The sequence below is a fragment of the Candidatus Polarisedimenticolia bacterium genome (assembly GCA_036004685.1).
Lineage (GTDB): Bacteria > Acidobacteriota > Polarisedimenticolia > Gp22-AA2 > AA152 > DASYRE01.
This window is the reverse complement of record DASYRE010000006.1, coordinates 1-56,529: the sequence shown is the minus strand read 5'-3', so window position 1 is coordinate 56,529 and position 56,529 is coordinate 1. Positions and strand designations below refer to the sequence as shown.

53 protein-coding genes and 1 tRNA gene (1 of these 54 only partly in view) are annotated in these 56,529 nt (G+C 65.1%); 30 read left to right on the top strand and 24 right to left on the bottom strand.

Going from position 1 to position 56,529, the window contains the following annotated elements:
• The 4 genes from tsaD to VGR67_00940 form a co-directional block, all read left to right on the top strand.
• Positions 1 to 688 carry the 3' portion of a tRNA (adenosine(37)-N6)-threonylcarbamoyltransferase complex transferase subunit TsaD gene (gene tsaD / locus VGR67_00955; GenBank protein ID HEV8334970.1) on the top strand. 332 nt of this gene lie to the left of the window's left edge, so 688 of the gene's 1,020 nt are visible here — the last part of the coding sequence; the start codon falls outside the window, past its left edge; it ends in the stop codon at positions 686 to 688.
• A gap of 10 nt (positions 689 to 698) precedes the next feature.
• Positions 699 to 2,495: a translation elongation factor 4 gene (lepA, locus tag VGR67_00950; GenBank protein ID HEV8334969.1), complete on the top strand. Its 1,797-nt coding sequence runs from the start codon at positions 699 to 701 to the stop codon at positions 2,493 to 2,495.
• Between the two features lie 3 nt (positions 2,496 to 2,498).
• Positions 2,499 to 3,197, top strand: coding sequence for a signal peptidase I (gene lepB / locus VGR67_00945; protein ID HEV8334968.1), 699 nt, complete (start codon positions 2,499 to 2,501; stop codon positions 3,195 to 3,197).
• Positions 3,198 to 3,391: 194 nt separating this feature from the next.
• Positions 3,392 to 3,757, top strand: a complete 366-nt coding sequence (locus tag VGR67_00940) for a hypothetical protein (GenBank protein ID HEV8334967.1) — start codon at positions 3,392 to 3,394, stop codon at positions 3,755 to 3,757.
• Between the two features lie 6 nt (positions 3,758 to 3,763).
• Here VGR67_00940 and VGR67_00935 read toward each other — a convergent pair whose 3' ends face one another.
• The 7 genes from VGR67_00935 to VGR67_00905 all read right to left on the bottom strand — a co-directional run bounded on the left by VGR67_00935 (position 3,764) and on the right by VGR67_00905 (position 8,351).
• Entirely contained in the window at positions 3,764 to 4,393 is a 630-nt protein-coding gene (locus VGR67_00935; GenBank protein HEV8334966.1) for a cyclodeaminase/cyclohydrolase family protein, read from the bottom strand.
• Positions 4,394 to 4,482: 89 nt separating this feature from the next.
• On the bottom strand, positions 4,483 to 5,766 hold the full coding sequence (gene hutI, locus VGR67_00930; GenBank protein HEV8334965.1) for an imidazolonepropionase: 1,284 nt from the start codon (positions 5,764 to 5,766) through the stop codon (positions 4,483 to 4,485).
• An 11-nt stretch (positions 5,767 to 5,777) separates the two neighbouring features.
• A complete protein-coding gene (locus VGR67_00925) occupies positions 5,778 to 6,290 on the bottom strand; it encodes a DivIVA domain-containing protein (protein ID HEV8334964.1) in 513 nt (170 codons plus the stop codon).
• Positions 6,287 to 7,000, bottom strand: coding sequence for a YggS family pyridoxal phosphate-dependent enzyme (locus VGR67_00920; GenBank protein HEV8334963.1), 714 nt, complete (start codon positions 6,998 to 7,000; stop codon positions 6,287 to 6,289). Before VGR67_00920 ends, VGR67_00925 begins: the two co-directional genes overlap by 4 nt.
• Before the next feature lie 3 nt (positions 7,001 to 7,003).
• A complete protein-coding gene (locus VGR67_00915) occupies positions 7,004 to 7,534 on the bottom strand; it encodes a ribonuclease HI family protein (GenBank protein HEV8334962.1) in 531 nt (176 codons plus the stop codon).
• Complete coding sequence (locus tag VGR67_00910) at positions 7,509 to 8,243, bottom strand: C4-type zinc ribbon domain-containing protein (GenBank protein ID HEV8334961.1); 735 nt, start codon at positions 8,241 to 8,243, stop codon at positions 7,509 to 7,511. Before VGR67_00910 ends, VGR67_00915 begins: the two co-directional genes overlap by 26 nt.
• A 31-nt stretch (positions 8,244 to 8,274) precedes the next feature.
• A tRNA-Ile gene (locus VGR67_00905) sits at positions 8,275 to 8,351 on the bottom strand.
• Between the two features lie 212 nt (positions 8,352 to 8,563).
• Between VGR67_00905 and VGR67_00900 the strand changes: the two genes are divergently transcribed.
• Positions 8,564 to 9,238: a hypothetical protein gene (locus tag VGR67_00900; protein ID HEV8334960.1), complete on the top strand. Its 675-nt coding sequence runs from the start codon at positions 8,564 to 8,566 to the stop codon at positions 9,236 to 9,238.
• A gap of 4 nt (positions 9,239 to 9,242) precedes the next feature.
• On the opposite strand, the gene VGR67_00895 is transcribed toward VGR67_00900, so the two are convergent.
• Positions 9,243 to 10,226, bottom strand: a complete 984-nt coding sequence (locus VGR67_00895) for a Gfo/Idh/MocA family oxidoreductase (protein ID HEV8334959.1) — start codon at positions 10,224 to 10,226, stop codon at positions 9,243 to 9,245.
• A 241-nt stretch (positions 10,227 to 10,467) separates the two neighbouring features.
• On the opposite strand from VGR67_00895, the gene VGR67_00890 reads away from it, so the two are divergent.
• The 4 genes from VGR67_00890 to VGR67_00875 all read left to right on the top strand — a co-directional run bounded on the left by VGR67_00890 (position 10,468) and on the right by VGR67_00875 (position 15,159).
• Positions 10,468 to 11,766, top strand: coding sequence for an aminotransferase class I/II-fold pyridoxal phosphate-dependent enzyme (locus tag VGR67_00890; GenBank protein ID HEV8334958.1), 1,299 nt, complete (start codon positions 10,468 to 10,470; stop codon positions 11,764 to 11,766).
• 162 nt (positions 11,767 to 11,928) lie between these two features.
• On the top strand, positions 11,929 to 13,380 hold the full coding sequence (locus tag VGR67_00885; protein HEV8334957.1) for an FGGY family carbohydrate kinase: 1,452 nt from the start codon (positions 11,929 to 11,931) through the stop codon (positions 13,378 to 13,380).
• Positions 13,381 to 13,462: 82 nt separating this feature from the next.
• Positions 13,463 to 13,981, top strand: coding sequence for a type 1 glutamine amidotransferase domain-containing protein (locus VGR67_00880; protein ID HEV8334956.1), 519 nt, complete (start codon positions 13,463 to 13,465; stop codon positions 13,979 to 13,981).
• Positions 13,978 to 15,159: a pyridoxal phosphate-dependent aminotransferase gene (locus tag VGR67_00875; GenBank protein ID HEV8334955.1), complete on the top strand. Its 1,182-nt coding sequence runs from the start codon at positions 13,978 to 13,980 to the stop codon at positions 15,157 to 15,159. The genes VGR67_00880 and VGR67_00875 overlap by 4 nt, the downstream gene beginning before the upstream one ends.
• Before the next feature lie 27 nt (positions 15,160 to 15,186).
• Here the strand turns inward: VGR67_00875 and VGR67_00870 are convergent, their stop codons facing one another.
• The 5 genes from VGR67_00870 to larB all read right to left on the bottom strand — a co-directional run bounded on the left by VGR67_00870 (position 15,187) and on the right by larB (position 20,618).
• Positions 15,187 to 15,675, bottom strand: coding sequence for a DUF4149 domain-containing protein (locus tag VGR67_00870; protein HEV8334954.1), 489 nt, complete (start codon positions 15,673 to 15,675; stop codon positions 15,187 to 15,189).
• Positions 15,676 to 15,763: 88 nt separating this feature from the next.
• Positions 15,764 to 17,452 (bottom strand): RNA polymerase sigma factor RpoD, encoded by a 1,689-nt coding sequence (rpoD, locus tag VGR67_00865; GenBank protein HEV8334953.1) that lies wholly within the window; start codon positions 17,450 to 17,452, stop codon positions 15,764 to 15,766.
• A 63-nt stretch (positions 17,453 to 17,515) separates the two neighbouring features.
• Positions 17,516 to 19,285, bottom strand: a complete 1,770-nt coding sequence (gene dnaG, locus VGR67_00860) for a DNA primase (protein ID HEV8334952.1) — start codon at positions 19,283 to 19,285, stop codon at positions 17,516 to 17,518.
• A gap of 77 nt (positions 19,286 to 19,362) precedes the next feature.
• The gene (gene rpsU, locus VGR67_00855) at positions 19,363 to 19,569 is read right to left on the bottom strand and encodes a 30S ribosomal protein S21 (GenBank protein HEV8334951.1); all 207 of its coding nucleotides are present in this window, start codon (positions 19,567 to 19,569) and stop codon (positions 19,363 to 19,365) included.
• A gap of 278 nt (positions 19,570 to 19,847) precedes the next feature.
• Positions 19,848 to 20,618 (bottom strand): nickel pincer cofactor biosynthesis protein LarB, encoded by a 771-nt coding sequence (gene larB / locus VGR67_00850; GenBank protein ID HEV8334950.1) that lies wholly within the window; start codon positions 20,616 to 20,618, stop codon positions 19,848 to 19,850.
• Positions 20,619 to 20,782: 164 nt separating this feature from the next.
• Between larB and VGR67_00845 the strand changes: the two genes are divergently transcribed.
• From VGR67_00845 to VGR67_00830, 4 genes are all read left to right on the top strand, one after another.
• Positions 20,783 to 21,151, top strand: a complete 369-nt coding sequence (locus VGR67_00845) for a PilZ domain-containing protein (GenBank protein HEV8334949.1) — start codon at positions 20,783 to 20,785, stop codon at positions 21,149 to 21,151.
• Positions 21,151 to 21,744, top strand: coding sequence for a UbiX family flavin prenyltransferase (locus VGR67_00840; protein ID HEV8334948.1), 594 nt, complete (start codon positions 21,151 to 21,153; stop codon positions 21,742 to 21,744). The genes VGR67_00845 and VGR67_00840 overlap by 1 nt, the downstream gene beginning before the upstream one ends.
• Positions 21,741 to 22,631: a UbiA-like polyprenyltransferase gene (locus tag VGR67_00835; GenBank protein HEV8334947.1), complete on the top strand. Its 891-nt coding sequence runs from the start codon at positions 21,741 to 21,743 to the stop codon at positions 22,629 to 22,631. The genes VGR67_00840 and VGR67_00835 overlap by 4 nt, the downstream gene beginning before the upstream one ends.
• A 187-nt stretch (positions 22,632 to 22,818) precedes the next feature.
• On the top strand, positions 22,819 to 23,091 hold the full coding sequence (locus tag VGR67_00830; GenBank protein ID HEV8334946.1) for an HU family DNA-binding protein: 273 nt from the start codon (positions 22,819 to 22,821) through the stop codon (positions 23,089 to 23,091).
• 70 nt (positions 23,092 to 23,161) lie between these two features.
• On the opposite strand, the gene VGR67_00825 is transcribed toward VGR67_00830, so the two are convergent.
• From VGR67_00825 to dnaA, 8 genes are all read right to left on the bottom strand, one after another.
• Positions 23,162 to 23,659: a biotin/lipoyl-containing protein gene (locus tag VGR67_00825; protein ID HEV8334945.1), complete on the bottom strand. Its 498-nt coding sequence runs from the start codon at positions 23,657 to 23,659 to the stop codon at positions 23,162 to 23,164.
• Positions 23,656 to 25,179 carry an acetyl-CoA carboxylase biotin carboxylase subunit gene (locus tag VGR67_00820; GenBank protein HEV8334944.1) on the bottom strand — a complete coding sequence of 508 codons (1,524 nt, stop codon included), beginning with the start codon at positions 25,177 to 25,179 and terminating at the stop codon, positions 23,656 to 23,658. The genes VGR67_00825 and VGR67_00820 overlap by 4 nt, the downstream gene beginning before the upstream one ends.
• A 38-nt stretch (positions 25,180 to 25,217) precedes the next feature.
• The gene (locus VGR67_00815) at positions 25,218 to 26,765 is read right to left on the bottom strand and encodes an acyl-CoA carboxylase subunit beta (protein HEV8334943.1); all 1,548 of its coding nucleotides are present in this window, start codon (positions 26,763 to 26,765) and stop codon (positions 25,218 to 25,220) included.
• Positions 26,766 to 26,826: 61 nt separating this feature from the next.
• Positions 26,827 to 27,486, bottom strand: coding sequence for a fructose-6-phosphate aldolase (gene fsa, locus VGR67_00810; protein ID HEV8334942.1), 660 nt, complete (start codon positions 27,484 to 27,486; stop codon positions 26,827 to 26,829).
• A gap of 28 nt (positions 27,487 to 27,514) precedes the next feature.
• Positions 27,515 to 29,959, bottom strand: a complete 2,445-nt coding sequence (gene gyrA / locus VGR67_00805; protein ID HEV8334941.1) for a DNA gyrase subunit A — start codon at positions 29,957 to 29,959, stop codon at positions 27,515 to 27,517.
• Between the two features lie 5 nt (positions 29,960 to 29,964).
• Positions 29,965 to 32,373 carry a DNA topoisomerase (ATP-hydrolyzing) subunit B gene (gene gyrB, locus VGR67_00800; protein HEV8334940.1) on the bottom strand — a complete coding sequence of 803 codons (2,409 nt, stop codon included), beginning with the start codon at positions 32,371 to 32,373 and terminating at the stop codon, positions 29,965 to 29,967.
• Between the two features lie 339 nt (positions 32,374 to 32,712).
• Complete coding sequence (gene dnaN / locus VGR67_00795) at positions 32,713 to 33,822, bottom strand: DNA polymerase III subunit beta (GenBank protein HEV8334939.1); 1,110 nt, start codon at positions 33,820 to 33,822, stop codon at positions 32,713 to 32,715.
• A 231-nt stretch (positions 33,823 to 34,053) separates the two neighbouring features.
• The gene (dnaA, locus tag VGR67_00790; protein ID HEV8334938.1) at positions 34,054 to 35,379 is read right to left on the bottom strand and encodes a chromosomal replication initiator protein DnaA; all 1,326 of its coding nucleotides are present in this window, start codon (positions 35,377 to 35,379) and stop codon (positions 34,054 to 34,056) included.
• Between the two features lie 555 nt (positions 35,380 to 35,934).
• Between dnaA and rpmH the strand changes: the two genes are divergently transcribed.
• From rpmH to atpC, 14 genes are all read left to right on the top strand, one after another.
• Positions 35,935 to 36,069, top strand: a complete 135-nt coding sequence (gene rpmH, locus VGR67_00785; protein HEV8334937.1) for a 50S ribosomal protein L34 — start codon at positions 35,935 to 35,937, stop codon at positions 36,067 to 36,069.
• Positions 36,066 to 36,425: a ribonuclease P protein component gene (rnpA, locus tag VGR67_00780; GenBank protein ID HEV8334936.1), complete on the top strand. Its 360-nt coding sequence runs from the start codon at positions 36,066 to 36,068 to the stop codon at positions 36,423 to 36,425. Before rpmH ends, rnpA begins: the two co-directional genes overlap by 4 nt.
• On the top strand, positions 36,422 to 36,640 hold the full coding sequence (gene yidD / locus VGR67_00775; GenBank protein ID HEV8334935.1) for a membrane protein insertion efficiency factor YidD: 219 nt from the start codon (positions 36,422 to 36,424) through the stop codon (positions 36,638 to 36,640). The genes rnpA and yidD overlap by 4 nt, the downstream gene beginning before the upstream one ends.
• Before the next feature lie 21 nt (positions 36,641 to 36,661).
• Entirely contained in the window at positions 36,662 to 38,377 is a 1,716-nt protein-coding gene (yidC, locus tag VGR67_00770) for a membrane protein insertase YidC (GenBank protein ID HEV8334934.1), read from the top strand.
• Entirely contained in the window at positions 38,370 to 39,074 is a 705-nt protein-coding gene (locus VGR67_00765) for a R3H domain-containing nucleic acid-binding protein (protein HEV8334933.1), read from the top strand. The genes yidC and VGR67_00765 overlap by 8 nt, the downstream gene beginning before the upstream one ends.
• Before the next feature lie 234 nt (positions 39,075 to 39,308).
• Positions 39,309 to 39,875 (top strand): RsmG family class I SAM-dependent methyltransferase, encoded by a 567-nt coding sequence (locus VGR67_00760; protein ID HEV8334932.1) that lies wholly within the window; start codon positions 39,309 to 39,311, stop codon positions 39,873 to 39,875.
• A gap of 170 nt (positions 39,876 to 40,045) precedes the next feature.
• On the top strand, positions 40,046 to 40,828 hold the full coding sequence (locus tag VGR67_00755; protein HEV8334931.1) for a ParA family protein: 783 nt from the start codon (positions 40,046 to 40,048) through the stop codon (positions 40,826 to 40,828).
• 34 nt (positions 40,829 to 40,862) lie between these two features.
• Positions 40,863 to 41,660, top strand: a complete 798-nt coding sequence (locus VGR67_00750; protein ID HEV8334930.1) for a ParB/RepB/Spo0J family partition protein — start codon at positions 40,863 to 40,865, stop codon at positions 41,658 to 41,660.
• Between the two features lie 53 nt (positions 41,661 to 41,713).
• The gene (locus tag VGR67_00745) at positions 41,714 to 42,115 is read left to right on the top strand and encodes a polymer-forming cytoskeletal protein (GenBank protein HEV8334929.1); all 402 of its coding nucleotides are present in this window, start codon (positions 41,714 to 41,716) and stop codon (positions 42,113 to 42,115) included.
• A 197-nt stretch (positions 42,116 to 42,312) separates the two neighbouring features.
• Positions 42,313 to 42,855 (top strand): ATP synthase F1 subunit delta, encoded by a 543-nt coding sequence (gene atpH / locus VGR67_00740; protein HEV8334928.1) that lies wholly within the window; start codon positions 42,313 to 42,315, stop codon positions 42,853 to 42,855.
• Positions 42,856 to 44,391, top strand: a complete 1,536-nt coding sequence (gene atpA / locus VGR67_00735) for a F0F1 ATP synthase subunit alpha (GenBank protein HEV8334927.1) — start codon at positions 42,856 to 42,858, stop codon at positions 44,389 to 44,391. It begins immediately after the preceding gene.
• Positions 44,392 to 44,405: 14 nt separating this feature from the next.
• Positions 44,406 to 45,263 (top strand): ATP synthase F1 subunit gamma, encoded by an 858-nt coding sequence (gene atpG / locus VGR67_00730; protein HEV8334926.1) that lies wholly within the window; start codon positions 44,406 to 44,408, stop codon positions 45,261 to 45,263.
• Between the two features lie 28 nt (positions 45,264 to 45,291).
• The gene (gene atpD / locus VGR67_00725; protein HEV8334925.1) at positions 45,292 to 46,731 is read left to right on the top strand and encodes a F0F1 ATP synthase subunit beta; all 1,440 of its coding nucleotides are present in this window, start codon (positions 45,292 to 45,294) and stop codon (positions 46,729 to 46,731) included.
• Between the two features lie 6 nt (positions 46,732 to 46,737).
• Entirely contained in the window at positions 46,738 to 47,157 is a 420-nt protein-coding gene (gene atpC / locus VGR67_00720) for an ATP synthase F1 subunit epsilon (GenBank protein ID HEV8334924.1), read from the top strand.
• Between the two features lie 61 nt (positions 47,158 to 47,218).
• On the opposite strand, the gene VGR67_00715 is transcribed toward atpC, so the two are convergent.
• Together VGR67_00715 and VGR67_00710 are read right to left on the bottom strand one after the other, a co-directional pair.
• The gene (locus tag VGR67_00715; protein HEV8334923.1) at positions 47,219 to 48,742 is read right to left on the bottom strand and encodes an ATP-binding protein; all 1,524 of its coding nucleotides are present in this window, start codon (positions 48,740 to 48,742) and stop codon (positions 47,219 to 47,221) included.
• Between the two features lie 142 nt (positions 48,743 to 48,884).
• The gene (locus VGR67_00710; protein ID HEV8334922.1) at positions 48,885 to 49,346 is read right to left on the bottom strand and encodes a hypothetical protein; all 462 of its coding nucleotides are present in this window, start codon (positions 49,344 to 49,346) and stop codon (positions 48,885 to 48,887) included.
• A gap of 1,212 nt (positions 49,347 to 50,558) precedes the next feature.
• Here VGR67_00710 and VGR67_00705 point away from each other — a divergent pair.
• Positions 50,559 to 52,079, top strand: a complete 1,521-nt coding sequence (locus tag VGR67_00705) for a hypothetical protein (protein ID HEV8334921.1) — start codon at positions 50,559 to 50,561, stop codon at positions 52,077 to 52,079.
• Positions 52,080 to 52,446: 367 nt separating this feature from the next.
• Here VGR67_00705 and VGR67_00700 read toward each other — a convergent pair whose 3' ends face one another.
• Positions 52,447 to 53,181: an SDR family oxidoreductase gene (locus tag VGR67_00700; protein HEV8334920.1), complete on the bottom strand. Its 735-nt coding sequence runs from the start codon at positions 53,179 to 53,181 to the stop codon at positions 52,447 to 52,449.
• A gap of 51 nt (positions 53,182 to 53,232) precedes the next feature.
• Here VGR67_00700 and VGR67_00695 point away from each other — a divergent pair, with 51 nt between their 5' ends.
• Together VGR67_00695 and VGR67_00690 are read left to right on the top strand one after the other, a co-directional pair.
• Positions 53,233 to 55,857: a helicase C-terminal domain-containing protein gene (locus VGR67_00695; protein HEV8334919.1), complete on the top strand. Its 2,625-nt coding sequence runs from the start codon at positions 53,233 to 53,235 to the stop codon at positions 55,855 to 55,857.
• On the top strand, positions 55,820 to 56,506 hold the full coding sequence (locus VGR67_00690) for a nucleotidyltransferase family protein (GenBank protein ID HEV8334918.1): 687 nt from the start codon (positions 55,820 to 55,822) through the stop codon (positions 56,504 to 56,506). The genes VGR67_00695 and VGR67_00690 overlap by 38 nt, the downstream gene beginning before the upstream one ends.
• Positions 56,507 to 56,529: the final 23 nt, after the last annotated feature.

Sequence of the window (56,529 nt, the reverse complement as noted above, 5' to 3'; positions counted from 1 at the left end):
CGAGGGGCACGTGCAGTCCCCTTTCCTCGAGAAGCCCGATCTCCCGCTCCCCGCCTTGTGTCTCGTGGCCTCCGGCGGCCATACCGCCCTGTATCGGCTCGATCGGAGCGGCGCGTGCACCGGCCTGGCGCGCACGCGCGACGATGCCGCCGGCGAGGCTTTCGACAAAGTGGCCAAGCTGATGGGGCTGGGATATCCGGGGGGCCCGGTGATCGATCGCCTCGCCCGGGGCGGAAATCCGGAGGCGGTCCGCTTCAGCCGGCCGCGGATGACCGACGGCACTCTCGACTTTTCCTTCTCCGGTCTCAAGAGCGCCGTCCTGCGCTACGTGCGGGAACAGGGGCTTCCGGAGCATTCCTTTCCGGCGCCGGAGCCGGGTCCGGAAGTGAAGGACCTCCTGGCGTCGTTCCAGAAGACGGCGGTCGATTATCTCGTGGAGAACACGGTCCGGACCGCGGCGCGGGAGAGAGTGCCCACGGTGTGCCTCGCCGGCGGCGTCGCCTGCAACAGCCTGCTCCGGGAGCGTCTGGCGGAGATTGCCTCCCGGGAGAAGTGGTGCTTCCATGCGGTGAGCCCGTCCCTGGCGCTCGACAACGCGGCGATGATCGCCGCGGTCGGACGCCGGCAGATCCTGCGGGGCGAACGCTCCGATCTGACGCTGAACGCCGAGCCGAACCTCTCCTTGTAGGGCGGGAACGATGGATCCGAGCCGCATCCGGAACTTCTGTATCATCGCCCACATCGATCACGGGAAATCGACGCTCGCCGATCGGATTCTCGAGATCACCGGCGCGCTCGAGAAGCGGGAGATGGAGGCTCAGGTGCTCGACGACATGGATCTGGAGCGGGAGCGCGGCATCACCATCAAGGCGCACGCCGTGGCCCTCGACTACCGCTCGGAAGACGGCAACGCCTACCGCCTGAACCTCATCGACACTCCGGGTCACGTCGATTTCTCCTACGAGGTTTCCCGCAGCATCTCCGCCTGCGAAGGGGCGCTGCTGATCGTCGACGCCTCCCAGGGGGTCGAGGCGCAGACGCTGGCGAACACCCACCTGGCCTCCGAGCACAACCTGGAGATCATTCCGGTCATCAACAAGATCGATCTTCCCAGCGCCGAGCCGGAGCGGGTGAAGGAGCAGATCGAGAACATCATCGGGCTGGATTGCAGCGGCGCGATCCTGGCCTCGGCCAAGGAAGGGACCGGAGTGCGCGAGATACTCGAGGCGCTGGTGGCCAGGCTGCCCGCCCCCAAGGGCTCGGCGGAGAAGCCGCTGAAGGCCCTCATCTTCGACTCGTGGTACGACTCGTTCCGCGGCGTCATCATCCTCGTGCGGATGCTGGACGGGACGATCCGCCGCAAGATGAAGGTCCGGCTCATGGCCACGGGCAAGGATTACGAGGTGGAGGAAGTGGGGGTCTTCACGCCCAAGCTGAAGCCGACCGAGGAGCTTTCGGTCGGGGAGGTCGGATTCGTAATCGCCGGGATCAAGAACGCCTGGGAGACCAAGATCGGCGACACGCTCACGGACGCCAACCGCCCGACCGAGGAGGCGTTTCCGGGGTTCCAGGAGATGAAGCCCATGGTCTTCGCCGGAATCTACCCGAACGGCGAGACGACCTACGAGAACCTGCGGGACGCCCTGGATCGCCTGCGGCTCAACGACTCCTCTTTTTCGGTCGAGGCGGAGACCTCCGACGCGCTCGGGTTCGGGTTCCGCTGCGGTTTCCTGGGCCTGCTGCACATGGAGATCGTGCAGCAGCGGCTGGAGCGTCACTTCGGGCTCGATCTGATCACCACCGCCCCGTCGGTGCGCTACCGGATCACCACGACCGACGGACAGGTGGTCGAGGTGAGCAACCCCGCCAAGCTCCCGGCCGCCTCGCGCATCATCCGTTACGACGAGCCCGTCCTCACCGCGCTGATTCTCACCCCCCCCGACTACGTCGGCGCTATCCTGGCCCTCTGCCAGGAGCGCCGGGGCGTCCAGAAAGACCTCAAGTACGTCACCACCACGCGCGTCCTGATCTCGTACGATCTTCCCCTGAACGAGGTGGTGATGGACTTCTACGACAAGCTGAAGACGATGTCCCGCGGCTACGCTTCCCTGGATTATCATCTCGCGGGCTGGCAGGAGGCCGATCTCGTGAAGCTCGACATCCTGGTGAACGGCGACCCGGTGGACGCGCTTTCGCTCATCGTCCACAAGGAGCGGGCCTACCCGCGCGGGCGCGCGCTGGCGGCCAAGCTGCGCGAAGTGATTCCACGCCAGCTCTTCGAGGTCGCGATCCAGGCGGCGATCGGCAGCAAGATCATCGCCCGCGAGACGGTGGCGGCCATGCGCAAGAACGTGCTCGCCAAGTGCTACGGCGGAGACATCACCCGGAAGCGCAAGCTCCTGGAGAAGCAGAAAGAGGGCAAGAAGCGGATGAAGAAGATCGGCCGGGTGGACATACCGCAGGAGGCCTTCCTGGCCCTGCTGAAGCTGGAGTGAGGAGTGGGGCGCCGCTCTTTCGTGCACGACTACCTGCAGGCCGCGATCGTCGCGGTGATCGTGGCTCTGTTCGTGCGCACCTTCCTCGTCCAGGCGTTCCAGATCCCTTCTCCGTCGATGGTCAAGAGCATCCTGGTGGGCGACCACATCCTGGTGAACAAGTTCGCCTATGGCCCCACCCTGAGCCTGGCCGAGAGGGAGCTCCTCCCCTTCCGAGACATCGCCCGTTACGACGTCGTCATCTTCAAGTTCCCCGGCCAGCCGGAAAGGGATTACGTCAAGCGCGTCATCGGACTGCCCGGGGAAACGCTCAAGATCGAAAACGGCCAAACCAAGATCAAGAAGTCGAACGCCGACGACTTCTCCTCCCTCCCCGAGGAGAGGAGCTTCGTGCGCTTCATCGACTCCCCTTCCGGGCCCGACCCGGAAGGGCTGAACAACCTGGGTCCCATCCCCATTGCGGAGAATTGTTATTTCGTCATGGGGGACAACCGCGACGACAGCCGCGACAGCCGCGACTGGGGGTGCGTGCCGGCGGAGTACATCCGGGGAAGAGCCCTTCTGGTCTACTGGTCGGTGCGCCCTCCCGAGCCTTCCTCCGGCAGCTCCGCTCCCTCCGGGCCTCTCGCCTCCTTCTGGCATTCCCTGTCGACCGGTTTCACCCGGACCCGCTGGGAGCGCACCGCCCAGATGGTCCACTGAAGGGGCAACCGGCCGGAGTCCTTTCGGGCCTGGGAAGAACGCCAACGTCTTGATCTGAAACAGGATGCGCCGCGGACGGCGGCTCACCGCCGGCCGCCTTCCCGCCGGCTTGACCGCACGTCACCCCGCGCCTATATTCCCAAACGTGAGTCGGGCGGCGGGGAAACTCGCCTTTTTCCGGACCGGAGCAGCGGATGCGACGAACCGACCGCGAGCGTGGTGAAGGGAGACTGGGGACGCTCTTCGCCCTGACGTTGATCGCGGTGTTGATCTACGCCGGCGTCAAGGTCGTCCCGGTGATGATCAACACCTACGCTTTGAAGGATTTCATCGAGGAGGAGGCCCGGTTCGCCTCGGTGCGGCGCGACGACGAGGAGATCCGCCAGCGGGTCTTCCGCAAGGCCCGTGAGCTCGATCTTCCCGTCGAGATGAAGCAGATTCACACGGAACGGAGCAATGCCCGCTTCGACATCGCCGTGAATTACACCGTCCCGATCGTGACTCCCCTGTACACCTACAACTTGAACCGCGACGAGAGAGTCTCCTCCCCCCTGTTCTGAGCCGCCTTACCCTTTCATCCGCCGCGCGACGCTCTCCGTCGTCTCGTCGAGGAGATCCTTCGCGTCCGACTCGAGGCGCTCCAGCCGCTGCTCGATCTGGGCGGCCCGGGCCCGATCAGGAATTCCCGGGAGGTTGATCCGGACGTTCAAGGCCGCGCCCGCCAGTCCCGTCTGGGCGAGGTGGGCCGCCACTCCGGCGTCGGAAACGGCGTTCAAGTTGCCCTTCTCGGCCACGACCCGGATCTGCTCCAGGACGGCCAGGCAGCTCTCGGCGGTCTTGACCGGAATCTCGGTAGCGAACTGGCTTGCCTTGCCCAGCGCCTCCTGCCGCGTCTGCTTCTGCTCGCCGGTTTCACGGGGCAGCTTCATCGCCCGGGCGACCTCGTCGTAGGCCTCGGCGTCCCGATCGACCAGCGCCAGCAGGTCCTTGCGCAGCCCGGACAGGGCCGCCCGCGCCCGCTCCATTTCGGCGCGCACCGACTCGTATTTCGGCTTTCCTAGCGTCAGATCGCAGACCATGGCGCCCAGCGACGCGGCGAGACACCCCGCGAGGGCCGAGGCGCTGCCTCCGCCCGGTGTCGGCACGCCGGCGGCGAGGCGGTCGACGAACTGTTTGAGGTCGAGATTCACGAGCATGGTTACAGCTCTCCTTCTTCTTAGGAAGAAAAACAGGTTCCAAAGAAAGCGGGACACCCATCGAATCTAGATCCAGCCGGGCGGCGGTGTCAAGAAACAGCCCATCGGACGGGGCTTTTCCGGTAGACGATCTCCCCCTTCTTGATCACGGTGTCGGTGTGGGAGACGCCGAAGTGATAGACGAGATGATGGTGCCCCGGGATGTCCAGCACCTGGAGGTCAGCCTGCTTCCCGACCTCGAGGGTGCCGATTCGATCGGCGCGCCCCAGGCAGTGGGCGGCATTCAGGGTCGCGGCCGTGATCGCCTCCGCCGCGCTCAGCTTCAGCGTCAGGCAGGCGAGCGTCAGGACGAAAGGCATCGACTCGGTCATGCAGGTGCCCGGATTGAGATCGGTCGCCAGGGCCACCGGCACGCCCGCCTCGATCAGCCGGCGGGCCGGCGGGCGATCCGGGGACATCAGGAAGAAGGCGGCCCCCGGGAGGAGGACAGCCGTGACCCCGGCGCGGGCCAGCGCCTCGATCCCCTTCTCCGACACGAACTCCAGGTGGTCGGCCGACGCGGCCCCCAATTCCGCCGCCAATTCCGCCGCCCCCATCGACGAAAGCTGATCGGCGTGCACGCGGGGGACCAGGCCCGCTTTCCGCCCCGCCCGGAGGATCGTCTCGCTCTCCGCCCGGGTGAACGCGATCTGCTCGCAGAAGACGTCGCAGAAGCCCGCCAGCTTCTCCTCCGCCACCCTCGGGATCATCTCCTCCGCCACCTCGCGCACGTAATCCTCGCGCGCCGCGCGGCGCTCGGGAGGCAGCGTGTGGGCGCCCAGGAAAGTCGGGACCACTTCGACGGGATGCTCCGCGGCCAGGCTTTGCAGCACGCGGAGCTGCTTGATCTCCGCCTCCAGGCTCAACCCATAGCCGCTCTTGGCTTCGCAGGTCGTGGTGCCGAGGGCGAGCATCCGATCCAGGCGCCGGAGCGCGGCGTCCCGAAGCTCCGCCGGATCGGCGCGTCTCGTCTGCTCCACGGTGCTGAGAATCCCGCCTCCGGCTTCGGCGATCTCCCGGTAGGTGCGCCCGGCAAGGCGCTGCTCGAATTCGGTAGCGCGGGATCCGGCGAAGGGGAGGTGGGTGTGCGGATCCACGAACCCGGGAAGGACCGTCTTGCCGGAGACGTCGAGACGGGATCCGCCGCGTCGCAGGCGGACCCGGGAGCCGAGCTCGCCCGACGGCCCGACATAGACGAGGTTTCCGGCGGCCACGGCGAGCGCGGCATCGGCGATGGTGCGGAGCTTCCCCTGGAGGGCGCCGGTCGCCGGCGCCGATCCCACCGGAGTCGCGAGCTCCGCCGCGTGCTCCAGGATCAGATCCGCTTCCACCATGCCGCGCGCCTTCAGCTTCCCGGCGCCTGCTCGGGCGGCTTCTGCTTGATGAAGGTGAGCTTGTCGGAGAGGACCTCCTCCTCACGGTGCATGTCCAGGAGCTTGAGGTGCTGATCCAGGAGGACGCGCAGCTTGCGCTCGAAAGCGTCGCGCTCCATCTTCAGGCCGCGGATCGAATCCTCGAGCTGCGAGACCTTTTTTTGCGCATGTTCCATGACTTTCTGGCCGCGCAGCTCCGCTTCCCGGATCACCAGCCGGCCTTCCTTCTTGGCCTCCTCCTTCATATCCTCCGAGAGCTTCTGCGCCGTGAACAGGGTCTCCTTCAGAATCCGCTCCCGCTCCGTGAGATCCCCGAGCGAGGACTTCAGCTGCGCCGTCTCCTCCCTCAGACGGCTGACCTCGTTCACGACCTTCTCGAACTCCTCCGAGACGAAGTTGAGGAACGACTGCACCTCCTCCCGGTCGTACCCTCGCAGCTTCACGGCGAAGCGGTGTCCCCGAACGTCCAGCGGCGTGATCCTCATTCCTTCTCCTTTCCGGCGCGGACGGCGCGCTCCCCGAACAGGGCGCGCCCGATGCGAATCAGCGTGGCCCCTTCCTCGACGGCCACTTCGAAATCCTCAGACATTCCCATGGACAGCTCGCGCATCTCGACCTTCGGAAGGCTTTCCCGGCGGATGCGCCCGGCCAGCTCCGCGAGCGCCCGGAAGTGCCGGCGGGAATTCTCGGCAGAGGGGTCGTACGGAGGCAGAATCATCAATCCGGCCACTCTCAGGCCGCGCATTCCGGCGGCGGCCGACAGGATCGCGGGGATCTCCTCTTCCAGCGCGCCGTGCTTCCCCGTCTCCCGGGCGAGGTTCGCCTGAATCAGCACTTCGAGAGGCGCCTCCCGTCCCTGCGCGTGTCGATCCAGATCGGCGAGCAGCTCCGCGGAGTCGACGGTGTGAATCATCCGGAACAACCGGACCGCCTCTTTCGCCTTGTTGCGCTGCAGGTGCCCCACCAGGTGCCATTCGGCGCCGGGGAGAGATTCCGGCGCCTTGGCTCGCGCTTCCTGAACCCGATTCTCGCCGAACAGGGTCAACCCCTCCTGCATCGCCTGCCGGATCGCCGGCGCCGGGACGGTCTTGGTCACCGCCACGAGACGGATCGATTCGGGCGGGCGTCCGGCGCGCCGGGCGGCCGCCGCCAGTCGGCTCCGGATCGAGTCGAGCCGTTCCCGAAACCCCTCCATCGCTCAGGTCCCGCTTCCAAAGGGAAGCATCTCCTGCCCCGACCCGACGAGTCTCCTCACCTCTTCGGGAAGCGGCTCGGAGGAGCTCTTTTCGTCCATGGCGCGGTTCGCCAGCCGATCGGCCTCCCGGTTCTCCGAGCGCGGCACGTGCCGGAGGACCACGTGCGGAATCTCGCCGAGGAGCCGGCGCGCCGCGGCATGAAGCTGCTGGAGCTTCGGATTCTTGACCCGGTAGGATCCGTCGATCTGCTTCACCAGGAGCTGCGAGTCGGAGTGGATCGTCAACTCCGTCGCTCCGCGGCGGAGGGAGCGCAGGAGGAGGACCACCAGCGCCGTGTATTCAGCCACGTTGTTGGTCGTGGTTCCAAGGTAGGCGTAATACTCATCCCGGGCGCCCCCCTCCCCTTCCAGGATGACCCCGATGCCCGCCGGGCCCGGATTGCCCCGCGCGCCTCCGTCGATGCGCCCCGCGAAGGACCTCTTCGTCCTCCCCTCGAGAGGCGCGGCCTCAGGCGCCCGGCGGCGGCTCGGCACGCTTCTCCTCGACGTAGAAAAGGAAGCGCTTGCACGACTCGCAACGCAACAGCCCCTCGTTGCGGCGGATTTGCTGGAAGACCCGGGGTTGAATGCGGACGGAGCAACCCTGGCAGAGTCCGGCCCGGACTCCGACCACGGCCAGCCCGCCGCGGCCCCGTGACACCCGGCCGAACTCGGCGACCAGATCGGCGGGCAGCTCCTTCTCGATGCCGGAGCGCTGTCCCTCGAGAGAGCTCTTGAGATCGGCCGCCGCCCGCTCCTCCTCCTTGAGCGCCGCCAGAAGTCCTGAGACGCGCTGCTCCTCCTGCTTGAGCGCCGCTTCTTTCTGCCGGATCGAGCCTTCCAGGGCTTCCGACGCGTCCATCGCCTGGAGGATGTGCGTCTCGATTCCGCCGCGCTCCTCCTTGACGGTCTCGATCTCGTGCAGCATGGCGGTGTACTCCTTGTTCGTCTTCACCTCCATGAGCTGCCCCTGGTACTTGGAGATCCGGCCTTCCACCGCCTGGAGATCGCCTTCCAGCTTGCGGCGCTGTTTCTGGGATTCCGCCAGCTCGTCCCGGGTCTTGGCGACGTCGGCCCGGTGCCGGGCGAGCGATTGCTCGAGGTCTTGGGTGCGCCCCGGCATCGCCGCGAGCTTTTTGGCTTGCTCCTCGATGGCGAGACACACCTCCTGGAGGCGCATCAGTCTTTCGAGGTTTGGCTCCAAGGGGACTCCCTTACGGCCGAGGGCATTTCTTTGGTGGGCCCACCAGGACTCGAACCTGGAACCAACTGATTATGAGTCAGCTGCTCTGACCACCTGAGCTATGGGCCCGGCAGGTGGCGGCAAACCCCGGCATCTGCGGGATTTGGCGCATTATAGCACACGCTCCTGGCCGCTCCGTTCCAGGGCGCATCATCCTTGCGTCCGACCCTCGGCGGACTTACGTTATCGCGTTGTGCCGCCGGGAGCTTTCCGGGGCAGCGCGAGTCAAATCCGGACGGCGAGTTCATAACCGGAATCGCCCGATCGACAAGGAGAATCCCGTGGGTGGAAAGAAGCTGCTCATGATGGTCGTGGTGGTCGGGGCCGCCGGCGCCGGCGCCTACTGGTGGATGAACCGCGCTCCGTCCGCTCCCGCTTCGACCTCTCAAGCTCCGGTGACGGCGAGCAAGACCGAGCCGGGGGCCGTCCAGGCCCCGAAACCGCATCTGGGTCACCCGCTTCCCGGCGAGACGGTGGCGAAAGAACAGCCTTTCTTCGAGGCCAACTACGGCTTCTCGATGGTCGTTCCCGCCGGCTGGAAAGTGGTGAATTGGACCGATCCCGTTCCTCCGGAGCCGGGGAAGCGCCGTCCGGCGTACAAGATCCGCCTCGAGGATCCCCGGAACGGCAGCATCCTCGACTTCGCCGCCTACCCGTTCACCGAGAAGAGCCGCTACGCCGTCGAGGAGATCTTCATCAGCAAGATCCAGCCTCCGGTCTCCGGCATCGAGCTCGACATCCAGCTCGACGAAGTCCTCAAGGAAGGGGAGATGCGCATCCGGCGCGCCGAAATGAAGACGCGGGGCCGCGAGGGGGGGACGGGGATGATGAAGACCTTCTATTACCTTTCGAACGACAAGCTCTACACCTTCAGCCTTCTGGGGACGGAAGAGACCTTCGCCTCGCAGGCCTCCGCGATCGCCAAGGTTCTGGACGACATCCGGATCCTGGGCTGATCTCTCAAATCTCGCCGCCAGCCGTCTCCACGGCGCGGGCAACACCCGTCGCCGCCGATCGTCTGCAGGCCTCCACGATCTCCACGGCGCGGAGCCCCTCGGTGAGAGGCACCGGGACCGGAATCTCCCCGCGGACCGCGGCGGTGAACGCGACGAGGCACTCGCGCACGGTGGGCACGGGGGGTGGAACGGCGATTTCCCGCCTCTCGGTCCCGTGAATCTCCACCAGCCAGTGATGGACGTGATCGGCCGCGATCTGCCCTCGTTCGCCGGCGAGCTCGACCCTGCCGGTGCGGGACGCCGTGGTCCGGGCGTTGTCGACCGTCGCCAGCAGGTCCCCCGACAGCCTGAGAACCGCCCCGAACGAGTCTTCCATCCTCCTGCCCGGCCCTCTTGAGGAGAGACAATTCGCCTCCTCCGCCTCGAGGCCGGTGAGATGCCGGAGCAAGTCGAAGGAATGGACGCCGGTGTTCCGCAGCAGGCCGCCGGCTTCCGGATCGTCCAGCCATTCGCGCTCCGAGGGCTCGAAGCGCTGGCTGAGCGAGACGAACCGCAGGCGGCCGATCGCCTCCTTTCTCTCACGAAGCAGGCGAATCACGGCGTTGAAGCGCAGGGTCTGCGCCACCATCGCGATCGCCCCGTGGCGGCGGGCGGCCTCGACGATGCGCCGGGCCCCCTCCGGATCGGGGGCCAGCGGCTTCTCCACCAGCACCGCCTTCCCGGCCTCCAAGGCCTCGGGCACGAGAAGGGGATGGAGGTTGCAGGGAACGACGATCGCCACGGCATTGACCGAGCGGTCGGCAAGCACCCTCCGGTAATCATCACAGAACGAAACGCCGAGATCGCGCGCCGCCGCTTCTCCGCGGGCCCGGTCCCGCCGGCATACGACCGCGAGGCCCGCCCCTTCCACTTCTCCCCGGCGGAGATGCCCGGCATATCTCAGGCCGTGGTTTCCAATCCCGATGATCCCGAACCGGAGCGTCGTCATGGCGACAGTCTAGATCAGCTCGGCACGCTCCGCCGGAAAGCCCGCCCATGCGACGATTTCGGTGCGGCGCCCCGCCGTGCACGAAAACTCTGCGCGTCCGACCGGTATCCGGAGGCTGCCGGCGAGTGCTCTTCCCGCCCTCGTGTCGATCCGTCGCGTTCGGCCATGGCACGGCCGTTGCTGAAAAAAAGGTGCTATTCTGCGCGAAAAGGGACTCCCTACGCCTTAGGAGACAAGAGCCATGAGCCTCTTCTCGCATCGAGTCGATCTGCTCGGCACGGAGAACGCCTTCAAGATCGGACCTTGCATCAAGGAGGTCGAGGACACCGGGGCCCGCGTCATCCGATGCAATCTCGGCGAGCCCGATTTCCCGCTGGCGCGGCACATCCGCGAGGAAGTCAAAAGACAGCTCGACAACGATCTGACGCATTACTGCGATCCGCAGGGAATCCTACCGCTGCGCGAGGCGGTGGCCCGGGACGTGGGAGCGAAGCGCGGCCTCCAGGTCGGACCCGACCGAGTGGTGGTCTTTCCGGGCGGGAAGCCTCCCATCGGGCTGAGCCAGGAGGCTTATTGCAATCCGGGCGACGAGGTCATCTATCCGAGTCCCGGCTTTCCGATCTATGAATCTTTCATCCAGTACATCGGAGCCCGCCCCATTCCGCTCCACCTCGAGGAGAAGACCGGATTCAGCGTCACCGGCGCCGAGTTGGAGCCGTTGATCACCAAGCGCACGAAGATCATCATCCTCAATTTCCCCTCGAACCCGACCGGCGGCATCGCCACGCACGCCCAACTGGAGGAAATCGCGGCGGTGATCCTGCGGAAGGCGGAGCGCGACGTCCGCGTCTACTCCGATGAAATCTACGAGAACATCCTGTTCGACGGCAGCGCTCACCACTCGATCGCCTCGGTTCCCGGAATGGAGCGCGTGACCATCATCGCTTCCGGCGCCTCCAAGACCTACTCGTGGACCGGCGGCCGCATCGGCTGGGCCGTCTTCCCGACCGCTGAGGAGGCGGCGGTCTTCAAGAACCTCAATATCAACTACTTTTCCTGCATTCCCGCCTACAACCAGATGGGCGCCAAGCTCGCGCTGGAGTCGCCCGAGAGCGCCCCGGAGATCCGCAAGATGGTCACCGCGTTCCAGGAGCGGCGCGACCAGGTGGTGCGCGGTCTGAACGCCATTCCCGGCATCACCTGCCAGCTTCCCACGGGAGCGTTCTACGTCTTTCCCAACGTGGCGGGGATCTGCGAGGAGATCGGCGCGATCGCGGCGTTCGAGGCGCTGCCGGCCGACATCCAGGAGAAGACGAGTCCTTCCACCTTGTTCCAGATGTTCCTCCTTTTCCGCCACCACGTGGCGACCATGGACCGAAAGTCCTTCGGAGAAATCGGCTCCGAGGGGCGCCATTTCCTACGGATATCGATCGCCACCGGAATGGACGACTTGAAGCAGGCGGTCGAAATCATCGCGCGGGCGGCGCGTGACCGGGAGGGCTTTGGAGCCTTCGTGAAGGAAGGCCGGCGGCTTTACTAGCCGAGGAGAACGACGTCAGGGCGAGCGAGCTTCGATCCCCGTGCCGCGGGTTGACCCGCGGCGGTTTCCAGTCGTCGGGTCCAACCCGACCCTTAGTTCGGCCGCCCGATGGCGTCCCGGCTCGCCCGGTCCCATGGCGGAGCCGGATGGTATACTCCGCCGGTGCCTCGTTATTGGCTGGGGATCGATCAAGGCTCGACCGCGACGAAGGTCTGCCTCATGGATCGGCGCGGAAAGATCCAGAGGTTCGCCACTAGGCCCATCGGAACGATCCTCCGCCGGCCCGGATGGGCCGAGCACGACGCCGAATCGATCCTCCGTTCGGTTCAGGCCGCTCTCGACGCGGCTCTTCGAGGCGTCGATCCCGGCCTCATCGCCGGCGCGGGCCTCGCCTGCCAGCGCTCCACCTTCGTCATCTGGGATCCCCGTTCCGGCCGTCCGCTGACCCCCGCGCTTTCCTGGCAGGACCGTCGCGGAGAGGAGATTTGCGCCGCGTTGCGCCCTCGCGCCCCGCTCATCCGGCGCCGCACCGGCCTGAGGCTCAGCCCGCATTACGCCGCGAGCAAGATCCGGTGGATCTTCGACCGATCTCCCGGGCTGCGCCGCCGGGCCGAGAAGGGCGCCGCAAGAATCGGCACGCTCGACGCCTTCCTCCTGTTCCGTCTGACCGGCGGAGAGGCCTGGTCGACCGATCCGACGCACGCGGCGCGCACGCTGCTGATGGACCTCCGCCGGCTGGAATGGGATCCGGAGCTCCTGGACCTCTTCAGGATCCCCCTCGCCGCTCTTCCTCCGATTCGTCCCAGCGCCTTCCCGGCCGGCGAGATCGCCGTCCGTGGCGGGCGCCTGCGGATCGCAGCCACCGTGGGGGATCAGCAGGCGGCGCTTCTCGGCGTCGGCTGCCGGCGGGCAGGGGAAGCCGCGGTGAATTACGGGACCGGCGCGTTCGTAGTCCTCAACTCGGGGCGGCGCGCCAGGCGGGTATCCGGACTTCTCACTTCGGTCGCCTGGAGCTCTTTCGAGGAGACCCGATATCTGGTGGAAGGAACGGTGAACTCCGCCGGCGGGGCGCTCGGGTGGATCGAGAACGTGACGGGCCGAAGGATCGGCTCGCTGGGGGCTCCGAGGAATCCGGACCGGCTCCCTTGCGTCGTCCCCGCCTTCGCGGGACTCGGCGCGCCCCACTGGCTCAGCCGGGCGCGGGGCGCCATTTTCGATCTCGATCTGGCAACCACCGCCGAAGATCTGGCCGCCGGAACGATGGCGGGAGTCGCCTGCCGGGTCGGCGAAATCGTGCAGGCGATGGTGGGGGCGGGGATGCGTCCGAGGCGGATCGTGGCGGGCGGGGGGCTGGCGGAGCAAGCCTGGCTCCTGGATCTTCAGGGAGCCATCCTCCGGCGGCGGCTGGTGAAGGGACCGAGAGGAGAGGCGGGAACGGGCCGGGGAGCCGCCATCCTGGCCGGCCACGCGCGAGGGGACTGGAACCTGGAGAGCGACCGTCGTCTGGAGTTCCCCACGAAGCGATGCCGCGGCCGGATCTCCTTCGAGGAGGGGCGCCGCCTGGCGGCCCGCTTTCAACGGGCGCTGGGCCGTTTAGCCGGTTCTTCCGGATGAAGCTCTTGGCGGGCGACGCTCATCCGGCCTATCATGAGCTTTTGCTTCGTACGACCTGGGGAGGCAGCGAGGAGGTGGCGCGATGAGCAAGGGCAAAGTGGCTCTTCTGGTGGAGAACGACTACCAGGACATGGAAGTTTGGGTTCCCCTTTATCGGCTCCGGGAAGAGGGGTACGAGACGGTGACGGTCGGTCCCTCGGCGATCGAATACAAGTCGAAGCACGGTTATCCCCTCAAGGCGCAAGCGGCGGCATCCGAGGTCCGGAGCGACGATTTCCTCGGGGTCGTCATCCCCGGTGGGTGGGCTCCCGATCGCCTGCGGCAGGATCGCGGCGTCCTGCGGCTGGTCAAGGATCTGTTCGAAAAAAAGCGGGTCGTGGCTTCCATCTGTCACGGGGGCTGGGTCCTGGCCTCGGCCGGCGTGGTCCGGGGGAAGCGACTCACCTCCTATCAGGCCATCCGGGACGACCTGATCCACGCCGGAGCCGAGTTCGTCGATCAGGAGGTGGTGCGGGACGGCCATTTGATCACCTCCCGCAAGCCTGACGATCTTCCCGCGTTCTGCCGCGAAATCATCAAGGCGCTGCGGGAGGCGCAATGAGTGAAACGGGGATTTCCGCGAAGGCGGCCTTCGCCGCGAGGATCCTGGGACTCGTTCAATCCGACATCCGGCGGATGTCCCGGGAATGCGAGCGCGCCGGCGGGATCAACCTCGGACAGGGGATTTGCGATCAGCCGGCGCCCGATCTGATCAAGGAAGCGGCGGTGTCGGCGATCCGCGCCGACCGGAGCATCTATTCGAAATTCGAGGGAATCGACCCGCTCCGGGAAAGGATTTCCCGGAAGATGGCTTCCTACAACCAGATCCGGTGCGACCCCGATCGGGAGGTGGTCGTCACCGTCGGATCGACGGGGGGGTTCGTGGCGGCGGCCCTGGCGTGGATCGATCCGGGCGACGAAGTGATCCTGTTTTCCCCTTTTTACGGCTATCACTCGAACATCCTGAAGCTCTGCGGCGCGTCGCTGCGCTTCGTCACGCTCCATCCTCCCGATTGGCATTTCGATCCGGCGGAGCTTGCGTCGGCCTTCGGCTCCCGGACCCGCGCGGTCGTCGTCAACACCCCTTCGAACCCGTGCGGCAAGGTCTTTTCGCGGGAAGAGCTCTCGGCGATCGCGTCGCTGTGCGAAAAGCATGGCGTCTTGGGAATCACCGACGAGATCTACGAGTACATTCTCTACGGGGAGCACCTGCACGTGAGCCTGGGGTCGCTGCCTGGAATGGAGGATCGGACGGTGACGTTGTCCGGCTTCTCGAAAACCTACAACATGACCGGATGGCGGCTGGGCTACGCGGTCGGTCACGCCGCCTTGATGGAGAAAATCGGACTGCTCAACGACCTCCTCTACATCTGCGCCCCCACACCGTTCCAACACGCCCTCGTGACGGCGTTCGATCTGCCGCAGTCCTACTACGACGGCCTGCGGGAGGGTTACTCGCTCAAGCTCGCGTGGATCAGCGCGGCGTGCGACGAGGCCGGAATCCGTCCGCTGCCGCCGCAGGGCGCCTACTATCTGCTCGCGGACGTGTCGGATCTCGGTGCCGCCGACGACCGCGAGGCCTCGAGCCTGCTCCTCTCCCGGGCCGGCGTGGCGACGGTGCCGGGAAGCTCGTTCTACGCCGAGCCGGCCGACGGCCGGACCCAGGTCCGGCTCTGTTTCGCGAAAGAGGATTCCGTGCTGAAGGAGGCTTGCCGCCGGATTTCCGGTCTCGGCAAGTAGGGCCGTCGTGCGCCGCGGGAACCTCCGCTAGGCCGGTTTCCGCGAGCGGGTCGCCGTCGTTCCGAGCGCCGCCACCCCCAGCCCCAGGACGCTCAGATTCAGCGTCACGCTCCGGCGATGCAATCGATCGAAGCGCAGCTTCGCCTCCGCCCGTGCGGCGGAAGTGGGAGCGGTCCTCCTCTCTTCTCCGAGCCGGTGGATCGTCCCTTGCAGGATTCCCCCCGCGTAGAGGTTACCCGCCAGCATCGACCCGACCAGCAGCATTTGGACGAGCCGGACTCCGCGGGAGCCGGAGTCGAAGAGAAGCAGCGGCAGGAGGAGCACCAGCGCCGCCGAGCCGCAGAGCGTGCCGGTGAAGTAGTAGCGGGGAAACAAGTCGGCGAGGAACCGCGGAGCCTGGGCGGGATCGAGCTTTTGGAAGACGGCCGGTGCGACCACCGCCGAGAAGAAGACGATGCTTCCGACCCACACTGAGAGCAGGAGAATCAGCGCGAATTGGAAGAGCCAGCGGAACACCCGGGAGGATCCTCGCGCGCCGGTCGGCGCCTGAAGCAAAAAGGGCCGGCCCGAAGGCCGGCCCGATCGTACTTCCGAAGACGCCCGATTACAATCCGGAGTTCTCGAGGAAGGCGCGCAGCTTCTGGCTGCGGGAAGGATGGCGGAGCTTCCGCAGGGCCTTCGATTCGATTTGCCGGATGCGCTCGCGGGTCACCGCGAAGGACTGCCCGACTTCCTCCAGGGTGTGCTCGCTCCCGTCCCCCACCCCGAAGCGCATCTTGAGGACCATCTCCTCGCGCGGCGACAGCGTCTTCAGGACCCGCTGCGTCTGCTCCTTCAGGTTGATGTTGATCACCGCGTCCACCGGCGAGACGACGGCCCGATCCTCGATGAAATCGCCGAGATGGGAGTCCTCCTCCTCGCCGATCGGGGTCTCCAGCGAGATCGGCTCCTGGGCGATCTTGAGGACCTTGCGGACCTTCGCCACGGGAATCCCCATCTTCTTCGCAATCTCCTCGGGAGTGGGCTCGCGCCCGATTTCCTGGACGAGGCTGCGGGACGTGCGAATCAGCTTGTTGATCGTCTCGATCATGTGCACGGGGATACGGATCGTCCGGGCCTGGTCGGCGATCGCCCGGGTGATCGCCTGCCGGATCCACCAGGTCGCGTAGGTGGAGAACTTGTAGCCGCGCCGGTATTCGAACTTGTCCACCGCCTTCATCAGGCCGATGTTCCCTTCCTGGATGAGGTCCAGGAATTGCAGGCCGCGGTTCGTGTACTTCTTGGCGATCGAGACCACCAGGCGGAGGTTCGCCTCCACGAGCTCGCTCTTGGCCTTTTCCGCCTCGCGCTCACCCAGAATGATGAAGTCCGCGGTCTGCCGCAGCTCCTCCGCGGAGGTCTCCATCGCGGTCTCCGTCGCGCGGATCTCAGTCTCCGCGGCGAGGATCTTCTCCCGCAGCTCCTTGCGGACGCGTGAGAGCTTGGAGAGCTTGAGACGCCGCCGGTAGCTCTTGATATCGTCTTCCAGGCCGCGCACCCGCTCGGCGGCGTTCTTGATGTTCCGGGACAGCTCCATCACGCGGTTGTTGGAGAGATCGAGCCCCTTGATCTGCTGGGCCACCAAGACGCGCAGGCGATTCAGGTTCCGCATCTCGTCATGATGCGTCCGCGACCCTTCGGTCAGCCGCTCCAGGTGCTTCTCCACTTTCTGGAGACGCGTGTGCAGACGGGCGATCTTGGAGAGGGCGTCCAGGGCGCGCTTGCGCCCAATCTCCGTGTTCTCCTCCATCCCTTCCTCGATAACTACCGCCACCACCTCGTTGAGACGGATGTCGCGGGCGCGAATCTGCTTGCCGTACTTCATCAGCTCGTTGATGACGTATCTGCTGCGCGACAGCGCCTTAACGATCTTCTTCTCGCCGCGCTCGATTCGCCGGGCGATCTCCACCTCGCCCTCCCGCGTCAGCAGCGGGACCGTGCCCATCTCGCGCAGATACATTCGCACCGGATCGTTGGTCTTGTCGAGGATTCCGGGGGTGAGCTCGAATTTGGCGGGCTCCCCTTCCGGCTCGACCTCCTTCTCGATCTTCTCGTCTTTCCGCTTGAGAGCGTTCTCCGAATCGACCACCTCGATGCCGAGCTGGTCGAAAAGAAGGAAGATGTCGTCGATCTCCTCCGGGGAGTTGACCTCCTCCGGCAGGATGTCGTTGACCTCGTCGTAGACGAGATACCCCTTCTCCCGGCCGATGCTGATGAGGTGTCTTACTTCTTCGTACTTGTCTTCGATGCCCACTCAGGGCCTCCTTGCTGTGGCACCGGCTCAAAGGCCGGTGGTCCTGGGAACGCGACGACCGGCTCAGGGGGCCGGAGGGTTCTTCAACGCTCGCATTTCCCTTCTCAGATCCATCTTCTTCCGGAGCAGATCGTCAACGTTCGAACCCGCGGGCGCCTGCTCCAACCGCTCCTGTAAAGCCTGCATCCTTCGTGCCAGGGGCCGCCGGCGAAGACTCTTGAGGCATTCTTCCCCGTCGCCAACGCTCAGAGCGGGGCCCGGAAGGGCTGCCAGCTTCACCAGAAACGCCTGATCCGCGGGGTCGGGCAGGAGCGAGCCGATCCGTGGATAGCTGATTTCCGCGCCCGATCGGGCCAAGTCCCGGACAACGTGCCAGATCCTCTCGACTTCGCTTCCTTCGAGGTCCTCGTCCCTCAGGACGGGGAGGAGCGTCCGCCGGGCCTCGGGCTCGTCAATCAAGATCCGGACGAGCCGGGCCGCGGGGCTTCCGGAAGAGGCTCCAATTGTCCCTTCCAGAGGAATCGATTTCAGATTCGTTTTCCGGCCGGCGACCGTCGACTTCAATTCCTGGAGAACGATCGCGTCCTGGATACGAAATAGGCTCGAAAGGAGTTTCACCTGTTCGGACCTGGCCACGGCGTTCTCCAGCCGGGCCACATAAGGAAGAACCAGATTCAACGCCTCGATCTTTCCAGCGGCCGAGCTCAAATCGACTTTTCCCGCCGCCTCGTGCGCCAGGTACTCGAGGTAGGACGGAGCATTCTCAGACAGACGCCGGTACGCCTCCGCCCCTTCCTCGCGCACGAACCGATCGGGATCCTTTCCGCCGGGGAGCCGCAGCACCCGGACTTCGAATCCCGACTCCAGAAGAACGTCGAGGCTTCGGCGCGTGGCGGCTTGTCCCGCGGAATCGGGATCGAAATTGACGATCGCCCGGCGCGCGAAACGCCCGAGAAGCCGGGCGTGGTTGGCCGAAAAACCGGTGCCCAGCACGGCCGCCAGGTTTCGGAACCCCGACTGATAGAGACTGAGAAAATCGAGATAGCCCTCCACCAGGATCGCTTCTTCCCGCTTCCGGATTTCCTCCGCGGTCCGATTCAGGCCATAGAGCACCTCCCCCTTGTGGAAAAGAGGGGTCTCCGGCGAGTTGAGATACTTCGGCTCTCCTTCCCCAAGGATCCTGCCTCCGAACCCGAGGCACTCCTCCCGAAGGGAATGAATCGGAAAGATCAGCCGGTTCCGGAAACGATCGTAGGTGCGGTCCGAATTCTCCGCTTTGACGAGCACGCCCGCGGCGAGCAACTGGCGCTCCGGAAATCCGGCCTTCAGGAGATGGGCTTTCAGGCCGTCCCATCTCGCGGGAGCGAATCCGACCTGAAAGCTGTCGATCGTCTCCGCCGAGAGGCCCCGCTCCTTCGCGTAGCGCCGCGCCGCGTCGGCCCCCGAGCCTTTCCGGAGGTTCTCCCTAAAGAACTCGAGAGCCGCGCGGAGGAGCTTCAGAAGCGCCTGTCTTTCCGAGTAGCCCGCGGCGTTTCGCTCGGGCTCCGGAATCCCATAGCGGCGCGCCAGGATTCGCAGCGCTTCCGGAAAGTCGACTTTTTCAAAGAGCATCAGGAACTTGAATACGTCGCCGCCGGTGCCGCACCCGAAACAGTAGAAGAGCTGCTTGCCCGGGTCGACGTGGAACGACGGAGTCTTTTCCGAATGGAACGGACACAGACCGCGGTAACGCCCTCCAATCTTCTTGAGCTGCACGCAGCCGGAGATGATCTCCCGGATGTCCGCGCTGGCGCGGACCGTTTCCAGAAAATCACCATCGGATCTGGGAGTCATCGCGTAAACTCCCCGGGGAATCCGCTGCCGATCCGGCCCTCGCCGCGAGTGCATAAACCCGCCGGAGGTCCGGGGGACTAATCGTTGTAACGCCGTTCCTGAGCGAGCCGCTTCAGCGCCTTCTTGCGGGCCGCGAGAGCCTTGATCTTGCGCTTCTGGCTGGGCTTAAGGTAATGCTGGCGCTTTTTGACTTCCGAAAGAATGCCCGATTTCTCGCACTTTCTCTTGAAACGCCTCAATGCGTTCTCGAGGGATTCGTCCTCCCTCACCCTAACCAAGGGCATCCATGCCTACCCCCCTTCTCTATAGGATTGCCTTCTCCGCCCGGAAGGGCCGCCTGACTGGCCCTTGAGCGGACGGAACAGGGCAGTATTGTCGAGCCGACTGTGGGGTTACTCTATCCGAGTTGCGGAAGAAGGTGCGGTTCCCGAACTCATGGTGGCTACGGTCCAATACGTCATAAATATATGCCCGGCCTTAACTTTTGTCAAGAAACGGGTTTCAAATATCACGGAAGCGACATGTCAAGATTTTGGAATGGTTTGGGGAGGAAGCCTGGGGTCTAGTCGCCCTCCGGAGGGTAGCCGGCGCGATTTATCAGTCCGGCCGAGAATCCGGCGCCAAATCCATTATCTATGTTGACGGATACTACCCCCCCGGCGCACGAGTTCAGCATGCTGAGAAGCGCCGTCAGACCGCCGAAGCTGGCACCATAGCCGATACTGGTCGGCACGGCAATAACCGGAGCCTCCACCAGGCCGGCGACGACGCTCGGGAGAGCCCCCTCCATTCCGGCCACCACGATCAATACCTTGGCCGAATGTAGAATCTCTTGATGGGCCAGGAGCCGGTGCAATCCCGCGACCCCCACGTCATAGACCCTTTCGACCCGGTTGCCCATCAATTCGGCGGTGATCGCCGCCTCTTCGGCCACCGGAACGTCGGAAGTGCCCGCCGCGAGGACGGCGATGCCGCGCCGCGTTCCCGCTTTCCACCCTCGTGGAAGCAGGACGAGGGTTCGCGCGTCACGATGGTAGACGGCGCGCGGAAAGGAAGCACGGATCTGCCGGGAGGCACGTGGGGGGAGGCGCGTGACCATCACCGGCGCTCCGTCGGCCCGCAGGCTGCGGATGATGGCGAGAATCTGCTTCGGAGACTTTCCCTGGCCGAAGATGACCTCGGGAAACCCGCGCCGTAGCTGGCGGTGATGATCGACCTTCGCGAACCCGAGATCCTCGAAAGGCAGGAAATGGAGCCGCCGGAGCGCTTCCTCGACGCTCAGATCGCCCTGGCGGAGCGCTTGAAGGAGGGCCCGTATCCTCTTCTTTTCCACGCTTTCTCCGAGGGCGCGGATTATAGCATGGCGATCCTCGGCCCCCCGGAACCTTCCTTGACAAGGTGGAACGGCATCTCCTAAACTCCGCTCCTGCCATTGCGCCGTCCTGGCGACCTTCCCATCGAGAGGGCCGAAAATTCCATTCAGCCGGAGTCCCCACCATGATCGGTTCTGAGGAAAAGCGGCGCCATCCTCGGGTTCATGATCGCCTCACGCTTCGATCCTTCTTCGAGACCGGTTCGGTCGAGATGGCGACCACCAATCTCAGCCTGGGAGGGGCCCACGTCATCACCGGCCGTTTCATGCCGCTGATGACTCGCGTGGAGGTCACGCTGCACCTTCCCCCGGAAGCCGGGGTCGAATCGAGGCCGCGGCCCGTCAAGGCGGAAGCGGTGGTGGTGCGTGTCGATCCCCCTTCCCCCGATTCGGGAGCGGGCTCGTTCGAGATGGCTCTCTTTTTCTCCCGGATGGAGCAGCAGGATCGAGCCGCCCTGGCGCGCTACCTGGCAATCCAGCCCCAGGCAACATGATGGCCGAGTACGTGATCGGCGTCACCGGGGCCTCGGGAGCCCTTTGTGCCCAGGATCTAATCCGCGCGATGGCCAGCCTGCCCGCCGTGAAGCGGCTCCACGTCGTGATGTCCCGCTTCGCCGCCCAAACGATTCGGGCCGAGCTGAAGGTGGACGGAACGGGCGAAGCCGACTTGCGGCGAGCGCTGGCGGGAGATCCGTCCCCGCGCGTCGTTTTCCATTCGCCCGACAACATGGCCGCCCCTATATCCAGCGGGACGTACCCGGTCCGGGGAATGGTCGTCATTCCCTGCAGCGCGGGAACCTTGGGAGCGATCGCCAGCGGCGCGACCGCCAACTTGATCCATCGCGCCGCCGACGTCACGCTGAAAGAGCGCCGGCCCTTGATCCTTGCCGTGCGCGAGACGCCCCTCAACGGCATCCACCTACGGAACTTGCTGGCCCTCTCCGAAGCGGGGGCCGTGGTGTTTCCATTGACTCCCTCTTTCTACACTCTTCCCGCCGACGTGAAGTCGATTGTCGAGCAGTTCACGGCGCGCATCCTCGATCTCCTCGGTCTCGAGCATTCTCTCGGCAAGCGGTGGGGAGCTTGACCTCAGGCTTCCCGGCCGTCCTCCAAGGCGCCTCCCGGCATTTCCGGGAAACCCTGCGGATGATCCAGTTCGAGCACACCGTGTTCGCGCTTCCCTTCGCCTTCGCCGGGGCGGTGCTGGCGCAAAAAGGGATCCCGTCCCTGGAGGAGCTCGGATGGATCTTGCTGGCCATGGTGGGCGCCCGCAGCGCCGCCATGACCTTCAACCGGCTGGTCGATCAGCCCTACGACGCGCGGAACCCGAGGACGCGCGGACGCCCCCTGGTGACCGGCGCGCTCACCCGCCGCTTCGCCTGGCTCTTCCTGTCGATGGCGTCGCTGCTTTTCGTGTTTTCGGCCGCCCGCCTGAACCGCCTCGCCTTCTCGCTCTCCTTTCCCGTCCTGGCGATGATTCTCCTCTACTCCTACGCGAAGCGCTTCACGTGGGCCTCGCACCTTCTTCTGGGGGCGAGTCTGGGATGCGCCCCGCTCGGGGCGTGGATCGCCGTCCGCGGCGACATTCAGGCGGCTCCCTTGCTGCTGGGCCTGGCCGTCCTGCTCTGGACCGCCGGATTCGACATCATTTATGCGTGTCAGGACGTCGAGTTCGATCGGAGGGCGGGCCTCCATTCCATTCCGGGGCGCTGGGGGATCCGGCGCGCGCTCTGGCTCTCGCGTTTCGCCCACTTTGCGATGATCGTCACGCTCCTTCGCGTGGGATCCCTTCTTCACCTGGGGATCATCTACCTGTTCGGAGTGCTCATGACGGGCGCTTTGCTGGCGTACGAGCACACTTTGGTGAAACCGAACGACTTGTCACGAGTCAATCGCGCTTTCTTCACTGTGAACGGCTACGTCAGCATATTCTTCTTCCTGGCCATCCTGGCCGACGCGCGCTGGCCGCGCTGAGCCCGACCGCATCCCTGGCGGCCGTCCGGTGTCTTGGGACCATCGAACCGGTCGTCGGACCCGCGTTCGCCGCCACCGTTTCTCCGGAAGCCGCGCTGCTCTTGAAATTCCTCTTGACAGAGCGCGAACCTGATGGTATTTACAGGCCGTTCCGCGGCTTCCTATAACGATTCGTTGGAGGATCCTGATGAACAAGGCTGACCTGATCGAGAAGATTGCCAAAGACGCGCGCATCAGCAAGACGGCGGCCGGAAAGACCCTGGACTCATTGGTGGACGGTGTGACGAAGTCTCTGAAGAAGGGCGAGAGGGTGGCTCTCGTCGGATTCGGCACTTTCTCGGTGTCGAAGCGCAAGGCTCGGGTCGGCCGCAACCCGCAGACCGGAGAAGAGATTCAGATCAAGGCGCGCCGGGTGGCTCGGTTCCGTCCCGGCAAGGAGCTCGCCGGCGCCATCAAATAGGCGCTCCGAGAATCGGCAATGGAAAGGGCGGCTACGGCCGCCCTTTTCTTTTCCGCGAGGCGCCGGAGGGTCACTCGATCGAAAGGAGGAGCGCCCCCTTCTCGATCGTCTGGCCGGGCACCACTTCGAGCGCGGTCACTTTGCCCGTCTTGGGAGAAGGGACTTCGTTCTCCATCTTCATCGCTTCGACGACCACGAGCCCCTGACCCTGGCGGACCTCCTCTCCTTGCTTGACCTTGACGGCGACGACCTTCCCGGGCATGGCCGCTCGAATCTCCCTCTTCGCCCTCTCCTCCGGCGCGCCTTGGCGGGCCGCCGCGCGCTCGTGGGGTTCGAGGAACTCGACCGTGACGGGCGGTCCTCCCAGGTCCATGTGGCACGCCCCTCCCTCGCGCCACCAGCTGATCTCGAAGACCCGGCTTCCCACCCGCACCGTCAGGAGACGTCCGTGGCTTTCGAGAATCTCCGCTTCGAGGGACCGGCCGTCCAGCCGCCCTTCGTAGCCGGATCCCACAGAGCGAAGCTCGAGGCTCCGGCGCCTGCCGCCGAGGGTCGCCTCCAGTTTCATCCCAATCTCCAGGGATCCCGCGGAAAACCCCTTTCCCAGCCCGTGCCACGGCCCGCCCGAAGGCGGAAATCCGGCGCGGCAGCTGCCTCGAGCGAGCGCCTGCCCGCGGCGGTCGTCCGAAGATGCGCCGCCGCGACCAGGGCGGCGGCTTGGGCCTCGGCTTCAGGCTCCCGCTCGGGTTGGGCCAGAAGCCTACGGACATATCCTGTATCGATCCCGCCCGTCCGGAAGGCCGGATCGCCCATGACCCGGCGATGAAAAGCGAGCGTGGTGGGGATCCCGGCGATCCGAAACTCCGAGAGAGCTTGCGCCATCCTGCCGATCGCTTCCTCCCGGTTCCGGCCCGAGGCGATCAGTTTCGCGAGCAGGGAGTCATAGTGGAGCGAGACTTCGTCACCCTCGGTCACGCCGCTGTCCACGCGGACCCCCGGTCCCGAGGAAGGTCGGTAGAGCAGGATCTTCCCCGGCGAGGGACGGAAGTCCTGGGCCGGGTCCTCCGCTTGAATCCGGCATTCGAGCGCCCAGCCCCGCGGCCGGAGGGGCCGGGACGGGAGATCCAGCGGCGCGCCGGCGGCGATGCGAATCTGTGATTCGACGAGATCCACGCCGGTGACCGCCTCCGTGATGGGATGCTCCACCTGGAGGCGGGCGTTGATTTCCAGGAAGTAGAACCGGCCCCGGGCGTCGCGGATGAATTCCACCGTTCCCGCGTTCAGGTACCGGGCGGCCCGGCAGGCCTTTAGCGCGTACGAGCCGAGGCGGCGGCGGATCCTCTCGTCGACGACGGGCGAGGGGGTTTCCTCCACCAGCTTCTGGTGGCGGCGCTGGATCGAGCATTCGCGCTCCCCCAGCGAGACTCCCCTTCCCTGCCGATCCATCAGCACCTGGACCTCGATGTGACGCGATTCCTCGAGGTAACGCTCCGCGAACACCGTGCCGTCGCCGAAGGCGCTCAACGCCTCGCTCCGCGCGGCGGCGAAAGCATCGGCCAGCTCCTCCGGCGAGCGCACGATCCGCATGCCGCGTCCTCCGCCGCCGGCAGCCGCCTTGAGAAGGACGGGGTAGCCCGCGCGCTTCGCCCAGTCCCGGATCCGTGACACCGTCAGCCGGGATCCTGACAGTCCGGGGACCACCGGAACGCCGGCGGCGGCCATCCGCTTCCGGGCCGCGACCTTGTTCCCGAGCTTTCGCATCGCCGACGCGTCCGGGCCGATGAAGACGATTCCCGCATCGCTGCACGCCCGGGCGAATTCGGGATTCTCGGCCAGGAATCCGTAACCGGGATGGATGGCCTCGGCCCCCGACTGCCGCGCGGCCGACAGGACGGCCTCGATGTTCAAGTAGCTGCGCGCGGCCGGCGCCGGACCGATCGCCAGGGCCGCGTCCGCCATCCGGACGTGCAAGGCGTGACGGTCGGCCTCGGAGAAGACCGCGACGGGCGAGATTCCCAGGCGCCGGCAGGTTCGAATGACCCGCACCGCGATCTCGCCGCGATTGGCGATGAGGATCTTGCGGAACATCGGGGATTGCGAAGCGGGAGGCCGGGGCGCGCGGGCCATCAGAGAGGGATATTGCCGTGCTTGCGTGGCGGACCCTGTTCCCGTTTCGTGCCGAGCAGGGCCAGCCCGCGAATCAGCTTCCGGCGGGTGAGCCGCGGCTCGATGACTTCATCCACGAAGCCTCGCTGGGCGGCCACGTACGGATTGGCGAACTTCTCCCGGAACTCCTCGATCTTCTCGCGCCGGAACTTCTCAGCCTCTTTCGAGGCCTCCAGCTCGCGGCGATAGATGATGTTGACCGCCCCCTCGGGCCCCATCACCGCGATCTCGGCGGTGGGAAAGGCGAGGTTGAGGTCGGTTCGAATGTGCTTGCTGGCCATGACGCAATAGGCCCCGCCGTATGACTTGCGGGTGATGACCGTGATCTTGGGCACAGTCGCCTCCGCGAAGGCATAGAGCAGCTTGGCCCCGTGCCGGATGATTCCTCCGAACTCCTGGGCCGTGCCGGGAAGAAAACCGGGAACGTCCTCGAAGACGACGAGAGGGCTGTTGAACGCGTCGCAGAAACGGACGAAGCGCGCCCCCTTCACCGAGGCGTCGATGTCCAGTGTTCCGGCGAGGACCGCCGGCTGGTTCGCCACGATCCCGACCACCCGGCCGCCGAGGCGGCCGAACCCAACGATCAGGTTGCGGGCGAACCGGGCGTGCACCTCGAGGAGCTGCCCCCCGTCCACGACGCGCTGGATCAGGCCCTTCATGTCGTAGGGCTGGTTGGGGTTTTCGGGGACCATGTGATCCAGCTCGGGGTCCTCCCGGAGCGGATCGTCGCCGGTTTCCCGGTAGGGAGCGTCCGCCATGTTGTTGGAAGGGAGATACCCCAGCAGGTCCCGGATGAGCGCCAGACAGGCCTGATCGTCCGGCGCCGCGAAATGAGCCACTCCGCTCACTTCGTTGTGCGTCGCCGCGCCTCCCAGCTTCTCCTTCGTGACGTCTTCGTGCGTGACCGTGCGAATCACGTCCGGGCCGGTGATGAACATGTAGGAGGTTTTCTCCACCATCACGTTGAAATCGGTGATGGCCGGAGAATAGACCGCGCCCCCCGCGCAGGGGCCCATGATAGCCGAAATCTGCGGCACCACCCCCGACGCCAGGGTGTTCCTCAGGAAGATGTCGGCATAGCCGGCCAGGCTGACGACTCCTTCCTGGATGCGCGCCCCTCCCGAGTCGTTCAGCCCGACGATCGGCGCTCCCACCCGCATCGCCAGGTCCATGATCTTGCAGATCTTGGCGGCGTAGGTCTCCGAAAGCGATCCTCCGAACACCGTGAAGTCCTGGGCGAACAGGAGGATCGGCCGGCCGTCGACGAGCCCGTGGCCGGTGACCACGCCGTCTCCGGGAACGAGCGTCTTCTCCATCCCGAAGTCGAGGCAGCGGTGCGTGACGAACTTGTCGAATTCCTCGAAGCTGCCCGGATCCACGAGAAGGTCGACCCGCTCCCGGGCCGTGAGCTTCCCCTCCCGGTGCTGGCGGGCGGTACGCTCTTCGCCGCCGCCCGCTTCGGCCTCGCGGTCGCGGCGGCGCAACTCGTCGATACGGTGGGAGGACATCGGGATCCCCCGACGGGAAGGGACGGGCGCCGCGGCCGGAGCCGTGGCCCGGACGAGGCGTTCAGCCCTTGCGAGACGGCCGCGGCAGCTTCTGCCAATCCTCCAGGAACCGCTTCAGGCCGCTGTCGGTGAGAGGATGTCTCAGCAGCGCCTCGATCACCGCGAAGGGCATCGTCGCGATGTCGGCTCCCGCCATCGCCGCGTCCACGACATGGAGCGGATTCCGGATGCTCGCGGCCAGGACCTGCGTGGGGAACCGGTAATTGACGAAGATCGTCCGGATCTGCCGCACCAGGTCCATGCCCACCGAGCTGATGTCGTCCAGGCGGCCCACGAAGGGGCTCACGAACGTGGCCCCCGCCTTGGCCGCGATCAGCGCCTGAGGCGCCGAGAAGATCAGCGTCACGTTCACGGCGATGCCCTCGCCCGACAGCGTCTTGATCGCGGGGATGCCGTCGGGGATGCAGGGGATCTTGACGGTGATGTTCTTGGCGACCCGGGAAAGCTCCCGTCCCTCCTTCACCATTTCCTCGGTGGTCGTGCTAACCACCTCGGCGCTGACCGGCCCCGCCACGACCGAGCAGATTTCCCGGAGAATCTCGGTGAAATCGCGTCCTTCCTTGGCCACCAGCGAGGGGTTCGTGGTCACCCCGTCGAGGATTCCCCAGCTCGCCGCTTTCCGAATCTCCTGAATGTTTGCCGAATCGATGAAGAATTTCATGGTTCACTCCCGTCCCGGGCTGCCGGGACTATTCCGCTTCCTTTTCCACCACCTTGGCGACGGCCACGACGGAATCGCCCTCGTCCAGGTGGATGATGCGCACTCCCTGAGTGTCCCGCCCATGGACGCTGATGCCGCTCACCGCCATCCGAATCATCATCCCGAATTGCGTCACCACCATGATCTGGTCGTCGTCGGTCACGACGCTCACGGCGATGACGCTGCCTCCCTTGGGAATCGTCCGGATGTTGATGATTCCCATGCCGCCCCGTCCCTGGACCCGGTATTCGCTGACCGGGGTCCGCTTTCCCAGGCCCTTCTCGGTCACCGTCAAGACGTACCCGACTCCGCGGATGGCGTCCATCTCCACCAGGAAGTCCCCTTCCCGGAGCAACATCCCGCGGACGCCGTACGCGCCGCGGCCCATGGGGCGGACTTCCGTCTCCGGGAAGCGGATCGCCTTCCCGTGGTTGCTGGCCAGGAAGAGATCCGCCTTGCCGTCGGTGATCTTGGCGTCCAGGAGCGAGTCCCCCTCGTCGATCGACAGGGCGATGATTCCGCCGGAGCGGGGATGGGAGAAGGCCGACAGGGCGGTCTTCTTCACCGTCCCCCGCGTGGTCGTCAGCACTACGTAGCGGTCGTCGGGGAAGTTCTTCGTGGCGATGAGCGCCGCCATCTTCTCCCCTTCCGACATTCCGATGAAGTTGACCAGGGCCTTGCCCTTGGCCGCGACGCCGATCTGGGGGATCTCGTGGACCTTCAGCCAGTGCACCCGCCCCTTGTTCGTGAAAATCAGGAAATAGTCGTGGGTTGAGGCGATGAAAAGGTGCTCGACGAAGTCTTCGTCCCGGACGGTCATGCCGATCCGCCCCTTGCCGCCGCGCTGCTGGGAACGGTACACGACCAGCGGGCTTCGCTTGATGTACCCCGAGTGGGTGAGGGTCACCACCATCTCCTCCTCGGCGATGAGCTCCTCGACCGAGATTTCGTCGACCCGATCGATGATCTGGGTTCTCCGGCCGTCTCCGAAGGTCTTCCGAATCTCCTGGAGCTCCTCGATGATCAGCTCCTTGACCAGCCGATCGTTCCCCAGGATCTCCTTCAGGCGGGCAATGAGCTTCAGGGTCTCGGCGTACTCGTCGAGGACCTTCTGACGCTCCAGGCCGGTGAGCTTCTGCAGCCGCAGATCGAGAATCGCCTGGGCCTGCACGTCGGAGAGCTTGAAGCGAAGCCGCATCGCTTCTTTGGCCTCGCCCGGCGTCTTGGCCGCCCGGATCAGGGCGATCATCTCGTCGAGATGATCGAGGGCGATCTTGAGTCCCTCGAGGATGTGGGCCCTCTCCTCGGCCCGCTCCAGATCGAACCGGGTCCTCCGGACGATGACCTCGTGACGGTGCTCGATGAAGTGATCGATCAGCTCGCGGAGGTTCAGGACGCGCGGCTGGTTGTGCACGATCGCCAGGAAGATCACTCCGAAAGTCTCCTGCATCTGCGTGTACTTGAACAGGTTGTTCAGGATGACGTCGGCGATCTCCCCGCGCTTGAGATCGAGGACGACTCGAATCCCTTCGCGGTTCGACTCGTCCCGGATGTCGGCGATCCCCTCGATCCTCTTATCGGTGACGAGGGTCGCGATCTGCTCGACCAGCCTCGCCTTGTTGACCTGATAGGGAATCTCGGTGACGACGATGCGGGTCTTGCCCCCGCGGCCCTCCTCGATGTTCGCCCGGGCCCGCATCTGCAGGATCCCCCGGCCCGTCTTGTAGGCTTGGCGGATCCCCTCGCGGCCGCAGATGAATCCGGCGGTCGGAAAATCGGGGCCGGGAATCATCTGCATGAGCTCGTCGATGGTGATCTCCGGATTCTTGATCGTCGCGATGACGGCGTCGCTGACCTCGGTCAGATTGTGAGGCGGGATGTTCGTGGCCATGCCGACGGCGATTCCGGAGGACCCGTTCACCAGAAGGTTCGGGAAGCGGCTCGGCAGGACCAGTGGCTCGGTGAGCGAGGCGTCGTAATTCGGCCCGAGATCGACAGTGTTCTTCTCGATGTCCGCCAGCATCTCGTGGGCGAGCTTCGCCATCCGGATCTCGGTGTAGCGCATCGCGGCCGGCGGATCGCCGTCCACCGATCCGAAGTTCCCCTGCCCGTCGACGAGCGGATACCGCAGCGAGAACTCCTGCGCCATCCGGACGATCGTGTCGTAGACCGCCGCTTCGCCGTGCGGGTGGAACTTGCCGATGACGTCCCCCACGATACGGGCCGATTTCTTGTAGGGCTTGTCGTGGTCGTTCTTGAGCTCGTGCATCGCGTAGAGGGCCCGTCGATGCACCGGCTTGAAGCCGTCCCGGACGTCGGGCAGGGCCCGGCCGATGATGACCGACATGGCATAGTCCAGGTAGGACCTGCGCATCTCGTCCTCGATATTGACCGGGATCTTCTCGTCGGGGGACTGGGTGGTGGTGTCGTCCATGGGGATTAGACGTCCAGATTGCGGACGTCGAGCGCGTTCTCCTCGATGAATTTACGGCGGGGCTCGACCTGGTCGCCCATCAGGACGGTGAAGATCGAATCCGCCTCGACGGCGTCGGAGATGTTCACTTTCAGCAGCTTCCGGCTCTCCGGGTTCATGGTGGTCTCCCAGAGCTGTTCCGGGTTCATCTCTCCCAGCCCCTTGTACCGCTGGATGTGCAGTCCCTTCTTCCCTTCCTCCAGGAGATGCTCGAGGAGATGTCCCTTGGACTGGATGGCGTGCTCCTTGCCGTCCAGCGAGACGAGGAAAGGAGGCTTGCTCAACTCCACCATCTCCACGTCGAGCTGGCGGAGGTTCTTGTATTCGATGGAGGAAATCAGATCCCACGAGAGCGTCACCTGGGGAACCGCCCGTGCCTGGGTCCGATAGGTGAATTGGAAGAGATTGTGCTCTTCGTCCCGCTCGATCTCCTCGGCCGGCCGGCCGGACTTGACGATCCGCTGCCGGATCTTTTCCAGCGCCTCCCGGTCCTGGAACGTCGAGATTTCGCTGACGCCGGCTTCCAGGAGCATCTCGACCACCGGCTCTTCCAGCCCCTTCTTCGCCGTGAGTTCCATGAGGTGCTTGTATTCCGCCAGCCTCTCGAGCATGCGGCTGAGAGCCTTTCCTTTGATCTCGCCTTTGCCCGAGGCTCCGGAAACCTTGACCGTCACCTCTTCGGCCGCCTTCGTGATCAGATAGTGGTTCAGCTCCTTCTCGTTGGCGAGATAGGCCTCCTTCTTCCCTTTCTTCACCTTGAACAGCGGCGGCTGCGCGATGCACAGATGACCGCGCTCGATGATTTCCCTCATCTGACGGTAGAAAAAGGTCAGCAGAAGCGTCCGGATGTGGGCTCCGTCCACGTCGGCGTCGGTCATGATGATGACTTTGTGATACCGCAGCTTCGACACGTCGTAGTCGTCCTCGCCGATTCCCGTCCCGAGGGCGGTGATGATCGTGCGGATTTCCTGGCTGCCGAGCATCTTGTCGAACCGCGCCTTCTCCACGTTGAGGATCTTGCCGCGCAACGGAAGGATGGCCTGGTAGCGCCGATCGCGCCCCTGCTTGGCGGATCCGCCGGCCGAATCGCCCTCGACCAAGTAGAGCTCGGCCAGACCGGGATCGCGCTCCTGGCAATCGGCCAGCTTCCCGGGCAGCGACCAGGCGTCGAGCGCGCCTTTCCGGCGCGTCAAGTCCCGCGCCTTGCGAGCGGCCTCCCGGGCGCGGGCCGCCTCCATCGCCTTCTCGACGATCTTCCGCGTGACCGACGGGTTTTCCTCGAAGTGAGCCGAAAGGCGGTCGTTGACGAGCGTTTCGATGATCCCCTTGACCTCGCTGTTGCCCAGCTTCGTCTTGGTCTGCCCCTCGAATTGGGGGCGCGGAAGCTTGATCGAGAGGACCGCGGTCAGTCCTTCCCGGACGTCGTCGCCGGCGAGCGTGATCTTGTCCTTGTTGTTGAGACGATTGAGGTGATTGTTGATCGTGCGGGTGAGCGCCGACTTGAATCCGCTGAGGTGGCTCCCCCCCTCGTGGGTGTTGATCGAGTTGGCAAAGGTGAAAATGTTCTCGTTGTAGCCGTCGTTGTATTGCAGGGCGATCTCGGCGATGACCGAATCCTTCTCCCCTTTCAGGTAGATGGGATCCGAATGGATGCAAGTCTTGTTCTTGTTGAGGTGCGAGACGAAGGAGACGATGCCCCCCTGATAGTTGAAGGTGTGTTTCTTCTCGCTTCCTTCGTCGTCGATGGCGATCTCGACGCCCTCGTTCAGGAACGCCAGCTCTCTGAGACGCTGCGAAAGGAGGTCGAAGGAGAAACGGACGTCCTCGAATATCTCCTTGTCGGGCTTGAAGGTAATCTTGGTCCCGCGGCGCTTCGTCGTGCCGGTCTGGCGGAACTCGCCGGGCTTCCCCCGCTCGTAGCGCTGCTGGTAGACCTTGCCGCTTCGCCAGATCTCCAGCTCCAGGAACTCGGATAGGGCGTTGACGACGGAAACGCCCACGCCGTGCAGCCCGCCCGAAACCTTGTAGGTTTCATTGTCGAACTTTCCGCCGGCGTGAAGCTTCGTCATGACCACTTCCGCGGCGGGCCGCTTCTCCTGCTGGTGTTCCTCGACTGGAATCCCTCGCCCGTTGTCAATCACGGTGACCGAATGGTCGATGTGGATGGTGACGCTGATCTGATTGCAGAAACCGGCGAGGGATTCATCGATGCTGTTGTCGACGACTTCGTAGATGAGCTGGTGCAGGCCCTCGACGGAAGTGTTGCCGATGTACATGGAAGGACGCTTCCGGACCGCCTCCAGTCCCTCCAGGACCTTGATGTTGCTGGCGTCGTAGCGATCCTCGGTCCCGACTTTTCGGATCTGCTGCTCCATGTCCTCTTCCTGCTCCCCGCGACTCACTGGATTGGCCGCGACCGTGGAAACTTGCATGGGTCATACGCGGAGCGGTGGGTTGAGTCGCGCTCGAACATCAAGATGCTTTCCGCCTCGTCCGGGCCCGAGCCGGCAAACGATTGGAGGGCAGAATCACCCGGAAAGCTCGATTGTGGGCGCCCTTGACAAACTTATTGTTTACTTTAACTTGCGAGAGCTATCGGCGCTCTCCCCGTTTCTTCCTACGGCGGGGAGACGCCCCCTCGGAAACGACGTAATTTTAACACACGCAGAAGGATGCCACAAGGAGGGAAAAACGAGGAAAACAGCGGCCCCGCTTCAGATTCGCATCGGCATGACGACGTAGCGGTAGTCCCATTCCGGGGCCGTCAGAGGAGTCATCATGCCCTGCGTCTGCTCGTCCTTCAGATGCAGCGAAATCTTTTCGTCGCCCACGGCGCCGAGGAAATCGAGAAGGTACCGGGCGTTGAACCCGATCTCCATCTCCGCGCCGCGGTATCCGACTTCGATGTTTTCGCGGGCTTCCCCCATCTCCGGGTTGCTCGAGGAGATTTCGATCCTCCCGGGCTGGAGCGCGATCTTGACGGCCCGGGATCGTTCGTTGGAAAGCAGAGACACTCTTCGCACCGCGTCGGTGAAATGCTGCACGTTCAGCTCGAGAATCTTGTCGTTCTCCTTGGGAATGACCTTCTCATAAGCCGGGAAAACCCCCTCGACGGTGTTCGAGGCCAGGGTGACCCGATCGGTCCTCCAAAAGGCGCGATTCTCGTGGACCCCGAAGAGGATCTCCTCCGCGCCTTCCCAGTCGATGCGGGAGATCTCCGCCAGCGTCTTTCTCGGCACGATGACGCGGATCTCCTTTTCGACGGGCTTCCGGGCCGCCTTCCCCTTGATGCAGGCGAGCCGGTGGCCGTCGGTCGCCACCAGGGTCAGGCCCTCCGGACCGAGGAGGACGAGGATTCCCTGGAGCGGATAACGGGTGTCGTCGGAGGTCGTGGCGAACAGGACCTTGCCCACCATCGCCTTGAGCGTCTTCAAATCGATCGGCACGGCGCGGGTGAAGTCGTAGGAAGGGAGGGAGGGGAACTCGTCCTTCGGCATGCCGACGATTCGGAACCTGGAACGCGCGCAGGTGAGCTGCACCCAGTGGTTGTCCTCGACCCGGAACTTGACGTCGTCCTCGGGCAGGAGCCGGACGATTTCGAAGATCTTCTTCGAGGAAAGCGTGATCGCCCCGGGCGCGGAGACCTTCGCCCGCGTGGACGTGCGGATTCCCAGCTCCAGATCCGTGGCGACCAGCTCGAGCTCGTCCTTATTCGCCGAAAGGAACGTGTTGGAGAGGATCGGAATGGTGTTCTTCTTCTCCACGACGCCCTGCAGGCGCTGGAGCTCTTTCAAAAGATCCTCCCGCCGGACCGTGAACTCCATGGCTGCTCCTCAAAGGTTTTCTTGATATATCACAAAACCAGTAGTTCTTGTAGTGCCTGTGCACGGCGCTCCGATCTTCGGATCTCGCATGCTCCAAGAGGCTTGGGCCGGCCGCGGCCGGGGGGCAGCCTGTGGAAGAACCGATCCAAACCTGAGGATTTCCCGGAGTCCTTCCGGCTTCGCGGTTTTCAACAGGAAATTCTCCGCCGCTTTCGCACAATGCGCTCGAACTCATTCGAACGATTCCATGAAGCTCTTGAGGAGCCTGTCGAAATCCTTGTCGGTCTCGCGCCGGGCGTTGATCTTCCGGATCGCGTGAATCACCGTCGAATGGTGCTTTCCTCCGAAGATCTGGCCGATGGCGGGCAAGGAGCTGTCGGTGAGCTGCTTGCACAGATACATCGCCACCTGCCGCGGAAAGGAGATGGAGTGGGCGTTGTTCTTCGACTTGAGGTCCGCCGGCTTGATCTTGAAGTAGTTCGCGACGAGCTTCTGGATCGCTTCCGCCGTCACGCCGCGATTCTTGTCCTCGAGAAGGTCCTTGAGGGTCTCCTTGGCCATTTCCAGATCGATGCGCCGGCCCGTCAGGGAGGAGAAAGCGACGAGGCGCACGAGGGATCCCTCGAGCTCGCGGATGTTCGACTTGATCTTGCTGGAGATGAAGAACGCGACGTCCTGGGGCAGCTCGACCCTTTCGGCCTCCGCTTTCTTGCGGAGAATGGCGATCTTCGTCTCCAGGTCCGGCGGCTGGATGTCGGCCATGAGCCCCCACTCGAAACGGGAGCGCAGGCGCTCTTCGAGCGTCGGAATCTGGCGCGGAGGGCAGTCGGACGTGATCACGATCTGTTTCTGCGACTCGTACAGCGCGTTGAAGGTGTGAAAGAACTCCTCTTGGGTCCTTTCCTTGCCCGCCAGGAACTGGATGTCGTCGATCAACAGAAGATCGATGTTCCGATACTTTTCCTTGAAGTCCAGGGTCTTCTCGAAGCGGATCGCATTGATGAGTTCATTCATGAAGTTCTCGGTCGAAAGGTATCGTTGCCGCAGCTCGGGACGGTGCTTCGCCAGGTGATTTCCGACCGCGTGCATGAGGTGGGTCTTTCCGAGGCCGACGCCGCCATAGATGTAAAGCGGGTTGTAGTTCATGGATGGCTGCTCGGCGATGGCCTTGGCGGCGGCGTGCGCGAACTGGTTCGAGGAGCTCACGACGAAGTTGTCGAAAGTGTACCGGAGAGTCAGACCCGACGCGCCGGCGGGGGCCGCGGAGGGGGGCCGGCGGCGCAGGAAACGCTCGGCGGGGGCCGGCGGCGGCTCGCTCGCCTCCTGGCGGGCCTTGAACAGGATAGCGAGATCCCCCGGGCGGATCTCGCTGATCGTTTCACGGATGACCGGAAGGAAATGGCTGCTGATCCATTCGGCGAAGACGACGTTCGGGACTTCGACCTCCAAGGTCCCGTCCGTGAGCGAGACTTGCAGAGTCGGTTTCAACCACGTGTCGAAGCTCTGGCTGTTGACCTTCGGCTCGACTCTTTCCAGTACCTGTTCCCAGAGTTTCATGGCTTTCCACCCTACGCGGGACTGGTTACGGGATAAACACTGGGGAAGATGTTGTCATCACTCGACCTAGCGCGGGGTCTTCGGAAGTTCTCAACAAGTTTTCCACAGTTGTGGAAAACAGCGGGCGTCCCAAAGCCTTTCGATGGAGCATGTTATGGATATCCCGCCGAGGCTGCGAACACACTTATGTCAACCGGATCCCCCGTACCGCTACGGGTGGTGGTGCGTCGGGGGACGGACAAAAATATTGTAACGAACGCGTGACGGAGCCGAGCCTCGATGATTTTAAGCAAGACGAATCCCCATTCGAGTACCCTCTCGAAAAGCGGCCTCGAAGAGAAATGCCCGTCGCGTGTTGCGCGATGGGGGCCTCATCAATTGTGGATCGATTGCTGTGGCGGCGCACTATAGCATACGGAATATTCGATCACGCAAGAAAATTTCTCGACGTCGCGCGACGCGTGCCATCCCGCTGTCTTGACAGGCGTCTCGCCGGTCGGGTAGCATCCGAATTTCGAGCAAAGCTTACGATTCAGCCAGCGCGCGGGAGAATGCATGAAGCGCACCTTTCAGCCCAACAATCGGCGTCGCAAGAAAACTCACGGCTTTCTCAAGCGCATGAGCACTCAGGACGGCCGCGAAGTTTTGAAGCGCCGCCGGCGGAAGGGACGGAAAAGGCTGGCAGTTTGACCTCCCGCCAGAGTTTCACGGCGGCCGACCGCATCCGGAAGCGCAGCGAATACCAGCGGATTTACGATCAGGGCCGGAAGATTTCCTCTCGAAGCTTCACCCTCTTCCTCCTGGAAAACGATCTTGACCGGCCCCGGCTCGGCATCACGGTGACGCGCCGGATCGGAGGAGCCGTCCAGCGCAACCGGGTGAAACGCCTTTGCCGCGAGTGGTTCAGGAAAGTGCGCGTGGAACTGCCACCCGTCGACATCGTGATCAACGCCAAGGGAGGGATTCACCGGCAGAGCCTGGAATCCCTTTCCAGGGAGCTGGATGGCAGGGTTCGCCGGTTCGCTGAGCCGGAGGCGCGCCCATGAGGGCGGGGGAAAAGGCGGCGATCGCGATACTGCGAATCTATCGCCGGCTCCTCTCCCCTCTGCTTCCGTCGGCGTGCCGGTTCATCCCCACCTGCTCCGAGTACGCGGAGCAGGCGATTCAGCGGTACGGGCTTTGGCGGGGCGGCTGGCTGGCGATTCGGCGCCTGGCCAGCTGCCATCCGTTTCACAAAAGCGGATTCGATCCCCTCAGATGACAAAAGGCCGATCCTAATTCGATGGACTTCAAACGACTGCTTCTCGCCTCCGCGCTCTCTCTTGGAGTGATCGTCCTCTGGAACGTCTACCTCTTCCCTCCCGCGCCGCCCCGGCCTCCGGCCGGTCCGGTCACCGCGTCGAAAGCCCCGGCGGTCCCATCGGAGACCTCACCCGCGACTCCGGTCGCTCCCCCCGACACGAGCCCCGGCGCGCCCCCTCCCTCCCCGTCCTCGTCGCCCATCGTGGCGCGCGCGGAAGCGGCGCGGCCTGAGGAGAAAACGATCGAGACGGCTCTGTACCGTGTCCGAGTGAGCAATCAAGGCGCGGTGATCACGGCATGGCAGCTCAAGAGCTACTCGGACGATCAGAGGAAGCCACTGGATCTGGTGAGTCCAGGCTCCGCCAAGGTGAAGCGCTTCCCCCTGGGGCTCGAGTTCGCCGACTCCCAGCTCACCGAAAAGCTCGGCTCCGCCTTGTTCGAGATGGACACGGGGCCCGGAGAAACGGCCGCGGAGACGCGCGTCGCCCTCCACTACTCGGACGGGGCCGGAATCGACGTCACGAAGACCCTTCGGTTCGTCCAGGATTCCTACGTCGTCCGCCTCGAAATCCACGCCCGGCGCAACGGGGCTCCGCTGGAAGGCTACCTCATCTGGGGCGCGGGGCTGGGTCCCGACGAGGGCCTGGCCTCGAACAGCCATAACCGCGCGGAGGTCGTGCGAGCGGTCGTTCGACGGGACGGAGCCATCGTTCGCCTTCCCCGCGAGTCCTTGAAAGGGAAACCGGTCCTGGCGCAGCCGGGAGGCGTGCTATGGGCGGGACTGGAGGATCATTACTTCGCCGGAATCCTCATCCCCGAGGGAGGCGCGGCGGGCACCGTGGTCCGGGCCCACCAGATTCTCGAAGAGGGGCGGGAGAAGAACTTTCTTTCGCTCGGTCTCGCACTTCCGCCGGACGGCCAGCTGAGCCTGTTCGTAGGCCCCAAGGACTACAATCTCCTCGCCAGCCTGAAGCTCGGGATCGAGGGAATCGTCGACTTCGGCTTTTTCGGATCGATCGCTCACGCCCTCTTCTTCCTGCTTCAGCACATCAACCGCTACACGGGGAACTGGGGATGGTCGATCATCCTTCTCACCTTCTTCATCAGGCTGGCCTTCTTTCCCCTGACCCAGAAGGCCTCGGTGTCGATGCGTCACACGCAGGAGAAGATGAAGAAGATCCAGCCGCGGCTGCAGGCGATCAAGGATCGTTACCGCAAGATGAAGAAGGACGTCGGCAGCCGGCAGAAAATGAACGAGGAGATGATGGCTCTCTACAGCAAGGAGGGGGTCAACCCCGTCGCCGGGATGACGGGATGTCTGCCGCTCCTGCTGCAGCTTCCGATCCTCTGGGGTTTCTACAATCTCCTGAACAGCGCCATCGAGCTCCGGCACGCCCCGTTCCTCTTCTGGATCACCGATCTGTCCAAGAAGGACCCGTATTATGTGACCCCGATCGTCATGGGGATCACGATGCTTATCCAGCAAGTGATGACGGGAAGCGCCATCCCGGATGCCGCGCAGCGCCGGATCATGATGCTCATGCCGGTCATGTTCACCTGGTTCTTCAAGGACCTGCCCAGCGGGCTGGTGCTATACTGGCTCGTCAATAACATTCTGGCCATCGGACAGCAGTACCTGATCAATGCCCAAGTGGAGCGGGAGATCTCCGCCAAGAAAGTGCCTGCCCGTGGATGACCATACCGATCCCGAGAGCGAAGGACGCGAGGAGTTCGAGGGGGAAGACCTGGAGCAGGCTCTCTCACACGCCAGCGCCTCGCTCGGCATCCCGCGCGAGAATCTCGATTACGAAGTACTGCAGGAAGGACGGCGTGGATTTCTCGGCGTCGGCACGCGCGGCGTACGAATCCGGGTTGCCTTGCCGGAAACGGGGAAGGTGGCGGACAGAGAGGGAAGCGGGGGAGAGGGAGGTGAGAATACCGGGGAATCCGACCTCGCACGGATCAATCGATTTCTCGAGAGATTCGTGCGCGACTCGCCGTTCGAGGTCGATTTCCAGGTCGTTGAGGATCAGGACCAGATAAGGATCGAGCTGCAGGGAAAGGACTGTGACCTCTTCCTGGCGCGCCGCGGGGAGGGGCTCAACGCTCTTCAGGTCCTTCTCGGCCGCATCGCCGCCCATGCCGGGTCGACCCGCGCCATCTTCCTCGATTGCGGCGACTTTCGAAAAGGGCGCGAGGAAGAGCTCGCCGAGATAGCCCACCTGACGGCTGAAAAGGTGAAAAAGCTCGGAGAGCCGCAAACCTTGAGTCCCATGAACCCCTACGACCGGCGCCTCGTCCATCTGGCCCTCAAGGACGATCCGGCCCTCGAGACCCGCAGTGAAGGAGAGGGCTTTATCAAGTCGATCACGATTTTCCCCCGCCCCCGCTGATCCTTCCCCTCTAACCCTTCACCATCGAACGAATCCATGCTCGCCTGCTTTCGCTGGGCTCCAGGAATCGTTAGGATGATCTCGACCGCCTGACCGCTCGCGCGTAGAGTATAGCTAACTTATTAATAATAAAATAGTTAATGAGATAATTTGAAATCTAAGGTGGAGACGGGTTTTGACGACGAGCTGCAGAGGCAAGCAGCCGCTCGAGGTATCTCTCTGTCCGCAAACCAAATGCAGGCGTTGGGCATTCATTATTCCCTGTTAAAGATGTGGGGAAGTCGGATGAACCTGACGGCGATTCGAGAGCCGTCGGAAGTGATACGCCGGCATTTTCTCGAGAGTCTACTGGCGGGAGACTTGCTACGACGGTTCGGAGCGACCGGAAAACTGCTGGATCTTGGATCGGGAAACGGCTTCCCCGCCGGCCCCATTCATATCATTCACCCTGAGGCCGATCCCATCGTTCTCGTCGAAGCGTCGCGGAAGAAAGCCGCCTTTCTCAGGGCGCTGCTGCGCGAGGAAGGGTGGAAAAGCTCGCGGGTCGAAGTGCGGCGAGCGCAATCGGGGAAGGAGCTTCATGATTTGAGCTGCGACATCTTCACGATTCGGGCTGTGAATCCATTTCCATTTGTTGCTGAAGGACTCCCCTTCTTGAACGAAGGAGGAAGCGCCTTGCTTTTCATGAGCCGCGCGCGCCTTGATGCCGGAGTTTCCCCGCTGCCGCATAAGCTGTCGGTCATCGCCGAAGAAACCTTGCAGGGACAAGAGCCAGGGCTCCTGCTTCTGCGCAAGGGCTAGGGCTGCTTTTACCTGCCGGCCACCGAAGACGTGCTCCCAAACGGCCAAGCCTCTCGGATCGGTGGTCGAGTGTTTCACGTGAAACATTTTTGAGCCCGACTCCTCGGCCGGTCGTCTTGTGAAGTGTGGTAGTCTTACGCCCCCGGTCGTCGTGGAGTCGCTTTTCATTCATGTCGCGCGTCATCGCAATCGTCAATCAGAAGGGGGGGGTCGGGAAAACGACCACCGCGATCAACCTGGCGGCCGGACTCGCTATCGCCGAGCGCAAGGTCCTGCTGGTGGACGCCGACCCTCAAGGCAGCTCGACCAAGGGCATCGGTCTCAAAGCAGACGGGAATGGCGGCAACCTCTATGGGGCGCTCGTCGGCCGCCACCCTCTCGAGCAGACTTTGCTGGCAACCGAGCTGGACCACTTGATGGTCGTGCCGGCGAACCGGGATCTCGGAGGAGCGGAGATCGAGCTGACCGACCATGAGCGGCGCGAGTTCAGGCTACAGGAAGCGCTGGGTCCGATCCGGGGGAGATTCGATTATATCCTCTTGGATGCGCCCCCTTCGCTGGGGCTCCTGACCTTGAATGCGCTGGTGGCTGCCGACTCCTTGTTGATTCCAGTGCAGTGCGAGTACCTGGCTCTCGAGGGAGTGTCCGAGCTCGTCAACACCCTGAATCGCATCCGCGCCGCCCTCAATCCTCGTCTTGCCATCGAAGGTGTCCTGCTCACGATGTACGACGACCGTACCAACCTCTCCCGGCAGGTGGTCGAAGAGATCCGGGCGTTCTTCAAGGAAAAAGTCTTCGAGACGATCGTTCCCAGGAACGTCCGCCTGGGAGAGGCGCCGAGTTTCGGGAAGCCGATCATGCTCTACGACGTGCGCAGCAAAGGGTCGGAGGCCTACCTAAACCTAGCGAGGGAAATCATCAGCCATGAACGGCAAGCGGAAGGCGCTCGGTAGAGGACTGAGCTCGCTGATCCCGGAGCCTCCTGTGGTGGAACCACGCGAAGGGCTCCGAATGGTCGACGTCGACCGGGTCATTCCCAATCGCTTTCAGCCGCGGTCGCGATTCGAAGACCTCGAAGGCCTTGCGACGTCGATCAAGGAGAATGGAATCATCCAACCAATCATCGTCACTGAAAGCGATGGAGAATACCAGCTGGTTGCCGGGGAGCGTCGTTGGCGCGCCGCCCAAATGGCTGGGATCACGAGAATTCCAGCCATCCTCAGGAACGTCACCGACGACCGGAGGCTGGAGTTGGCTCTCGTCGAGAACATCCAGCGCCAGGAATTGAACCCTCTCGAGGAAGCCAGGGCCTACAACCTGCTCCTCTCGGAGCTCCAGCTGACCCAGGAAGAGGTTGCCCGCCGCGTCGGCAAGGATCGCACAACTATAGCTAACCAATTGAGACTACTGAAGTTAGACGAGAAAGTTCAGGAGATGGTCGCCGCCGGCCTCCTGGATGGCGGTCATGGGCGCGCGCTGCTTTCGCTGAAAGACGGTCCGACCCAGATCCGCGCCGCGGAAAAGGTGATCCACGAGATGCTCTCGGTGCGCGAGACGGAGGATCTCGTCAAGAAGCTCTCGGACGATTCGCCGGCTCTGCCCAAGAGCCTCATCACGCGGGATCCGAACGTGCAGGCGGCCGAGGAGCGACTGACCCGCTCTCTGGGCACGAAGGTGCGAATCACTTCGGGCAGGAAGAAAGGGACGGGCAAGATCGAGATCGATTACTATTCCGAGGACGAGCTGGATCGACTCTTCAGCCTGTTGTCCGCGCGCAGCCACTGAGATCGGGCGACCCACATCATTCCGCCGGGCGGCTTTGTCGGGGAGACCGGAACATGAGAGAGACGAGGGCGAACCAGGACGACATCAGCGGCTTTCTGGGAGAGGGGACCGTCATCAGTGGCGAAATTCGCTTCCCCGACATCCTCCGCATCGACGGCAAAGTGACCGGCAAGCTCTATTCCGAGAAGGAGCTCGTGGTCGGAGAGACCGGTGAGGTCGAGGCCGAGATCGAAGTGGGTGTCCTCTCGGTGAGCGGCAGGGTGACCGGGACCCTGCGCATCAAGGAGAGGATCACCATCCATCCGCGAGGTCACGTCCAGGGGGAGCTCGTGATGGACAAGCCCGGGCTGATCGTCGAGGAAGGCGGAGTCTTCGAAGGGACCATCAGCATGAACACCGCCCGGAGACACGAGCTCAAGGAAGTCAAAGGCGGCGGGGGCCTTCCCGAGTCCTGATCCACCCGCCACGCCACCGCGCCGCTGCGGTTGACTCTTCATTGACGTCGTGCTATTTAAGTCGCTCTTTTCTCACCGGCGGAAGGGCCCGATCCGGCCTTCCCATCGCGGGAGGCCCGCCTGGGATCGGTCCAGATCGACTGCCCCGCCCAATCTGCGCGCCGATTTGTGTGCGATGACGAGGCCGACGAACGACGATGCAGAGCACCTTGTCCGCCCGCTATGCGAGGGCCCTGGCTGATGCGATTCGCGCGAAATCGAATCTGGAAGGCACCGCCGGGGAGTTGGAACGGATCGCGCGCCTCTTCGGAGAGTCGAGGCCCTTGCGCGACTTCCTGCTGAATCCCGGTTTCCCGGCCGCCGCGAAGAGCCAGGCTTTCGAGACGATCGCGCAAAAGTCGGGGCTCAGCGCTCCCGTCGCGCGGCTGATTCAGATCCTGCTCCAGAAAGGGAGGGTGGATCTCCTGCCGGAGATCAGCGCCGCATTCCGGCGGATCGAGGAGCAGTCCTCGAACCGCGTCTCGGTGGAAGTCACGACCGCTGTTCCCCTGGAGGAGGCCCTGAAAGAAAGGCTCGCGGGAACGCTGGCGAAATTCACCGGCAAGACGGTCCGGCTCGAAACCCGGGTGGATCCGGCCGTCCTCGGGGGCGCGCGGACCCGTATCGGGTCGGTCCTGTACGACGGCACGGTGGCGGCGCGGCTGAGAAGGCTGAAAGAGCAGCTCATCGGAGAGAGGTGAATGGAGATCAAGGCGGACGAGATCAGCAAGATCATCCGGCGGCAAATCGAGGGCTTCGAGGTCGACATCGATCAGAGCGAAGTGGGCACCGTCGTCTCGGTCGGCGACGGGATCGCCCGGATCTACGGGCTCGATCGGGCGATGGCGGGGGAGTTGCTCGAGCTTCCCCACGGCGTCTACGGCATCGCGCTGAACCTCGAGGAGGACAGCGTGGGCGCCGTGCTTCTCGGCGAGACGACGCACATCAAGGAAGGCGATCAAGTCCGGCGCACCTCGAAGCTGATGCAGGTCCCCGTCGGGGACGCGGTGGTGGGACGCGTCGTGAACGCCCTCGGCCAGCCCGTCGACGGCAAAGGACCCATTCCCTCCGACCTGAGCATGCCGATCGAGCGCCTGGCTCCCGGCGTCGTGGATCGCCGCGGGGTCAAGGAGCCGCTTCAGACGGGACTGAAGGCGATCGACGCCATGATTCCCATCGGACGGGGACAGCGCGAGCTGATCATCGGGGACCGGCAGACGGGAAAGACGGCCGTCGCCCTGGACACGATCATCAACCAGAAAGGGACCGGCGTCCTCTGCATCTACGTCGCCATCGGACAGAAGAAATCGACCGTGGCGCAGGTAGTCCGGACGCTGGAGGAGTACGGCGCCCTGGGACACACCGTCGTCGTCTCCGCCTCCGCCTCCGAGCCGGCCACCATGCAGTACATCGCCCCTTACTCCGGCTGCGCGATGGGCGAGTATTTCCGCGACCGGGGCAAACATGCCCTGGTGATCTACGACGATCTCTCCAAGCACGCCGCGGCGTACCGTGAGATTTCCCTTCTCCTACGGCGTCCCCCCGGCCGCGAGGCGTTTCCCGGCGACGTCTTCTACCTCCACTCCCGGCTGCTGGAGAGGGCCGCGAAGCTCAACGACAAGCTGGGAGGCGGCTCCCTGACGGCGCTGCCGATCATCGAGACGCAGGCGGGCGACATTTCGGCCTACATCCCCACGAACGTGATCTCGATCACCGACGGCCAGATCTTCCTCGAGTCGGATCTCTTCTATTCGGGGGTCCGTCCCGCCGTCAACGTCGGGCTCTCCGTTTCGCGCGTCGGCGGCAACGCCCAGGTGAAGGCGATGAAGCAGGTGGCCGGGACGCTGCGGCTCGACCTGGCCCAGTTCCGGGAGCTGGCCGCTTTCGCCCAGTTCGGAAGCGATCTCGACAAGGCCACCCGGGCCCAGCTGTCCCGGGGCGAGCGGCTGGTGGAGATTCTCAAGCAGGGGCAGTATTCGCCCCTGCCCGTCGAGAAGCAGATCATCATCGTCTTCGCGGCCATCAACGGGTTCCTGGACGGAATCGAAGTCTCGCTGGCGCGGGAGTTCGAGAAGGGGCTCTATCAGTATCTGGACACCGCCGGCGCCGCCACGCAGCGCAAGCTTTGCGAGCGGAAAGCCCTCGACGAGGAGATTCGCGGGGAGCTCAAGGCGCTCCTGGAGCAGTTCCGGGAGGCGTTCGTCGCCCAGCATTCCGCCGTCGCGGCCGGCGCCTAGGGCGGCGCGACTCGATGGCCAATCTCCGGGACATCCGCACGCGCATCCGAAGCGTGAAGAACACGCAGCAGCTCACCTACGCCATGAAGCTCGTGTCGGCCACGAAGCTCCGCCGGGCCCAGGAGCGGATCCTCTCCGCCCGCCCTTACGCCCGGCGGATGCTGCAGGTGCTCAACAGCCTGGCCGCCCGCGCGAATCCGGAAGGACATCCGCTCCTGGCGCGGCGCGGCGACGGCCGGGTGGAGCTGGTCGTGATCACCGCGGACCGGGGACTGTGCGGCGGGTTCAACGCCAACATCGTCAGGGCTGCCCTCGAGGAGATGGGGCGGCGCGAGGGCCAACAGCTGACGCTCACCCTCGTCGGCAAGAAGGGGCGCGACTTCTTCCGGCGCCGGCGGGTTTCCGTCCGCCGCGAGCTGGTGGACATCTTCCGGAACGTCACCTACGCGCACGCCGCCGAGCTGGCCCGCGAGCTGATCGACGGCTACGTCGCCCTGAACCTGGACGCCGTGTACCTCGTCTACAACGAATTCAAGTCGGCGATTCAGCAGCGGGTCGTGACGGAAAAGCTCCTTCCCATCGAGCAGCTCGCCCTCGAGGGTCCCGGGCCCCCCACCGATTACATCTACGAGCCGGAGGAGAAGGAGCTTTTCGACCGGCTCCTGCCGAAACACGTGGAGATCCAGGTCTACCGCGCGCTGCTGGAGTCGGCCGCTTCCGAGCAAGGCGCCCGGATGGCCGCCATGGACTCGGCGACCAACAACGCCGCCGACATGATCGAGAGCCTCACCCTCAACATGAACAAGGTCCGCCAGGCGGGGATCACGAAGGAGATCCTGGAGGTGGTCAGCGGAGCCGCCGCGCTCGAATGATCCCTCCGGGCTTAGGGAGAATCGCCGAATGAGCCAAGGAAAGGTCGTCCGCATCATCGGTCCCGTCATCGACATCGAGTTTCCGGAGGATCACCTCCCTCCCATCTACAACGCCGTGCGAATTCAGGGGCGTATGGGAGACGGCGAAGGAGAAATAGACGTCACGGCGGAAGTGGAGCAGCACCTGGGGGAGAACCGCGTCCGGTGCGTGGCGATGGAGCCCACCGAAGGGATGGTGCGCGGCATGGAGGCGGTCGATCTCGGCGAGCCGATCTCCATCCCGGTCGGGCGCGAGACGCTGGGCCGGGTGATGAACGTGATCGGCAAGCCGGTGGATCAAAAAGGGCCGCTCACGTCCAAGGAGAGGTGGCCCATCCATCGCGAGCCCCCCTCCTTCGAGCAGCAGTCGAGCGAAGTGGCGATGTTCGAGACGGGGATCAAGGTGATCGACCTCCTCGAGCCGTACATGAAAGGGGGAAAGACCGGGCTGTTCGGCGGCGCCGGCGTCGGCAAGACGGTGCTGATCATGGAGCTGATCAACAACGTCGCCCTCAAGCACGGCGGCTTCTCCGTCTTCGCCGGTGTGGGAGAAAGGACCCGCGAAGGGAACGATCTCTGGGTGGAGATGCAGGAATCGGGGGTCATCAACGCGGAGGACCCCTCCAAGTCCAAGGTCTCCCTGATTTACGGGCAGATGACGGAGCCCCCGGGCGCCCGCCTGCGCGTGGGGCTGACCGGGCTGACGGTGGCCGAGTACTTCCGCGACGCGGAAGGCCAGGACGTCCTCCTGTTCATCGACAACATCTTCCGCTTCACGCAGGCCGGCTCCGAGGTTTCCGCGCTGCTGGGCAGGATGCCCTCCGCCGTCGGCTACCAGCCGACTCTCGCGACGGAGATGGGCGAGCTGCAGGAGCGGATCACCTCCACCAAGCAGGGGTCCATCACCAGCGTGCAGGCGATCTACGTCCCGGCGGACGACCTGACCGACCCGGCGCCGGCCACCGCCTTCACCCACCTGGACGCCACCACGGTGCTCGACCGCGGCATCTCCTCGAAGGGGATCTATCCGGCCATCGATCCCCTGAAGTCCTCATCGCGCATCCTCAGCCCCCAGTACGTGGGCGAGGAGCACTACCGGGTGGCGCGCGAGGTGCAGAGGATCCTGCAGCGCTACAAGGACCTTCAGGACATCATCGCCATCCTGGGCATGGACGAGCTCTCCGAGGAGGACAAGATCGTGGTGGAGCGCGCGCGCAGGATCGAGAGGTTCTTCAGCCAGCCGTTCAGCGTGGCCAGCGCCTTCACCGGCATGGCCGGGAAGTACGTGACCATCCCCGAGACGGTGCGGAGTTTCAAGGAGGTGGTGGAGGGGAAGTGGGACTCGTTGCCCATGGCCGCCTTCATGTACGTGGGGAGCATCGACGAGGCGGTGGAGAAGGCGGAGCGGCTCAAGGTGGAGAACAAGTAGCCCGCCATGCCGCTCAAGCTCTCCATCACCACGCCGGAGGGGCTCGTGCACCAGGGGGAGGCGATGTTCGTGGTCGTGCCGGCCCTGGACGGCGAGCTGGGCATCCTCCCCCGCCACGCTCCCCTCATCGGTCAGCTCGGCGTGGGAGAGCTTCGGGTGCGGCCGGCCTCGGGGAAGTCCGAGGAGCGGTTCTTCCTCTCCGGCGGGTTCCTGCAGATCCTGAAGGACCAGGTGCTCGTCCTCGCCACGCGGGCCGAGCCCGCGCGGGCGATCGATCGCGCCAGAGCGGAGGAGGAGCTGAGGCGGCTCCGGGACGAGCCGACCCCTCCCGGGACCCCGGCCGACGCGCTCGCCGAGCGCTTGGAACTCATCCGCGCCGCGGCCGCTCGGGTCAAGGTGGCTTCGCGGGCGCGGGTGGCGGGGTAAACTGAGGCTGGCGGCTGGCGAGGGGGCTCGAGCGGAGGAAGAGGAGGCGGTTGCGGAGCCGTCAACTCGCCGCGTTCAGGTGGCTCAGGAGCTTCTCCGGGTCGACCGGCTTCACCAGGTGGACATCGAAGCCCGCCTCGAGCGCCCGGCGCCGGTCTTCCTCCTGGCCGTACCCGGTCACCGCGATGAGCCTCGCGTGGGCGGTCGTGGGGCTCTGCCTCAGCGCGGCGGCCACGCCGAATCCATCCATTCCGGGAAGCCCGATATCGCAGAGCACGATGTCCGGGCTGGTCGACCCCGCCGCCTCCACTCCATCGGGGCCGGTGTAGGCCACGAAGACTTCGTAGCCGCAGGCCACCAGGAGGAGCCGCAGGGTTTCGGCCGCGTCGCGGTTGTCCTCCACCACCAGCACCCGCAGCCGCTTCGAGGCCGCTCTGGTGGCGTGGGACCTTTCCAGGAGCGCGGGCAGCTCCGGCTCCCGCGGAAGCCGGACCGTGAAGCTCGCGCCCCTGCCCGCTCCCGCGCTCTCCGCTTCGATGCTTCCTTCATGGAGCGTGATCAGGCCCTTGGTCACCGACAACCCCAGGCCCAGCCCCCTTCGGGGCCGGTCAAGGGAGTGATCCGCCTGGGTGAAGGACTCGAAGATGCGGGGAAGGACGTCCGGCTCGATTCCGATGCCGGTATCGCAAACGGTCAGCACCGCCTCGTCCCCCGCCGCAAGCTTCACCGTCACCCGCCCCCCCGCCGGCGTGAACTTTCCGGCGTTGTCGAGGAGGTTGCTCATGACCTGGGCCAGCCTGGTGGGGTCGCCCACCACCCAGAGGGGGACCTGGGGTACCTCGGCCTCGAGGCTCACTCCGGAAGCCTCCAGGAGCGCTCGGTGGTCCTCGACGCTTTGACGGACGAGGCGCGCCAGGTCGACCCGCTCGCGGCGCAGGGTGATCTTCCCGTGCGTGATACGTGAGACTTCGAGGAGGTCCTCGACCATGTGAGTGAGGTGCTTGACCTGGCGTCCCATCACCTCCTGCATCTCCGCGACCCTCTCCGGTTCGTTCCCCCGCAGCTTGAGGAGGTGGATTGCGGTCTGGAGGGGCGCCAGCGGATTGCGGAGTTCATGTGCCAGCATGGAGAGGAACCGGTCCTTTCGTCGATTGGATTCGTCGAGGGACGCGATGAGTTGAACGTTGGAGATGGCCATGGCCGCCGAGTCCCCGAGGGACTGCAGGATGGCCATCTCTCCCGGAGTTGCCAGGTGACCCTCGGACCAGTACGCGCCGATGGCCCCGATGGGGTCTTCCGAGCGGATGGGAATCATGGCCAGGCTCTTGACGAAGGTCGGCCGGTAGGCCTCGTGGGGAATCCGGGGGTCCGCGTAGATGTCCGGGATGGCGACCTGTTTCCGATGGAGCATGCACCAGCCGGAGATGCAGGCGCTCATCGGGAACCGCCGGCCCTTCCACAGGGGGGAGATGGCGTTTTCCTCCACGTAGTGGCAGTGGCCGCCTTCCCGGAGCACCACCGTCACGCCGTCCGCTTCCGTCAGCTTCCGGGCAGCCTCCCGGAGGATGGCCATGACGGCGCTCATGTCGCGGCAAAAGGACAGCCGCTGGACAACCTCAACCAGTTCTGATGAAGGGGTCATTAAGGAGGCCGAGAATAGCAGACTCCCCCACCGGTTCTCAAGAAGGGATACCCGGTAAGGGGACCGAAGCTGGACGGCGTGCCTTTTATTCCTGAAGCGGCGGGAAGAGCCCGCGGAGGTCCGAACGCTCGAGGAGCGGGATCTCCCGGAAAGGCGCGGGGGGGAGCCCGGGGAGCGCCACTTCCCTCTCGATGGGATAGTACCGGTTGTAATCCTCCTGCGCCCGGCGGACCTCGTCGAGGGGGACCGTTTCGAGGAAGCGGAGCCACCTCCGGTTGAAAGCGCGCACCCGCTTCCTGAGTTCCCCCGCTCCGAACTCGCGCCCGCAGGGGAAGACCCACTTGAGGCGCTTCTCGCGTTCGGCGGCGATGGAGGCGTGGAGCTTTTCGACGAGGCACTCGAGGGCCCGGGCTCTCCGCATGAATGCAGGCACGCCCATGACCAGCGCGCGGGCGACCAGAGAGTCCCGGTCTTCGCCGCCGAGGAGAGGGCCCAGGGCCGCATCGCCGCCGGCTTTGCCGGGATCGATCGTCGGGTGGTCTTCCATGCTCTCCCTTAGTGCGGCGCCCCGTAGAAGGGGGGCCGAATTCGCCTCGGAAGCCAGCAAACCCAAAGATCTACGTGAATTCTGGGACACGACAAGAAATATAGAGGAAGACGTTTGAGCGAGCGGATTTGCCCGCAGGCGAGGCGCGCGAGGGAGGCGGCCTTGCGGAGCCGGCCGTCGACCGAGCGCAACGAAGCATCCGGGCAAGGACGCCGCTCAAATCGGCCCCTTTTTTACGGGGTGCTGTACTTAGCTTAGAGAGTCTACCCGCGGGGCCCGGCGCCATCTCCCTCCGGTATTCCTTGTCAACCTGCGCCGGGCGAGGTACCTTTCTCCGGTATGAACTGTCCCTGCATGCGGTTTCTGAAAAATCGGTCGTTCCTCCTCGCCGCCGGCCTGTTTGTGCTGGTGGGAGTCCTCCTCTTGGGGGCGGGTGCGTTCTCCGCCTCGAAGGATGCCGCGAGCGCCGGGGCCTGCCCGATGAGTGCCGGCCCTGTGACTTCCCGGAAGGGGCGCGAGCAGGATTCCTGCGAGAAAGTCCATGCTCTCTTTCGCAAGAAGGCTTCGGAGGAATCCCTGTGTTTTCCCCCCTCGATCCCCCCGAGGGGACGGCCGGTGCTTTCCCCCCTCGGTCCCCCCGAGGGGACGGTTGCGCTGCTTCCCGGTCCGGCTGCGCCGCCCGTACCTGCCGCAAGCGGTATCGAGTAGTACTCGGCGGCGGACCTGAAAGTCAGGTAGAGAGTGGGGCGCCCCATGAGCCCCGGGGGAGAAACGACAGGCGCGCCAGAAAGGGGCTCCCAAGTCACCTTGGAAACAGTTCCTTCCTACTCCCGAACCGCGCCTCCAAGCCAGCGCGCCTGTCGACTCCAATAAGAGCAAGAATCGTTCCAGTCGTATCACGGCATCTTCCGTTCCCTAAGAGGGCCTGGGGAATCACCTTTTCGACCGGCGAAGTTCCGGGCGGGACCGAGGACCCCCGGCACCTTGTAAAAGCCGCCGGCATGCGTGTCCCCCGTGGGACGCCGCGGGCAGCTTGCCTCTCACTTCCCGCGAGCTGGGTGAAAGGCTAAGATCCCGGCATGATCGATCCCCCGCCTGGGATCGCTCGGCCCAGGCCTCCCACCTGGGGAACCTGGCCTTCCTTGAGTCGACAGTCGACAGTCGACAGTTGACAGCGACGGACGACGGACGGCAGACGAAGTCGGGGGACCCATGACCGGTTGCACCTTCTCCTGGAGCGTGATCTTCACTCTTTCGGCTGGCACGCCGGCCGGAGAGGAGCGGGGTCCGCCCGCCCCGTTCCGCGCAGGCTTCGCCGAGCGCGACATCACCCCGGAGATCGGCATGGAGATGCCGGGGAACTACGGCAAGGTCTACGGCCGATCGGTGCATGACCCCTGCAAGGTCCGGGCGGCGGTGTTCGACGACGGCTCGAAGCGGGTGGCGCTGGTGGGCGTCGATGCGCTGATGCTCCGGCGGGAAACGGTGCTGGTCGCGCGCTCGGCGATCCGGGAGCGCTGCGGGATCGCGCCGGACCGGGTGATGATCGGCGCCTCGCATTCCCATTCCTCGGGCCCCACCGGCATGGTGCTCCCGGGGGAGTTCGACCACGCCTCCCCGGTGGTCCAGGACCTCGCCTACCGTAAGTCCTCGGCCGCGGACCCCCGCTACCTCCGGCGCGTCGAAGCGGCGATCGTGGACGCGGTGGCGGAGGCGAGCGGCAAGGCGGTGGAGGCCCGCCTGAGCTTCGGCTCGGGGAAGGAGGACCGGGTGTCCTTCAACCGGCGGATGCGCATGAAAGGCGGCGGCACCTTCACCCATCCCGGCCGCGGGAACCCCGAGACGCTGGGGTATGCCGGACCCATCGATCCGGAGGTCGGGGTCATCGGCGCCTGGGACAAAGGGGGAACCCTGCTCGGGGTGATCGTGAATTTCTCCTGCCACGCCACCACCAGCCCGCCCGGCTTCTCCGCCAACTGGATCCACTACCTGGAGCGGACCATCCAGGGCGGCCTGGAAACGAAGGCGACGGTGGTCTTCCTCCAGGGCGCCTGCGGGGACATCACCCAGGTCGACAACCTGAGTCCCTACGCGGACCCCTCGGGTGACCTGCAGGCCCGGCGGGTGGGAGGGTCGGTGGGGGCGGAGGCGATCAAGGTCCTCCTCCGCGCGGAGCCGGGCCACGGCGGGCCGGTCGATACGCTCTCGCGGGTCTTCAAGGTGAAGCGCCGGATCCCCGATCCCGAGCGCGTGCGGCGCTCCCTGGAGTTGGTAGAGAGGCCGGGGGCCGATGCCGACTCGGCGGAGTGGATCTTCGCCAAGGAGATCGTCCTCCTCGACGCCTTCATCGCCCGGCAGCCCGAGGAGGAGGTGGAGGTGCAGGCGATCCAGGTGGGGCCGGCGGTGTTCGTCTCGAACCCCGCGGAGTACTTCGTGGAACTGGGCCTGGAGCTCAAGCGGAGGAGCCGCTTCCCCTTCACCTGGGTGGTGGAACTGGCGAACGGCTGCTCGGGCTACGTCCCGACCGAGGAGGCCCTCGGCCCCGGCGGCGGCGGATACGAGACGCGCCTCACCAGCTACTCGAACCTCGAGCCCACCGCCGGCCGCGCCATGCTGGAGGCCGGCCTGGAGCTCTCGGGCCGCCTGACTCCGGGGAAGACGCCCCTCCCGCCCCCGGCCCCGCCCTTCAAGGCGCCATGGTCGTACGGAAACGTGCCGCCGGAGGTGCGGTGATGATTCGGGCGCCCTCTGCTTCAGCTCTCGTGCTTCTCTTCTGCATGGAAACCGTTGCGATCCGCGCGGCATCACCCCCCGGCGGGGCTGAGGGAGGAAAGGAGAAGTTCCTCACCTCGATTTCAGCATCGCCCGGCGGCGGATGGCTCGTGGTCACCATCGAGAAGCATCGACCCTTCCAACCTCCCGGCCCCCCCCGGGGACCAACGTGAGTCAGGCTGTCGGCCAGTGGGTCTTCCGGGCCGGGTTGAGCAAATCCGGGGCTACGCCGCAGGTCCTCTACGCACGCGAGGAGAAGGACGGGATCAGTTTTTTGCCTTCGACTCCGCCGCGGATGAGGTAGGTCTTCACCGGACTTCTCCTTGCTTCAGAACGGCTGGCTCGAACGACGGCGGATGTAGATCTCGTCGATCGCCGCGCGCTCGGGGAGCGACAGGAGGAACATCACCGTGCGCGCGATGTCCTCGGGCTGGAGGAGCTTCTCGGGGTGGAGATCGGGCCGGGCTTGCGCGGCCAGCTCGGTGTCCACTCCTCCCGGCAGGACGGCGCTCACCCGGACGCCGAATTCCTGGGCTTCCGCGGCCAGGGACTTGGTGAGGCCCATGACCCCGTGTTTCGATGCCGTATAGGCCGCCTGGCGGGGATAGCCCTTGAACCCCACCACGCTCGAGATGTTGATGATCGTCCCGCTCCGGCGGGGCTTCATGATCTTCAGCGCCTCGCGGGCGCAGAGGAAGGTGCCGCGCAGGTTCGTGGAGAGGACGCGGTCGAAGTCGGCTGCGGTAAACTCCTCGAGGGGCCCGAAGGCGCCGGCGCCCGCGTTGTTGACCAGGACGTCGAGACGGCCGAACCGCTCCTTGACCGCCGCGAAGAGCGGGAGCACCTCTTCCTCACGGGAGACATCGGTGGGCACCGGCATGGCCTCGCCCCCGGCCTCGCGGATCTCCCCGGCCACCGCCTCGAGCTGGTCCCCGCTCCTCGCCGCCAGGACCACCCGCGCGCCCGCCCGGCCGAGGGCGAGGCTCACGCTGCGGCCGATGCCCCGGCCCGCGCCGGTCACGATCGCCACTTGTTCCCGAAACGTTGCGAGCTCGTCTTTCATGGCCGCATATCGTAATCCATCCGCTGGGCGGTAAGATGCACCACTTCAGACATGGCCGACATCCGCCTCGTGATCCCGCCTCCCGTCCGGGAGAGCCTGGCCGCCGCCATCGACCAGGCGGGAGGGAACGAGGTCTTCTTCCTGGCGCGGCTCGCCTGGGACGATGAAACCACGGCCCGGGTGGCGGAAGTGGACGTGGCGGCGCGGGGCAATCGGAGCGCGGTCCCGGCCATCATCCGGCGGGCGGAGGAGTGGGACCTGGCCATCCACAACCATCCCAGCGGCCGCCTCGAGCCCTCGGAGGCCGACTTCGCGGTCGCCCATGAGCTGGCGAACCGCGAGGTCGGCTTCGCCATCATCGACAACCGCGCCGAGCGGCATTACCTGGTGGTGTCCCCCTTCCGGAAGGGACCCCCGGGACCGCAGCCCGTCGACCCGGCGGAGGTGGAGGCGGTCTTCGGCCGCGGCGGCCCCCTGGCCGGGGCGCTCAAGGACTACGAGGCGCGCGCGGGGCAGGTGGCCATGGCGCGGGAGGTGGCCGAGGCGCTCAACGGGAACCGGGTGGTGGCGCTCGAAGCGGGCACCGGCGTCGGGAAGAGCTTCGGCTATCTGGTCCCGTCGATCCTTTGGGCCGTGCAGAACCGCTCTCGGGTGATCGTCTCCACCAACACCATCAACCTCCAGGAGCAGCTCATCGGCAAGGACCTGCCGTTCCTCGAGCGAACGCTGAAGGTGAAGTTCAAGTACGCGCTGATCAAGGGCCGGGGCAACTACGCCTGCAAGCGGAAGCTGGCCGAGATCGAGAAGGAAGGGGTCGGAGACCTCGTCGAGAAGGAGGACGAGGTCCGGCAACTCCGGGACCTGATCGCCTGGGCCAAGACCGCGAGCGAGGGGAGCCTGGCCGAGCTGGGGGCTCCGCCGCCGGACCGGGTGTGGGAAAAGGCCATGTCCGAGACCGACAAGTCCCTCAAGGTGCTCTGCCCGTTCTACGGAGAATGCTTTTACTACCAGGCGAAGCGCGCGGCCTTCAAGGCGGACATCGTGGTCGTCAACCACCACCTCTTCTTCGCCGATCTTGCGGTGCGCCGGGTCATCGGCAACTACCAGATCGACCTGGTGGTGCCGGGCTACGAGCGGGTGATCTTCGACGAGGCTCACCACCTGGAGGACGTCGCTTCCCAGTACCTGGGGGTCCGCATCTCGCAGCTCGGGTTCAAGAGCCGCTTCAGCCGCCTGGTCTCCCCCCGCGACCGGAAGAAGGGCGTCCTGCCGCACCTGGCGAAGACCCTGCGCCGCGAAGGCGTTCCGGTGGCGGCGGAGAGGCTCGAGCGCGGCCTCCTCGCGGACCTGCCGGACATCGCCGCGCGGGTCGACGCAGAGCTTGGTTCTGCGCTGGCGCTGGCGCAGGAAGAGGCTTCTCGCGGCCGCAAGGACGTGGAGTACGGGACCGTCAGGGATCCCCAGGAGGAGGACCTGAAGATCCGCCTCACCGATGCCCCCGCCCAGGCGGCTTTCCGGGATGCGATCGACGAGCGCCTGCGTGCCGTGAGCGAGGAGATCGGCATCGTCGTCAAGGAGGCCGAGCGGGTCGTCGGCGCTCTGGAGAACGCCTCCTCGCTAACGGAAGAGCGCCGCAAGGCCCTCCTCTTCGAGCCGACGTCGCTTCGCGACCGGCTGGCGAAAGTGCGGACAGACCTGGAGTTCTTTCGCAGCACGGAGGAGAAGGGCCAGGTGCGCTGGGTGGAGGTGCGGGGGCGGCGCGGCGATCCACGCAGTCGGGCGGTGACCTTCGCCAGCGCGCCCATCCGCGTGGCGGACGACCTCAAGTCGGCGGTCTACGACCCGGTGCGGACGGTGGTCATGACCAGCGCGACCCTGTCGGTGGAGGGGAGCGTGAACTACCTGGGCGAGCGGCTGGGCCTCGATCAGATCGAGGAGGAGCGGTTCCGCTTCGGAGAGTTCCCCTCGCCCTTCGACTACCCGCGGCAGGTCCTGACCCTGGTGCCCGACGACTTCCCCGATCCCGGCTCGGGAGGTTACGAGGAGGCGGTGAGGGGGACCGTGCTGGAGGTGCTCTTGCGGAGCCGCGGCCGGGCCTTCGTGCTCTTCACCGCCTACGGCCTCCTCCGGCGCACCTGCGAGTCGCTGCGCGGGCCCCTGGCCTCCGCGGGCATCGGAGCGCTGTGCCAGGGCGAGAGCGGCCGGACCGAGCTCCTCGATCGCTTCCGCGAGGGGCCGCCGCGCGCGCTCTTCGGCACCGACAGCTTCTGGGAAGGTGTGGACGTGAAGGGCGAGGCGCTCTCCTGCGTGATCATCACCCGCCTGCCCTTCCGCGTCCCCTCCGAACCGCTGCAGTTGGCCCGCGCCGAGGATTTGCGCCAGCGCGGTTCGGATCCCTTCGCCTCCTTCACCGTGCCGCAGGCGGTGCTGAAGTTCAAGCAGGGGTTCGGGCGCCTGATCCGGTCCGCCTCGGACCGCGGAGTGGTGGTGGTGCTCGACCGCCGGATCATCACCAAACCCTATGGCCGCACCTTCCTCCGCTCTCTGCCGCCCACCCGCTTCCTGCGGGGCAGCACCGGGAAGGTGCTGCAGTCGCTGGGAGAGTTCTTCAGCCCGGGGGCTCCGCAGCGTACAATGCGTGGGGGAGGAGAATGCCCTGAACCCCCCGGTCGTTGATAGTTCATTGGCCCTGATCATTTTGTCCGCGGGGCGTTCCACGCGGATGGGAGAGCCGAAGGCGCTCCTGCGCTTCGGCAATTGGACCGCCCTGGAACTGGCGGTGCGCAACGCAGCGGCGGCGGGCCTGGGCCGGGTGGTGGTGGTGATCGGCCACCGTGCGGAGGAGATCCGGGCGGCGCACACCTTCGCCGGCATCGGGGTGGATTTCTCCTGGGTCATCAACCGGGCGCCGGAGAGCGAGCAGATCGAGTCCCTGAAGATCGGATTGCGGTCGCTGGAGAAGGAGCACTTGGAGGCGTTCCTCTTCCAGCCGGTCGACTATCCGCTGGTGACGAAGTTGGACTTCGCCGCTCTGGTCTTGGCGCACCGCGCGCACAGCGGACCGGAGAGGGTGTTCATCCCCACCTACAAGGAGCGCCGCGGCCACCCCGTACTCTGTCGCGCAAAGATGCGCGATGTCTTCCTCGACCTCCCTCAGGGCCGGACCGCCCGGGACGCGCTCGAGCTGGGAGGGATCGTCCACGTGGAGGTCCCCAACCCGGGGGTGGTGGAGGACATGAATACCCCCGACGACTACCGCCGCCTCCGCGACGTCTTCCGCCGCGAGCTCTCGGCGGGCCAGGCGCAGAAGGGGCGCATCGCCTAGCTCGATCCTATCTCCGCAGCCCC

Excerpts from the sequence above, each read along its gene's own strand:
- atpA (HEV8334927.1), top strand. The coding sequence starts at position 42,856 with ATGGAGATCAAGGCGGACGAGATCAGCAAGATCATCCGGCGGCAAATC.
- VGR67_00815 (HEV8334943.1), bottom strand. The coding sequence starts at position 26,765 with ATGTCCTCCCACCGTATCGACGAGTTGCGCCGCCGCGACCGCGAGGCC.
- atpH (HEV8334928.1), top strand. The coding sequence starts at position 42,313 with ATGCAGAGCACCTTGTCCGCCCGCTATGCGAGGGCCCTGGCTGATGCG.
- dnaN (HEV8334939.1), bottom strand. The coding sequence starts at position 33,822 with ATGGAGTTCACGGTCCGGCGGGAGGATCTTTTGAAAGAGCTCCAGCGC.
- VGR67_00715 (HEV8334923.1), bottom strand. The coding sequence starts at position 48,742 with ATGAGCGCCGTCATGGCCATCCTCCGGGAGGCTGCCCGGAAGCTGACG.
- fsa (HEV8334942.1), bottom strand. The coding sequence starts at position 27,486 with ATGAAATTCTTCATCGATTCGGCAAACATTCAGGAGATTCGGAAAGCG.
- VGR67_00875 (HEV8334955.1), top strand. The coding sequence starts at position 13,978 with ATGAGTGAAACGGGGATTTCCGCGAAGGCGGCCTTCGCCGCGAGGATC.
- hutI (HEV8334965.1), bottom strand. The coding sequence starts at position 5,766 with ATGGTGGAAGCGGATCTGATCCTGGAGCACGCGGCGGAGCTCGCGACT.
- atpC (HEV8334924.1), top strand. The coding sequence starts at position 46,738 with ATGCCGCTCAAGCTCTCCATCACCACGCCGGAGGGGCTCGTGCACCAG.
- VGR67_00760 (HEV8334932.1), top strand. The coding sequence starts at position 39,309 with ATGCAGGCGTTGGGCATTCATTATTCCCTGTTAAAGATGTGGGGAAGT.
- gyrA (HEV8334941.1), bottom strand. The coding sequence starts at position 29,959 with ATGGACGACACCACCACCCAGTCCCCCGACGAGAAGATCCCGGTCAAT.
- VGR67_00840 (HEV8334948.1), top strand. The coding sequence starts at position 21,151 with ATGGCCGAGTACGTGATCGGCGTCACCGGGGCCTCGGGAGCCCTTTGT.
- atpD (HEV8334925.1), top strand. The coding sequence starts at position 45,292 with ATGAGCCAAGGAAAGGTCGTCCGCATCATCGGTCCCGTCATCGACATC.
- VGR67_00755 (HEV8334931.1), top strand. The coding sequence starts at position 40,046 with ATGTCGCGCGTCATCGCAATCGTCAATCAGAAGGGGGGGGTCGGGAAA.
- VGR67_00700 (HEV8334920.1), bottom strand. The coding sequence starts at position 53,181 with ATGAAAGACGAGCTCGCAACGTTTCGGGAACAAGTGGCGATCGTGACC.
- dnaG (HEV8334952.1), bottom strand. The coding sequence starts at position 19,285 with ATGACTCCCAGATCCGATGGTGATTTTCTGGAAACGGTCCGCGCCAGC.
- VGR67_00895 (HEV8334959.1), bottom strand. The coding sequence starts at position 10,226 with ATGACGACGCTCCGGTTCGGGATCATCGGGATTGGAAACCACGGCCTG.
- VGR67_00710 (HEV8334922.1), bottom strand. The coding sequence starts at position 49,346 with ATGGAAGACCACCCGACGATCGATCCCGGCAAAGCCGGCGGCGATGCG.
- atpG (HEV8334926.1), top strand. The coding sequence starts at position 44,406 with ATGGCCAATCTCCGGGACATCCGCACGCGCATCCGAAGCGTGAAGAAC.
- VGR67_00745 (HEV8334929.1), top strand. The coding sequence starts at position 41,714 with ATGAGAGAGACGAGGGCGAACCAGGACGACATCAGCGGCTTTCTGGGA.
- VGR67_00825 (HEV8334945.1), bottom strand. The coding sequence starts at position 23,659 with ATGAAACTGGAGGCGACCCTCGGCGGCAGGCGCCGGAGCCTCGAGCTT.
- VGR67_00820 (HEV8334944.1), bottom strand. The coding sequence starts at position 25,179 with ATGTTCCGCAAGATCCTCATCGCCAATCGCGGCGAGATCGCGGTGCGG.
- VGR67_00920 (HEV8334963.1), bottom strand. The coding sequence starts at position 7,000 with ATGGAGGGGTTTCGGGAACGGCTCGACTCGATCCGGAGCCGACTGGCG.
- lepA (HEV8334969.1), top strand. The coding sequence starts at position 699 with ATGGATCCGAGCCGCATCCGGAACTTCTGTATCATCGCCCACATCGAT.
- VGR67_00890 (HEV8334958.1), top strand. The coding sequence starts at position 10,468 with ATGAGCCTCTTCTCGCATCGAGTCGATCTGCTCGGCACGGAGAACGCC.
- VGR67_00935 (HEV8334966.1), bottom strand. The coding sequence starts at position 4,393 with ATGCTCGTGAATCTCGACCTCAAACAGTTCGTCGACCGCCTCGCCGCC.
- VGR67_00695 (HEV8334919.1), top strand. The coding sequence starts at position 53,233 with ATGGCCGACATCCGCCTCGTGATCCCGCCTCCCGTCCGGGAGAGCCTG.
- rpsU (HEV8334951.1), bottom strand. The coding sequence starts at position 19,569 with ATGCCCTTGGTTAGGGTGAGGGAGGACGAATCCCTCGAGAACGCATTG.
- VGR67_00880 (HEV8334956.1), top strand. The coding sequence starts at position 13,463 with ATGAGCAAGGGCAAAGTGGCTCTTCTGGTGGAGAACGACTACCAGGAC.
- rpmH (HEV8334937.1), top strand. The coding sequence starts at position 35,935 with ATGAAGCGCACCTTTCAGCCCAACAATCGGCGTCGCAAGAAAACTCAC.
- dnaA (HEV8334938.1), bottom strand. The coding sequence starts at position 35,379 with ATGAAACTCTGGGAACAGGTACTGGAAAGAGTCGAGCCGAAGGTCAAC.
- gyrB (HEV8334940.1), bottom strand. The coding sequence starts at position 32,373 with ATGGAGCAGCAGATCCGAAAAGTCGGGACCGAGGATCGCTACGACGCC.
- VGR67_00845 (HEV8334949.1), top strand. The coding sequence starts at position 20,783 with ATGATCGGTTCTGAGGAAAAGCGGCGCCATCCTCGGGTTCATGATCGC.
- VGR67_00705 (HEV8334921.1), top strand. The coding sequence starts at position 50,559 with ATGACCGGTTGCACCTTCTCCTGGAGCGTGATCTTCACTCTTTCGGCT.
- VGR67_00940 (HEV8334967.1), top strand. The coding sequence starts at position 3,392 with ATGCGACGAACCGACCGCGAGCGTGGTGAAGGGAGACTGGGGACGCTC.
- yidD (HEV8334935.1), top strand. The coding sequence starts at position 36,422 with ATGAGGGCGGGGGAAAAGGCGGCGATCGCGATACTGCGAATCTATCGC.
- VGR67_00830 (HEV8334946.1), top strand. The coding sequence starts at position 22,819 with ATGAACAAGGCTGACCTGATCGAGAAGATTGCCAAAGACGCGCGCATC.
- yidC (HEV8334934.1), top strand. The coding sequence starts at position 36,662 with ATGGACTTCAAACGACTGCTTCTCGCCTCCGCGCTCTCTCTTGGAGTG.
- VGR67_00925 (HEV8334964.1), bottom strand. The coding sequence starts at position 6,290 with ATGAGGATCACGCCGCTGGACGTTCGGGGACACCGCTTCGCCGTGAAG.